General features: G+C 70.5%; 50 protein-coding genes and 1 pseudogene (1 of these 51 cut by a window edge). 28 read left to right on the top strand and 23 right to left on the bottom strand.

The features are described 5' to 3' along the window. Window positions 1–593 carry the 5' portion of an ROK family transcriptional regulator gene (locus IEY89_RS30555; RefSeq protein ID WP_229695486.1) on the bottom strand. The gene continues 538 nt to the left of window position 1, outside the view, so 593 of the gene's 1131 nt are visible here — the first part of the coding sequence; its start codon is at window positions 591–593; its stop codon lies off the left edge, out of view. A gap of 328 nt (window positions 594–921) precedes the next feature. Here IEY89_RS30555 and IEY89_RS30550 point away from each other — a divergent pair, with 328 nt between their 5' ends. The 5 genes from IEY89_RS30550 (at window position 922) to IEY89_RS30530 (ending at window position 7542) form a co-directional block, all read left to right on the top strand. Then, on the top strand, window positions 922–1830 hold the full coding sequence (locus tag IEY89_RS30550; RefSeq protein WP_189150758.1) for an N-acetylglucosamine kinase: 909 nt from the start codon (window positions 922–924) through the stop codon (window positions 1828–1830). A 225-nt stretch (window positions 1831–2055) separates the two neighbouring features. After that, the gene (locus IEY89_RS30545) at window positions 2056–3993 is read left to right on the top strand and encodes a phosphatase PAP2 family protein (RefSeq protein WP_189150757.1); all 1938 of its coding nucleotides are present in this window, start codon (window positions 2056–2058) and stop codon (window positions 3991–3993) included. A 98-nt stretch (window positions 3994–4091) separates the two neighbouring features. Then, a complete protein-coding gene (locus IEY89_RS30540; protein ID WP_189150756.1) occupies window positions 4092–5858 on the top strand; it encodes a phospholipid carrier-dependent glycosyltransferase in 1767 nt (588 codons plus the stop codon). A gap of 47 nt (window positions 5859–5905) precedes the next feature. Then, window positions 5906–6829 carry a MurR/RpiR family transcriptional regulator gene (locus IEY89_RS30535; RefSeq protein WP_189150815.1) on the top strand — a complete coding sequence of 308 codons (924 nt, stop codon included), beginning with the start codon at window positions 5906–5908 and terminating at the stop codon, window positions 6827–6829. A 323-nt stretch (window positions 6830–7152) separates the two neighbouring features. After that, window positions 7153–7542: a hypothetical protein gene (locus tag IEY89_RS30530; RefSeq protein WP_189150755.1), complete on the top strand. Its 390-nt coding sequence runs from the start codon at window positions 7153–7155 to the stop codon at window positions 7540–7542. A gap of 38 nt (window positions 7543–7580) precedes the next feature. Here IEY89_RS30530 and IEY89_RS30525 read toward each other — a convergent pair whose 3' ends face one another. Then, entirely contained in the window at window positions 7581–8276 is a 696-nt protein-coding gene (locus IEY89_RS30525) for a peptidoglycan-binding domain-containing protein (protein WP_189150754.1), read from the bottom strand. 553 nt (window positions 8277–8829) lie between these two features. Between IEY89_RS30525 and IEY89_RS30520 the strand changes: the two genes are divergently transcribed. From IEY89_RS30520 to IEY89_RS30510, 3 genes are all read left to right on the top strand, one after another. Next, a complete protein-coding gene (locus IEY89_RS30520; protein WP_189150814.1) occupies window positions 8830–9549 on the top strand; it encodes a TetR family transcriptional regulator in 720 nt (239 codons plus the stop codon). Between the two features lie 141 nt (window positions 9550–9690). Then, window positions 9691–10071, top strand: a complete 381-nt coding sequence (locus IEY89_RS30515) for a Zn-ribbon domain-containing OB-fold protein (protein ID WP_189150813.1) — start codon at window positions 9691–9693, stop codon at window positions 10069–10071. A 181-nt stretch (window positions 10072–10252) separates the two neighbouring features. Next, a complete protein-coding gene (locus IEY89_RS30510; RefSeq protein WP_189150753.1) occupies window positions 10253–13042 on the top strand; it encodes an alpha/beta hydrolase in 2790 nt (929 codons plus the stop codon). 52 nt (window positions 13043–13094) lie between these two features. On the opposite strand, the gene IEY89_RS30505 is transcribed toward IEY89_RS30510, so the two are convergent. The 6 genes from IEY89_RS30505 to IEY89_RS30480 all read right to left on the bottom strand — a co-directional run bounded on the left by IEY89_RS30505 (window position 13095) and on the right by IEY89_RS30480 (window position 18967). Beyond that, window positions 13095–13487 (bottom strand): PPOX class F420-dependent oxidoreductase, encoded by a 393-nt coding sequence (locus IEY89_RS30505; protein WP_189150752.1) that lies wholly within the window; start codon window positions 13485–13487, stop codon window positions 13095–13097. A 62-nt stretch (window positions 13488–13549) separates the two neighbouring features. Beyond that, window positions 13550–14836 carry a glucarate dehydratase family protein gene (locus IEY89_RS30500; RefSeq protein ID WP_189150812.1) on the bottom strand — a complete coding sequence of 429 codons (1287 nt, stop codon included), beginning with the start codon at window positions 14834–14836 and terminating at the stop codon, window positions 13550–13552. A gap of 20 nt (window positions 14837–14856) precedes the next feature. Next, window positions 14857–15765, bottom strand: coding sequence for a 5-dehydro-4-deoxyglucarate dehydratase (locus IEY89_RS30495; RefSeq protein WP_189150751.1), 909 nt, complete (start codon window positions 15763–15765; stop codon window positions 14857–14859). A gap of 27 nt (window positions 15766–15792) precedes the next feature. Next, window positions 15793–16737, bottom strand: coding sequence for a carbohydrate ABC transporter permease (locus IEY89_RS30490; protein WP_189150750.1), 945 nt, complete (start codon window positions 16735–16737; stop codon window positions 15793–15795). Next, window positions 16734–17645: a carbohydrate ABC transporter permease gene (locus IEY89_RS30485; protein WP_189150749.1), complete on the bottom strand. Its 912-nt coding sequence runs from the start codon at window positions 17643–17645 to the stop codon at window positions 16734–16736. The genes IEY89_RS30490 and IEY89_RS30485 overlap by 4 nt, the downstream gene beginning before the upstream one ends. Beyond that, window positions 17642–18967, bottom strand: a complete 1326-nt coding sequence (locus IEY89_RS30480; protein WP_189150748.1) for a sugar ABC transporter substrate-binding protein — start codon at window positions 18965–18967, stop codon at window positions 17642–17644. Before IEY89_RS30480 ends, IEY89_RS30485 begins: the two co-directional genes overlap by 4 nt. 200 nt (window positions 18968–19167) lie before the next feature. On the opposite strand from IEY89_RS30480, the gene IEY89_RS30475 reads away from it, so the two are divergent. From IEY89_RS30475 to IEY89_RS30465, 3 genes are all read left to right on the top strand, one after another. Beyond that, entirely contained in the window at window positions 19168–20136 is a 969-nt protein-coding gene (locus IEY89_RS30475; protein WP_189150747.1) for a hypothetical protein, read from the top strand. Window positions 20137–20218: 82 nt separating this feature from the next. Beyond that, window positions 20219–21040, top strand: coding sequence for an SAM-dependent methyltransferase (locus IEY89_RS30470; protein ID WP_189150746.1), 822 nt, complete (start codon window positions 20219–20221; stop codon window positions 21038–21040). 147 nt (window positions 21041–21187) lie between these two features. Beyond that, complete coding sequence (locus tag IEY89_RS30465) at window positions 21188–22552, top strand: S1 family peptidase (RefSeq protein WP_189150745.1); 1365 nt, start codon at window positions 21188–21190, stop codon at window positions 22550–22552. Between the two features lie 75 nt (window positions 22553–22627). On the opposite strand, the gene IEY89_RS30460 is transcribed toward IEY89_RS30465, so the two are convergent. Both IEY89_RS30460 and IEY89_RS30455 read right to left on the bottom strand, forming a co-directional pair. Then, window positions 22628–22813 (bottom strand): hypothetical protein, encoded by a 186-nt coding sequence (locus IEY89_RS30460; RefSeq protein WP_189150744.1) that lies wholly within the window; start codon window positions 22811–22813, stop codon window positions 22628–22630. A gap of 109 nt (window positions 22814–22922) precedes the next feature. Beyond that, window positions 22923–24083 carry an ROK family transcriptional regulator gene (locus IEY89_RS30455; protein WP_189150743.1) on the bottom strand — a complete coding sequence of 387 codons (1161 nt, stop codon included), beginning with the start codon at window positions 24081–24083 and terminating at the stop codon, window positions 22923–22925. Window positions 24084–24264: 181 nt separating this feature from the next. Between IEY89_RS30455 and IEY89_RS30450 the strand changes: the two genes are divergently transcribed. The 4 genes from IEY89_RS30450 to IEY89_RS30435 are packed head-to-tail and all read left to right on the top strand — an operon-like array spanning window position 24265 to window position 28790. Then, a complete protein-coding gene (locus IEY89_RS30450) occupies window positions 24265–25167 on the top strand; it encodes a carbohydrate ABC transporter permease (protein WP_189150742.1) in 903 nt (300 codons plus the stop codon). A gap of 19 nt (window positions 25168–25186) precedes the next feature. Next, a complete protein-coding gene (locus IEY89_RS30445; RefSeq protein WP_189150741.1) occupies window positions 25187–26128 on the top strand; it encodes a carbohydrate ABC transporter permease in 942 nt (313 codons plus the stop codon). 47 nt (window positions 26129–26175) lie between these two features. Then, window positions 26176–27531: an ABC transporter substrate-binding protein gene (locus tag IEY89_RS30440; RefSeq protein ID WP_189150740.1), complete on the top strand. Its 1356-nt coding sequence runs from the start codon at window positions 26176–26178 to the stop codon at window positions 27529–27531. Window positions 27532–27587: 56 nt separating this feature from the next. Next, complete coding sequence (locus IEY89_RS30435) at window positions 27588–28790, top strand: Gfo/Idh/MocA family protein (protein ID WP_189150739.1); 1203 nt, start codon at window positions 27588–27590, stop codon at window positions 28788–28790. A gap of 35 nt (window positions 28791–28825) precedes the next feature. On the opposite strand, the gene IEY89_RS30430 is transcribed toward IEY89_RS30435, so the two are convergent. Further along, window positions 28826–29521, bottom strand: coding sequence for a L,D-transpeptidase (locus IEY89_RS30430; protein ID WP_189150738.1), 696 nt, complete (start codon window positions 29519–29521; stop codon window positions 28826–28828). 208 nt (window positions 29522–29729) lie between these two features. Next, window positions 29730–30218: pseudogene (locus IEY89_RS30425) on the bottom strand (SDR family NAD(P)-dependent oxidoreductase); the annotation flags it as partial. Between the two features lie 49 nt (window positions 30219–30267). On the opposite strand from IEY89_RS30425, the gene IEY89_RS30420 reads away from it, so the two are divergent. Continuing rightward, window positions 30268–30828, top strand: a complete 561-nt coding sequence (locus IEY89_RS30420) for a hypothetical protein (protein WP_189150737.1) — start codon at window positions 30268–30270, stop codon at window positions 30826–30828. A gap of 32 nt (window positions 30829–30860) precedes the next feature. On the opposite strand, the gene IEY89_RS30415 is transcribed toward IEY89_RS30420, so the two are convergent. The 3 genes from IEY89_RS30415 to IEY89_RS30405 form a co-directional block, all read right to left on the bottom strand. Then, window positions 30861–31826 (bottom strand): SDR family oxidoreductase, encoded by a 966-nt coding sequence (locus IEY89_RS30415; protein WP_189150736.1) that lies wholly within the window; start codon window positions 31824–31826, stop codon window positions 30861–30863. A 58-nt stretch (window positions 31827–31884) separates the two neighbouring features. Beyond that, window positions 31885–32457: a DUF6624 domain-containing protein gene (locus tag IEY89_RS30410; protein ID WP_189150735.1), complete on the bottom strand. Its 573-nt coding sequence runs from the start codon at window positions 32455–32457 to the stop codon at window positions 31885–31887. A gap of 157 nt (window positions 32458–32614) precedes the next feature. Then, window positions 32615–33994, bottom strand: a complete 1380-nt coding sequence (locus IEY89_RS30405; protein ID WP_189150734.1) for an NsdA family TPR-like regulatory protein — start codon at window positions 33992–33994, stop codon at window positions 32615–32617. A 255-nt stretch (window positions 33995–34249) separates the two neighbouring features. Between IEY89_RS30405 and IEY89_RS30400 the strand changes: the two genes are divergently transcribed. The 5 genes from IEY89_RS30400 (at window position 34250) to IEY89_RS30380 (ending at window position 38106) form a co-directional block, all read left to right on the top strand. Next, entirely contained in the window at window positions 34250–35116 is an 867-nt protein-coding gene (locus tag IEY89_RS30400; RefSeq protein ID WP_506004854.1) for a helix-turn-helix domain-containing protein, read from the top strand. A 3-nt stretch (window positions 35117–35119) separates the two neighbouring features. Further along, window positions 35120–35365, top strand: a complete 246-nt coding sequence (locus IEY89_RS30395) for a DUF397 domain-containing protein (protein ID WP_189150732.1) — start codon at window positions 35120–35122, stop codon at window positions 35363–35365. 290 nt (window positions 35366–35655) lie between these two features. Then, a complete protein-coding gene (locus IEY89_RS30390) occupies window positions 35656–36264 on the top strand; it encodes a hypothetical protein (RefSeq protein WP_229695485.1) in 609 nt (202 codons plus the stop codon). Beyond that, on the top strand, window positions 36261–37070 hold the full coding sequence (locus tag IEY89_RS30385; protein WP_189150731.1) for an SAM-dependent methyltransferase: 810 nt from the start codon (window positions 36261–36263) through the stop codon (window positions 37068–37070). Before IEY89_RS30390 ends, IEY89_RS30385 begins: the two co-directional genes overlap by 4 nt. Before the next feature lie 100 nt (window positions 37071–37170). After that, complete coding sequence (locus IEY89_RS30380) at window positions 37171–38106, top strand: alpha/beta hydrolase (protein ID WP_189150730.1); 936 nt, start codon at window positions 37171–37173, stop codon at window positions 38104–38106. A gap of 22 nt (window positions 38107–38128) precedes the next feature. Here the strand turns inward: IEY89_RS30380 and IEY89_RS30375 are convergent, their stop codons facing one another. Next, window positions 38129–39049 carry an RNA polymerase sigma-70 factor gene (locus IEY89_RS30375; RefSeq protein ID WP_189150729.1) on the bottom strand — a complete coding sequence of 307 codons (921 nt, stop codon included), beginning with the start codon at window positions 39047–39049 and terminating at the stop codon, window positions 38129–38131. 152 nt (window positions 39050–39201) lie between these two features. After that, window positions 39202–40401 carry an NAD(P)/FAD-dependent oxidoreductase gene (locus IEY89_RS30370; RefSeq protein WP_189150728.1) on the bottom strand — a complete coding sequence of 400 codons (1200 nt, stop codon included), beginning with the start codon at window positions 40399–40401 and terminating at the stop codon, window positions 39202–39204. A gap of 342 nt (window positions 40402–40743) precedes the next feature. On the opposite strand from IEY89_RS30370, the gene IEY89_RS30365 reads away from it, so the two are divergent. Continuing rightward, window positions 40744–43128, top strand: coding sequence for an ATP-binding protein (locus IEY89_RS30365; RefSeq protein ID WP_189150727.1), 2385 nt, complete (start codon window positions 40744–40746; stop codon window positions 43126–43128). A 345-nt stretch (window positions 43129–43473) separates the two neighbouring features. Then, window positions 43474–45771, top strand: coding sequence for a LuxR C-terminal-related transcriptional regulator (locus IEY89_RS30360; RefSeq protein ID WP_229695484.1), 2298 nt, complete (start codon window positions 43474–43476; stop codon window positions 45769–45771). A gap of 228 nt (window positions 45772–45999) precedes the next feature. Here IEY89_RS30360 and IEY89_RS30355 read toward each other — a convergent pair whose 3' ends face one another. Continuing rightward, a complete protein-coding gene (locus tag IEY89_RS30355; protein WP_189150726.1) occupies window positions 46000–46755 on the bottom strand; it encodes a 4-carboxy-4-hydroxy-2-oxoadipate aldolase/oxaloacetate decarboxylase in 756 nt (251 codons plus the stop codon). 133 nt (window positions 46756–46888) lie between these two features. Beyond that, a complete protein-coding gene (locus IEY89_RS30350) occupies window positions 46889–47539 on the bottom strand; it encodes a GntR family transcriptional regulator (RefSeq protein WP_189150725.1) in 651 nt (216 codons plus the stop codon). A 257-nt stretch (window positions 47540–47796) separates the two neighbouring features. Between IEY89_RS30350 and IEY89_RS30345 the strand changes: the two genes are divergently transcribed. Beyond that, window positions 47797–49869, top strand: a complete 2073-nt coding sequence (locus IEY89_RS30345; RefSeq protein ID WP_189150724.1) for a galactose-binding domain-containing protein — start codon at window positions 47797–47799, stop codon at window positions 49867–49869. 22 nt (window positions 49870–49891) lie between these two features. Next, window positions 49892–50485, top strand: coding sequence for a TetR/AcrR family transcriptional regulator (locus IEY89_RS30340; RefSeq protein ID WP_189150723.1), 594 nt, complete (start codon window positions 49892–49894; stop codon window positions 50483–50485). Between the two features lie 356 nt (window positions 50486–50841). Here IEY89_RS30340 and IEY89_RS30335 read toward each other — a convergent pair whose 3' ends face one another. The 3 genes from IEY89_RS30335 to IEY89_RS30325 form a co-directional block, all read right to left on the bottom strand. After that, window positions 50842–51498 carry an NAD(P)H-dependent oxidoreductase gene (locus tag IEY89_RS30335; protein WP_189150722.1) on the bottom strand — a complete coding sequence of 219 codons (657 nt, stop codon included), beginning with the start codon at window positions 51496–51498 and terminating at the stop codon, window positions 50842–50844. A 112-nt stretch (window positions 51499–51610) separates the two neighbouring features. Further along, window positions 51611–53077 (bottom strand): sensor histidine kinase, encoded by a 1467-nt coding sequence (locus IEY89_RS30330; RefSeq protein WP_189150721.1) that lies wholly within the window; start codon window positions 53075–53077, stop codon window positions 51611–51613. After that, complete coding sequence (locus IEY89_RS30325) at window positions 53074–53772, bottom strand: response regulator transcription factor (protein WP_189150720.1); 699 nt, start codon at window positions 53770–53772, stop codon at window positions 53074–53076. Before IEY89_RS30325 ends, IEY89_RS30330 begins: the two co-directional genes overlap by 4 nt. A gap of 150 nt (window positions 53773–53922) precedes the next feature. Here IEY89_RS30325 and IEY89_RS30320 point away from each other — a divergent pair, with 150 nt between their 5' ends. The 3 genes from IEY89_RS30320 to IEY89_RS30310 are packed head-to-tail and all read left to right on the top strand — an operon-like array spanning window position 53923 to window position 56726. Continuing rightward, on the top strand, window positions 53923–55260 hold the full coding sequence (locus tag IEY89_RS30320) for a ferredoxin reductase family protein (RefSeq protein ID WP_189150719.1): 1338 nt from the start codon (window positions 53923–53925) through the stop codon (window positions 55258–55260). A gap of 10 nt (window positions 55261–55270) precedes the next feature. Further along, window positions 55271–55999, top strand: coding sequence for an FMN-binding protein (locus IEY89_RS30315; protein ID WP_189150718.1), 729 nt, complete (start codon window positions 55271–55273; stop codon window positions 55997–55999). A 4-nt stretch (window positions 56000–56003) separates the two neighbouring features. Continuing rightward, window positions 56004–56726: an FAD:protein FMN transferase gene (locus tag IEY89_RS30310; RefSeq protein ID WP_189150717.1), complete on the top strand. Its 723-nt coding sequence runs from the start codon at window positions 56004–56006 to the stop codon at window positions 56724–56726. A gap of 85 nt (window positions 56727–56811) precedes the next feature. Here the strand turns inward: IEY89_RS30310 and IEY89_RS30305 are convergent. After that, a partial coding sequence (locus IEY89_RS30305) for an MBL fold metallo-hydrolase (protein ID WP_189150716.1) occupies window positions 56812–57166 on the bottom strand: 355 nt, incomplete at its 5' end.

Genomic DNA, 57166 nt, shown 5'->3' with positions numbered 1-57166 from the left:
TAGCCGAAGGTGTGCCGGCCGCGCGCCGCGCCCTCGTGCAGCTCGGCGAGCGCTGCGCAGTTGACGTTGTTCTCGAGGTGGACGGGCACCCCGGGCGGCAGCGCCACGGCCACCGCGTCGAAGACGGGTCCCGCCTTGGCGGTCGCCGGACGCACGGTGCCCTCCTCGGCGCGCGCGGTGACATCGCCCACGGCCACCACGATGGTGCGCAGCGGTGCGTCGGCGGGGAGCGCGGACAGCGCCTCGCGCACCACGTCGGCGGCCTCCTCGCGGGAGCCGGTTGCCTCGGCGAGCAGGGTGCCGTCCAGGGCGCAGCCGCGCACCCGGGTCAGGGCGGGGCCGAGGTCGACGGCGAGTACGGAGCCTGCCGCGGGACCGAGTCCGTACACGGCGGCGGAACGGCCCGTGCCCCCGGAGGCGATGCCCGAGTGGGCGGCGAGCCCGGCGCTCTCCAGCTCCGCCACGGCGGAGGACACGGTCGGCTTCGACAGGCCCGCCAGACTCGCGAGCTGCGGCCGGGTGGCCGTGCCCGCCCCGGCCAGCACGGCGAACACCGCGCTCGCGCTCTCGGTCAGGCGGGGGACCCTCGCCACGTCGTGTTCCACAGTCTCCCCAAGGTCGAGGGCCGCGCTCCCCCGGTAGGTCGATGTCGTGGGATGCGGCGATGGGATGCCCTGGTATCGCGGTCTCCCGTCGCGTTCCGGCCCGGTCGGCCACCGCCGCGGTCGAGTGCGCGATACCTCTTGACACGCACTGTACTTCGTTAGTTAACTTCCTAACGAATGTCACGGTACTCGCCTGCCGTGTCCGCTCAGAGGCCCGTCCCGGGGCTTCCCTAGCTCTTCTGTTCATCAGGTTTCCCCTGCTCCAGACACGGTTCGCCCACCGTCGCAGCCACAGCGCAACGACGAAAGAGGATCCGTGCAGGACTCTCCCTTCCCGCGCCCGCTCGTCGTGGGCATCGACGTGGGCGGCACCAAGACGCACCTGCGCGCCTCCGCCGGGGACGATCCGATCGCCGATCACGTCCGCCCGAGCAGTGGCTGGCGGCCACACGATGCGGTGGCCGCCGCCGACTGGCTGTGCGCCCTGCTCGGCGAGGCGCTGCCCGCGGGCGTCCGTCCCTCCTCGGTGGCCGTCGGCGCCCACGCCTGTGAGACGCCCCGGCAGTGCGAGGAGATCCGCTCCGTACTTCAGGAACGTCTGGACGTACCGTGCCTGGTCGTCGGCGACGCCGAACTGCTGGTCCCGGCCGCGGGGCTGGACAAGGGTGTCGGGCTGGTCGCCGGCACCGGCTCGGTGGCCGTCGGACGGCGCCCCGACGGCACTCTCGTACAGGTCGGCGGCTGGGGCGCGGTCCTCGGCGACGAAGGAGGGGCCGCCGGTCTCGTGCGCGAGGCGGCGCGGGCCGTCTGGGCCGCCCATGACCGGGGCGAGGCACCCGATCCGCTCGCCGAAGGGCTCATGTCCGCGTTCGGGGTGAGTGAAGTACCCGCGCTGGGCGCGGCGCTGGAGAGCGCCACGGATGTCTCCGCCGAGTGGGGACGGCACGCTCCCGTGGTGTTCGAGGCCGCCGCGAGTGGTTCCCGGATCGCCGGCGAGGTGATCGCCGAGGGGGGCCGTTCGCTGGCGTCGCTCGTGGTGCGGCTCGCCGGTCGTGGGGTCCCCGTCGACGACGTGGTGGTCTCGGGCGGTACGGTGCTCTCCCAACCAGCCCTGCACGACGCCCTGTTGGCGTCACTTGCCATACTCGTCCCCGGCGCCCGGCTGCGGCCGTCGCGGGTGCCGCCGGTCGAAGGGGCCGTGGCGCTGGCTCGTTCACTCGCATGACAGTTCGTGGCCGTCTCGGGGTCGCCGGACCGTGGGCATCGGTACACGCCCCGGCCGTAGATCTTCGCTCGTACGTCCCGCCCTGTGCGCTTCCTCCTCCGGAAACACACAACACGCAGGCCGCATCAACCTCATGTGCCCCATGCACCCCATGCGCACCTGGGGCACCGTCTTCCCCACGTCGTCACCCGGCCGCAGGGCCGAAGAACTCAAGAGAGGCATCGCATGCCGTCAGCAGCCGGGCCCCGCGCCACCCAGTCGGCCCGTGGCCGTGAATTCGCCGTCGACAGACGCGGGTTCCTCCGCACCTCCCTCGGTGCGTCGGCGGGTCTCCTCGCCGCGCCGACCGCCGTCAGCTGGCTGGCCGCGGCCGACGCGAAGGCCGCCACCGCGCCTCTCGCGTTCGTCGACGACTACAGCACGAACATCGTCACCAACACGACGCCCGAGACCAACGCGGTGATCCGCGCCCTCGGCGGCTTCGCCAAGGTGTGGAAGACCGGCGACGCCTGGAACACGGGCACGCCGCTGCGGCCCGAGGTCCTGCGCGCCAACATGCGATACAGCATCCGTCTCACGGGGCTGCGCACGGAGGCTCAGGCGAGGGAGGCGTTCGTCTACGACCGGCAGCACCAGAGCTACGCCATGATCAACGGGCTCGGCCCGCTGGCCGAGTTGTACCGCTCGGGCGCCAAGGCGGTCACCTCCATCACCTCCGCCCCCCACAGCATCCCGGCGAACAAGATCAACGACGCCGTCCCGGCCGACGCGCCCGCCGGCTCCGCGCTGGGCGCCGGCTCGTACGACTCGGATCTCGGCCAGGTGGCCAGGCTCGTCGACACCGTGCGCGGGGACTTCACCTCCAGCAACCCCGCCAAGTACAGCTTCCAGTACCCGCGGCCGTGGCGGATGAACGAGAACAGCCAGGTCGTCGACACCGGCGAGAAGGACGCACTCGGCTTCCCGGTCTACGACTCCGATGTCGTCGTCGTGACGCAGCTGCTGCGGCAGCGCAGCGACGTCCCGGCCGAGGACGGCGGTTTCCCCAGCGGTCACACCAACGCCTTCCATCTGGCGGCCCTGGCGTACGCGTACGCGGTCCCGGAGCGCTTCCAGGAGATCGTGACCCGCGCCTTCGAGCTGAGCCACACCCGGATCATGTCCGGCATGCACTCCACGGTCGACGTCATCGGCGGCCGGATCATGGCCACCGCGCTGGCCGCCGCCGTGCTGTACAAGCCGGAGAACACCGCGCTCAAGGCCGCCGCGCGCAAGCAGGCCGCCGAGTACTTCCAGGCCAGGACGGGCACGACGGCCGACACGCTGTTCGCCTACGCGCACTCCGACGCCCACGACAAGTACGCCGACCGGAAGAAGAACCTCGCTCTGGTCACGCCCAAGCTGACGTACGTCCTGACCCGGCAGGGCCGCTCGACGCCGCTGACCGTGCCGAAGGGCGCCGAGGTACTGCTGGAGACGCGGCTTCCCTACCTGACCGCGGCCCAGCGGCGGGCGGTGCTGCGCACGACCGCGCTGCCCTCCGGGTACGTGCTGCTCGACGGTTTCGAGCAGTGGGGGCGGCTCAACCTGTTCGCGGCGGCGGACGGCTACGGCTCCTTCGAGTCCGACGTGACCGTCAAGCTCGACAAGTCGGCCCGTGGCTTCGGTGCCGCCGACTCCTGGCGCAACGACATCGACGGCCGGGGCGGGCTGACCAAGACCGGCACCGGCACGCTCACGCTGACCGGCCAGAACAGCTACTCGGGCGGGACGATACTCAAGGCCGGCACGCTCGTCTCGGCCTCGTCCCACGCGCTGGGCCACGGCGACGTCCGTGTGCAGGGCGGGACGCTGCGGGTGACCGAGCCGGCGCAGCTGGCCGGCACGTACGTCCAGAACGCGGGAGTGCTGGCGGTCACGCTGCGCAAGGACCGTCGCAAGGAGGTCGTGACGGTGGCACGGCGCGTGCTCCTGGAGAAGGGCAGTGTCCTGTCGCTGACCCTCGACGCCAAGAACCCGCCGGCGCTGGGCAGCGTCGTCCCCGTCATCGCCGCTCCCGCGCTCCGCGGCCACTTCGACCGTGTCGTGCTGAACTCGGACAAGCTCCGCGCCGTACCGGTCTACACGTCGAAGGGTCTGTCGGTACGAATCGTGAAGCGGTAATGCACGCTGCGGGGCGGGAGCTGATGCGAGAGTAGGGCCATGGCCCGGCTGCGCATCACTCCCGCCGCCGCGCGGTCGGCGTCGCCACGGGGCGGACGATGACGCGCGACCGGAACACGGTTCTCGGCCCCGGGACTCCCCCGGACGCGGGGAGCCCGCCATACTCCGAGGCTTCGGAGGAGGTTCTCCCCGGCACCGCTCCCGCCGCGCCGGCGACCCCGACCGGACGCGCGCGACTGCTCGCCCGTCTCGGACACCACCGCCGCCTGCTGGTCCCGCTCGCCGTGACCGTCCTGCTCCTCCAGATGGCCGTGGCCATGGTCACCACGGCGGTCGAGCAGACGCCCACCATCGACGAGCCCGTGTACGTCGGCACGGCGGCCGTCTATCTCCATGAGCACAGCCTGCGCCTCAACCCCGAGCATCCGCCGCTGGGCAAGCTGATCATCGCCGCCGGGGTGGCCGCGGCCGACCCGCGCTTCGACCGGGGCTACGACGGCGGCCAGAGCCACGTGGGCCGTCATCTGCTCTACGAGTCCGGCAACGACCCCTGGCGGCTGATGCTGTGGGCACGTCTGCCGGTGATCACGCTGACACTGCTCTTCGGGCTGGTGGTGTTCGCCTTCGGCCGTGAACTCGCCGGTGCGGTGGGCGGGTTGGGGGCGCTCACCCTGTACGCGTTCTCGCCGGACATCGTCGCGCACGGTTCGCTGGCCACCCTCGACGTACCGGCGGCCGGGTTCGTGCTGACGTCGGTGTGGCTGCTGTGGCGGGCGCGGTGGCGGCCCCGGCTGTACCTGCCGCTCGCCGGAGCGGCGCTCGGGGCCGCCGTGGCCACCAAGATGAACACCCTCGCCGCCGTCCCCGTGCTGCTCCTGCTGGCCGGCCTGTCCGTGTGGCGTGGTCGGCGTACGACGGCTCCGGGAGCACGGCTGAAGCCGCTCGCGCGCGCTGCCGTGGGCGCGGCCCTGGTGGCGCTGGTCGCGGTGGCCGTCGTATGGGCCTCGTATCTCGCCGTCGATCCGCGGCTGCGCTGGACGCCGGCCTCCGGCGAGGTACCGGTCGTGCACGGGCTGCGGGGCCAACTGGCCGGCCTGCTGCCCCTTCCGGAGGTCTACCGCGACGGGACGCGTATGCAGTTCGGCCTGGAGAACGCGCACTGGGAGGGCTTTCTCTTCGGGCGGCACTACGCGGGTTCCCTCTGGTACTACCTGCCGGCCGCGCTCCTGGTGAAGACTCCGCTCGGCATACTGGCACTGTGGGCGGCGGGCACACTCGCACTCCTGACGATCCGTCAACTCCGTTTCTTCGCGCCCTACTTGCTCCTTCCGGCGGCGGTGCTGCTGGCCGCCGCCATGGACGGACAGCGGGACTTCGGGGTGCGGTACGCCATCTTCGTGCCGATGTTCGGGGCGGTGGCGGCGGTCGGTGTGCTCGCGTCGCGGCGGCGGTGGGTGCCGATCGCCGCGGCGGGGCTGCTGGCGTTCGTGGCGGTCAGTTCGCTGCGGACGTTCCCGTTCTATCTGCCGTACGCCAACGAGGCGTTCGGCTCAGCGGCGAAGACCCACGAGCGGCTGCACGACTCCAACGTCGACTGGGGCCAGGACCTGGGGCGGCTCGCCGACCGGCTGCGGGACCGGTACTCGGGGCAGCCGGTCTGGCTGGTCTACAAGGGCAGCGGCGTGCCGTCGTACTACGGGATCCACGCATCCGATCCGCGCCGCCAACCCGAACGGAAGGTGCGCGGGCTGCTGGTGGTGTCGGACTCGTCGGTCGCCAAGGCGCGGGGGCGACTGGCGCGGCTGATCCGCAGCAGCCGCGAGGTCGACGAGGTCGGCCACTCGATCACGATCTTCCGCAGGTGAACGGTGAGCTATGTTGACTCGCTGTGGGAGACGAACAAGGCACATCGGTGCCATCGCCGCAGCAGGCTCGCGCCCAGGCGTCCGCGATCACCTCGGGGAAGACGGCCCCCGAGGCGGAAGCCGCCCCGGCCTCCCGGCTGCGGGAGTTGTTCGACGGGCCCCGGCTCTCCCCCGGGCAGCGGCGCATCGCGCAGTATCTGATCGAGCACCTCACCGAGGCCGCGTTCCTGTCGATCACGGACCTCGCGGACCGGGTGGGCGTGAGCCAGCCGTCGGTGACCCGGTTCGCGGCGGCTGTCGGCTTCAGCGGCTACCCCGCGCTGCGCGAGAGGCTCCAGGCCATCGCGCTCAGCACCCTCGCGAGCGCGCCGGGCACGGCTGAGGAGAACCGGAGCAACGAACTCCAGGCGGCCGTGGACGCCGAGATCGCGAACCTGGAGAACCTGCGACGGGACTTCGCCGACCCCGACCGGGTGATCGCGGTCGGCCGGAGCCTGTCGCGCTCGACCCCGCTGACCGTGCTCGGCCTGCGCATCTCCGGCTCACTGGCCGAGTACTTCGCCTACGCCGCCCGCCGTATCCACCCCGACGTACGACTGGTGACCCGGGGCGGCAGTGTCGCCTACGACGCGCTCCTCCAGTCACGGGAGGCCGGGGGCACCTGGGTGCTGGCCTACTCGATGCCCCGGCACGCGCAGGAGACACTCACCGCGGTGCGGGTCGCCCGGCGGGCCGGGCTGCGGGTGGCCCTGATCACCGACCTGGCCCTCGGCCCGCTGGCCGACGAGGCCGACATCGCCTTCGCCACCGGCACGGGCTCCCGACTGGTGTTCGACTCGTACGCCGGGCCAGTGGTGTTGTCGGCGGCGCTGCTCCAGGCCATGACGGACGCCGATCCGGAGCGGACCCAGGGGCGCCTGGAGGAGTACGAGCAGAGCGCCGACCTGCATCAGTTCTTCCTCCGGGACTGACCCCACCACCCGCACCGTCCACACCACCCGCACCACCGGTATGCCCGTATGGGTGTTCATCCCGTTTTGTGCATGAATTTTTTCATACTTCTTGCAAACCGGACGGCATATATAAATACTGCTCACGGATCGCTTCCCGGTGGGACTCCGGGACACGTTCCACGCCTGCGCACCCGCTGCCGCCGTCTCCTACCCGCGTCGGCGCCGCGGGTGTCCGGACGGGTGCCGCCTGCGCGAACACCCGTTGCGGCCCCGGCCACCCCCTGGGCCGGGGCCGCTCGAACCCGTCGCACCACCCTGCCGACGCCGCACTCCCGGAAGCGATGACCATGCCCATGACGTCCACGATGACCACGCGGATCAGCCCGGACTGGCCCTGTCAGGTCAAGGTCCCCGGCAGCTACGACTGGGAGCGCTCGGCGGTCAAGTGGCTGCGCGAGCTGGTGCCGACGCGCTATGCGGGCTACCCGACGCTGATCCGGCACCCCGTCCTGCTGGCCCGCCACGCGCACATCCAGGTCCAGCACGAGATCCGCGTCGCCCGCACCGCCCTCCAAACGGCCCGCGCCGACCTGCCCGGCCTCGGTTTGAGCGAGTCGGTCATCGAGCACACCATCAAGATGTACGCCGCCGAGGTGCTCCAGCTCCAGCACATCGCCCGCAGCATCCGCGTGGTCACCCAGGCCCTGGTCGACGCCCACCCCGCCCGCTGAACCCGCGACACGGGCCCGCTCGGCTGCCGCACGGGCATTCAGGACGCCGTACGGGACTCCAGGTCCTTGCGCGTGTCGTCGCCGTAGACACCCGTCTCGTCGCCTCGGATGCCGTACCAGAGCTGGAAGCGGGCCACGGCCTCGGTGAGGGCGGTGTCGTAACTGCCGCTCGTGGCGCCTTCGGTGTAGACGTCCGGGATGCGCAGCAGACGTTCCTGCAGCTCGGTCACCTCGGGGCCGCTGCTCCCCTCACGAAGGGTGCCCGGGCCGTCCGGGTCGGCCGCAGCGGGCGCCGACTGGGCGGGGGCGGTGGTCGAGGTGACCGAGGGGGCCGGCCGGGCCTCCTCACCCTCGGCCCTGTCCGGGAGCAGCAGGGCCGACCCGAAGCCGACCAGGGCCGCCGCGCCGACGGCGACCACGACGGCGGCCCTGCGCAGGTTCGGGCCGAACCCGAAGCCCCGGCCGGCGGGTTCCGCCCGTTCGACACGCCGACGGCGGGACACGGGGGGCAACTCCTCCGTCGCGTCCTCGGCCCCGCGCGCGGGTCGGGGCGCTGGCCGGGGGGCGGGCCGGGGCAGGGGCACGGACTCGTAGCCCTCCGGGATCCCGGCCATCGCCTCCTCGTGCTCCCGCATGAGCTGCGCCAGTGCCTCGGTGCGGCGACGGCGCACCACGCGCGTCGGTTCCAGGGGTCGGCGGCCTTCCGGCCGGCCCGGTGCGGGCGGTGTCGACACTCTGCTCCCCTTCCCTGCCTACGGACTCCACACGAGCCGCGTACGACGATGCCGTTCGGCTCCGTGGAGTGATACGTGGTCAGGGGCCGCCAAGTTCAGTGCGGCGGGGGGAGGTTGTGGGTAGCCCGGCGTCCGTCGCCGCTCCCGCCCGGCTTGCCCCGCTCGACGAAGTGGTCGAGGTGGTCCGGGGTCGGGCGCAGCAGCCGTCGCGGACCGCGAGAGCGGTGGCCTCGGCGCGGGAGGCGGCGCCGGTCTTGCGAGCGGATGCTCGATGTGGCTGTGCACGGTCCGCGGGGACAGGAACAGTGCCCGGGCCCGACGGCGGCCCTCCTCCAGGACCCGAGCAGCTCGCCCGCGTCAAGGCACCACCCGCGCCTTGCTGTTCCCCGGGCACGCGCGAACCTCGTCAACGGGATCAAGGAGCTGCCGGTGGAGGTCACTCTCGTGTGAGCCGTCCACAGGACCCGGAGTGCACTCAGTTCCCCAGCGGTAGCGCACTGAGTGCCATCGAACCCGGTCTGATGCTAGTTTCCCGACCATGACCAAACCGCCCATGCGGGACGCCCTGGTCGCGGCGGCCTTCCAGCTTTTCCTGGAACGGGGCTACGAGCAGACCACCGTGGACGACATCGTGGCTTTGGCCGGGGTGGGGCGCCGGTCGTTCTTCCGCTACTTCCCCGCCAAGGAGGACGTGGTCTTCCCCGACCACGAGCGGTGCCTCGCCGACATGACGGCACATCTCGCCGCAAGCGCCGAGGACGCGGATCCGGTCGGAAGGGTGTGCGACGCCGCCCGTATGGTCCTGCTCATGTACGCCGAGAACCCGGCCTTCTCCGTCCAGCGCTACCGCCTCACCAAGAAGGTCCCCGGGCTGCGGGCGTCCGAACTGTCGGTGGTCTGGCGGTACCAGCGCGCCCTGGCCGCGTATCTGCGCGGGCGGTTCGCCGACCGGCCCGACGGGACACTCCAGGCCGACGTGATCGCGGCGGCGGTCGTCGCGGCCCACAACAACGCCCTGCGCTCCTGGCTGCGTTCGGACGGACAGGGCGACGCGACCACTGCGGTGGACCACGCCCTGGACCTGGTGAAGGCCACGTTCGGCACCCCGCCCACGCCCCTGGACCGGGACGAACCCGGCCCCGGCCCCGGACCCGGGTCAGAGTCCGAGTCCGCGTCCGAGGACGTGGTGATCGTGGTCTCGCGGCGCGGGGTGCCGATGTGGCGGGTCGTCCAGGAGATCGAGTCCGCGCTCACCACCCGCCCTCAGAATTGAGGGTACGCAGTACCTTTACGCATGACACTGAGTGCCATAGCCTGAGGCCGTGCACGGTGGCACGGCGAACCGCGCACTTCGGATTCAGGCCGAGCGCAGGGAGATGACACCGTGTACCACTCACTAGGCGCCACGCGTCCTATGACCGTCGGTTCCGCCACGGGCCTGCTCGACGCCCCCGCCGACACGAACACCCTTGTCTTCCAGCGCTGCGGCTGGTGCGCCAGCGCCATGTACCACCGGTTGCTCTGCCCCGTCTGCGCGGGCAGCGACCTGCGCACGGAGCGCAGCGCGGGCACGGGCACGGTCCGGCACGCCACGGTGGTCAACCGGAACACGCCGGGTGCGCGCAATGTGTCGCTGGTCGAGATGGCCGAGGGCTTCGTCGTCCGCGGCCGGGTGATGGGCCCGGCCGCCGGCATTCACAGCGGGGACCGGGTCCGGCTGTCGACGGCGAAGGACCCGGTGCGCGGCGAGCCGGTGTTCCAGCTGCTCGACGAGCCGTACCGCGCCTGGATCTGACACACCGTCAACTCCCCGCGTATGGACGCGACACGCGGTCCCCGCTTCCCCGACCGCCCCGTTGCGCACCCCCGTTGATTCTCCTCCACAGGCAACCCACAGGTCCTTGATCCCGTCCTTCGGGGCGAGAGGGGCCGTCGGGGATCCGGGGCTCCTGAGCAAGGCCAGGAGGAGGAGACCGTTGCTACGTGCGCGGCGAATATGGGTCACCGCTGCGGCGGTGATCGCGGTGGTGGGGGGATCGCCGGGATGGGCGCAGGCACAGCAGCCGGCCCGGTCGCAGGTCGCGGCCGAACAACTGCCCCCGGGCTGGACGTTCACCGGTGACGGAGCGCAGCGGCAGCTCGTCTGGCGCTCCGGCAGACCGGTACCGATGGGTGACGCGCGTGTCGAGTTCTACGCGGGTGACCGGCTGCTCGGCCGGCCCCTGGCGGCGAAGGACGGCCGGACGTTCCGCCTTCCGCTGGAAGAGGCCCTGAAGGCGGGCGGCCTCAAGGGTGCCAAGGCGTTCGAGGATCTCCAAGTACACGCCGGTGGACGCCGGTTGGACGCTGCGGGGCTCGCGGCGGTCCCGGACGGGCACCGCGCGCCGGTCGCTCCGCCCGCCCCGGCGCCGGCCAATCCCGTCGACCCCGGCAAGCCGGGCTCGTTCCGTACGGTCTCGGGCGAGTACACACTCGACTCGGTGAAACTTCCCGGGATGCCCGTGCCGGTGGAGATGAAGGCCGTGGTGGTCGCCCCGACCGGGGCCACCGGCCGCAGGCCGCTGGCGCTGTTCCTGCACGGACGCCACTCCACCTGCTACAAGCCCGGCAGCGACAACGTCAGCGGCGAGTGGCCCTGCCCGGCCGGCGAGAAGCAGATCCCGAGCTACCGGGGCTATCTGCGCGACCAGAAACTCCTGGCGTCCCAGGGCTATGTGACGGTGTCGATCTCCGCCAACGGCATCAACGCCCAGGACGGCGTGATCGAGGACGCCGGGGCCCAGGCCCGCTCCTCCCTCGTCCGGCAGCATCTCGCCCGCTGGGCCGGCTGGGCGGCGAACCGCCCCTCCGCGCCGGCGATCGTCCGTACCGCGCCGACGGCAGACCTCTCACGGGTGCTGCTGGTCGGCCACTCACGGGGCGGCGAGGGCGTCAACCGCGCCGCGATGGACAGCCTGTACCGGCCGCCGGCCGACCAGGACGGGTATGGCGGCCCGGTGCGCTGGAACATCCGGGGCACCGTCCTCATCGGCCCGACGATCTTCGGACAGAACCCGGTCGCCGATGTGCCGTCGCTGACGATTCTGCCCGGCTGCGACGGCGATGTGTCCGATCTCCAGGGCGAGTTGGCGGTCGACGGCACCCGCGGGATCAGCCGCGGCGCCGCGCTGCACAGCGCGGTCTACATGGTCGGCGCCAACCACAACTACTTCAACACCGAGTGGACGCCGGGCCAGGCGCAGGCACCGGCGGACGACGACTTCTGGTCGGACCCGGAGGACCGGGACCCGGTGTGCGACGTGGGCACCAGGACCCGGCTGACCGCCGACCAGCAGCACAAGGCGGGCGCCTCCTACGTCGCGGCGGCGGCCCGGCTGTTCGTCGCGGGCGACGACCGGGTACGTCCGCTGCTCGACGGCTCCGGCAAGCGGGCGCCGTCCGCCGACCCGGCGCGGGTCCTCGCGCACGCGGTGGGCGGGAACCGTTCGGCCGGCATCCTGCCGGACGGTGCGGTGACCGTGCAGGGCGCCGGTGGACGTCTGTGCTCGGCCGTGGACGACCGTCCTTCGGTCAGGTGTCTGGCCGCTGACGCCGGCCAGTCCCCGCACTTCGCGGGCTGGGTCACGGAGCGGGAGGTGGGTCGCCGGGCGGTCGCCGTCAAGTGGTCGCAGCCCGGTACCGCGGTGCGGGTGAACCCCGGGCGACCGGTGTCCCTCGGCGGCGCCAAGGCCCTCGCCCTGCGCGTCATCGTGCCGCCCAACACATCCGGAACCCAGCTGGACGTGTCCGTCACGGACAGCGCCGGCAAGCGCGCCACGCTCGGCCGGGTCCGCGTGGACGGGTTGCCCGGAAGCGCGCGGACGGCCTCGTACTGGGCGCGGGAGGTCCGCGTACCGCTGTCCGCCGCCGCCCGGGCCGGGCTCGACCTGCGCAAGGTGCGCAGCGTGGAGCTGACTCCGCGCAGCCGTGCGGGGCAGGCCTGGCTGATCGACACCTGGGGCTGGCGCCCCGGCACCCCCGTGGTGCGCCCGGCCACGCTGCCGCGCGTCGACCTCGGACGGCTGACCGTCAAGGAGGGCGACTTTGGAACCCGTACCTACCGCGTGCCGGTCCGGATCGCCGGGCAGGGTGGCGGCACGGTCCGGCTCTACGTCCAGAATCCCGGGACGGACACGATGACCAGCCGACTGGTCACGGTGCGCCCGGGCGAGCAGAGCATCGACGTGGCGGTGGCGGTGAAGGGGGACACGCTGTACGACTACGACGTCTGGCGCAGCGTGTTCGTGAAGGCGGTGCGCGGTGCGGTCGTCGGCTCGTACAGCGGTGGGGTGACCGTCGAGAACGACGACCCCCGGCCCACGGTCACCGTCACCCCCGTCGCGGACCGGGTCACCGAGGGGCAGCGGCTGACCTGGCGCGCGACACTGTCGGCGCCCTCCGGCACCGAGCTGTACTCGGTTCTGGAGGTGCTGCCGGTGACCGGCGGAGCCGAACTGTCCACCACGGACGTCGACCCGGCGTGGCTGGAGGACGTATCCGGTGAGTCGCCGCTGCCGGAACGGCCGTTGTCACAGGTGGAGGGGATCTATCTGTATGTCTCCATTCCACCGGGCCAGTTGACCGGGGACCTGAGCGTGCGGACAGTCACGGACACGGTGGCGGAGCCGGAGGAGTCGGTGCGGCTGCGGGTGGCCGACTTCGACGAGGAGACGGGCGAGCCGGTGCCTGGGCCCGAGTTCCTGGGGACGCTGCTGGACGCGTCGTAGGAGTGCGTGTCCGAAGGTGGGACCGCTGCCTCTGCCGGGCGCGGTCCCACCTTCAGCTTTTTCCGAGAGTGATCCGGATCCCGACCGTGCCCGTCTTCCCACGCCGCAGGCGGCTGCCGAACAGGGTGAGACGGCCCAGCACTCCGTACTTGCGGGCGAGGAGCTGCCGGTAGACGTCGGTGGCGGGCTGGTCGAGGATCTCGGCGGTGCCGGGTACCGATTCACCGGTCGGGTTGCCGCGGACGTCGCAGGGGCCGACGAGGACGTCGGCCCGGTTGCGGATCCGCTTCACCTTCCAGGCGTCCGCCGCCGACCAGGCACCGAGCGCGTCACCGTCCCGCACCACCCAGACCGGAGTGGCGACGGGCGTGCCGTTTCTGCGGTAGCTGGTGATCAGCAGGTACTTGCCCGCGCCGAGCCGGTCGAGGGTGCTGGTGTCGTCCATGGGCCGGAGTCTAGGCGCCGGGACTTTGCCCGACGCCCGGCCCCCTCCCTCCTTGCCCGTCCTCACCAGCGCGGAAGCCGCCGCTCGAACTCCGGGCGGATCCGCCGCATGTAGCCGGTGTCGTCACGGTCCCGGATCCCGGAGTCGAGGTAGCGGCGGTGGGCCCGGTCGAGGGCGTCGGGGTCGAGGGCGACGCCCAGGCCGGGGCCGGTCGGCACCTTCACCGCGCCGTCGCGGACCTCGATGACGCCGGGGACGATGACGTCGTCGGCCGAGTTCCACGGGTAGTGCGTGTCGCAGGAGTGCGCGAGGTGGGGAATGGCGGCGCCGACGTGGGCCATCGCGGCGAGACTGATACCCAGGTGCGAGTTGGAGTGCATGGACAGCTCGATGCCGAACGCCTCGCAGACGGCGGCGAGTTCCCGGGTCCGGCGCAGTCCGCCCCAGTAGTGGTGGTCGGTGAGGAGGACCTGGATCGCGTTCTGTTCGACGGCGGGGCGCAGATGTTCCCAGGCGATCACGCACATGTTGGTGGCGAGAGGCATCGGCGCGTCCTTCGCGACCTCGGCCATACCGGGGATGGTGGCGGTCGGGTCCTCCAAGTACTCGATGACGCCGTCGAGTTCACGGGCGACCTGCTTCGAGGTCTCCACCGTCCAGGCGGTGTTGGGGTCCAGGCGCAGGGCCTGCCCGGGGAACGCCTCAGCGAGGGCGTTCATCGCGGCGATCTCCTCGTCGGGCGGGAAGACACCGCCCTTGAGCTTGAACGAGGTGAACCCGTACCGCTGTTGCATCAGGCGGGCCTGTTCGACGACCCCGGCCGGGTCGAGGGCCTCGCCCCATGCGTCGCCGATGGCCTCACGGCCGTCGAGGGCGGGGTGTTCGGCCCACTTGTAGAAGAGGTACGCGGCGAACGGCACAGCGTCCCGGACCCTGCCGCCGAGCAGGTCGCTGACCGGGCGGCCGAGCAGCTTTCCCTGGGCGTCGAGACAGGCCACCTCGATGGCCGAGGTGGCCCAGCCGCGGTCGTGGGACCGGGGCACCGTCGGCGACAGGACGGCATCGATCGCGGCGGCGACGGCTGTCGTGTCGAAGACGTCCATGCCGACGACGACCTTCGCGGCCTCCTGGAGCCGGGTGAGGCGGACGCTGCCTCCGGGTGACTCGCCGAGGCCCACCGTGCCGTCCTCCAGGACGAGTTGGAGGATGCAGCGCAGGGCGAGCGGCTGGTGCACCCCGTCGGCGTTGAGCAGCGGCGGGTCGCCGAACGCGATGGGGGTGACGACGAGTTCGCGGATCCGGGTGCCGACTCCGGTGCCAGTCACGTTCGTACTCCTGTCGTCGTTCATGCCGCGGCTCTTGCTGCCGGTCATGCGCGGACCGCCTCCAGACCGTTGTCGATGAGTTTCGCCAGCCGGGCCACGTGCTCCGGCGTCGGGTCGAGCAGGGGTGCCCGGACGCCGCCGACGTCCAGGCCCCGGAGGGTGACGCCGGCCTTGACCAGCGACACCGCGTATCCCGGTACCTCGTCGCGGAGTTCGACGAGCGGGCAGTAGAACTCGTCTAGGAGCTTCGTGACCAGGGCCTCGTCGCCCTCCCCCAGCGCCCGGTGGAACGCGGTGGCGATCTCCGGGGCGAAGGCGAACACGGCGGACGAGTACAGGCCGACGCCGATGCCCCGGTAGGCGGCGGCCGTCATCTCGGCGGTCGGCAGCCCGTTGAAGAAGGCGAAGTCCTCGCCGCCGGGCCGCGCCCGTACGGTGCGCACGATGCGGTGCATGCGTTCGAGGTCGCCGATGCCGTCCTTGAGGCCGACGACCCCGGGCAGGGCGGCGATCTCGGCGGCCGTTGCCTCGGTGAGGCGTGCGGTGCCGCGCTGGTAGAAGATCACCGGCAGTCCGGCGGCCGACGTCACCTCACGCGCGTACCGCACGAGCCCCTGCTGCGGTGCGGTCACCAGGTACGGCGGCAGCAGCAGGATGCCGTCGGCGCCGGCCTCCCGGACACGGGCGGCCTGGTCGACGGCGACGGGCACCGGACCGCCCGCGGCGGCCAGGACGGGGACGCGACCGGCCGTCGTGGTGACCGCGATCCTGGTCGCGTCCCCGATCTCGGCGGGTGTCAGCGCGTGGAACTCGCCGGTGCCGCACGCGACGAACACCCCGCCGGCTCCGGCGGTGACCCCGGCCTCGATGTGCTGTGCGAGGCGTTCCCCGTCCAGCGAGCCGTCCGCCCCGAAGGGCGTGACCGGAAAGAAGAGCACTCCTTGGAACTTCATGTCTCCCTCAAACGTGGGGGGTTGGTGTCAGCCCTTGGTGGCACCGGCGGCGATGCCGGTGACCAGCGAGCGCTGAAGGAGCAGATAGACGATCAGGCTGGGCAGCAGGGCGATGACAGCGCCCGCCAGTACCACCCCGGAGCCGACCTCGGGGTCGGTGCGCAGGACGGACAGGGCGACGGTCACCGTGTAGTCGGTGGGGTCCTTGGCGGCGATGAGCGGCAGCAGGTACTGGTCCCAGATCATGATGAAGCCGAGGACACCGGCCACTCCGAGCGCCGGCTTGCACAGTGGCAGCACGATCTGCCACAGCATGCGCAGTTCGCCGACGCCGTCGAGGCGGGCGGCCTCCTCGATCTCGTCGGGGATGTCCTTCATGAACTCGGTCAGCATCATCACCGAGAAGCCCCAGGCACCCAGCGGCAGGATGACGCCCCAGACGGTGCCCTTGAGGTCGAGGTGGACCACCGGGACGTCGCCGAGGACCAGCGACAGCGGGATCGCGATGACCTCCTCGGGAAGCATCATCGTCAGCATGAACAGGGTCAGGACGAAGGCCTGGCCGCGGAAGCGGTGCCGGGCCAGCGCGTACGCGGCGAGCGTGCAGACCACGAGCTGGAGCAGCAGTCCACCGCCCGCTATGACGAGCGAGTTGGAGAAGTAGTCCCAGATGCCGCGCTCGCCGGCCACCGAGAAGTTCAGCAGGGTGCTGTCGTGCGGCAGGAAGGAAAGGGAGGAGCCGCTCGCGTTCCTGGTGAAGGCGCCCGAGAGGATCGCGAGGAAGGGGGCGGCGAAGACGGCCAGGGCGATCGCGCAGAGCAGGAGTCGCAGGGCCCAGGCGGCGCCCGGCCTGTCGTTCCAGCCGAGGGCGGTGTCGAAGCGGGCCGGCGTGGTCCGCCGGGCCTTGCCGGACCGCCTCGTCGCCGGCTTCGGGGCCGTTGTCCGGACGGGGTCGATGGCGGGGGCGCTCATCGCACGTCTCCCCTCTTGCGGAAGTTGTTGACCGTGACGGTGAGCAGCAGCGTCACGCAGAGCAGCACGACGGAGGCCGCGGACGCGCCGCCGATGTCGTTGCGGGTGAACCCGAGGGTGTAGGCGCGGGTCATCCAGACCTCGGTGGACCCGGCCGGGCCGCCGCCGGTGAGGACGTAGACCTCGGTGAACACGCGCAGTCCGCGGATCGCGGCGAGAGTGAGGACGATGCTGAGGGCGGGACGGATCGCCGGCAGGGTGACGTACCGCAGCCGCTGCCGGAGGGAGACGCCGTCCATCGCGGCGGCCTCGTACAGCGAGCGGTCCACGCCCGCGAGGCCGGCCATGATGATGACCATGTTGTAGGGGGCCCAGATCCAGATGCCCATGGCCATCGTCGACCACAGCGCGAGGTCCGGGTTGTCGAGGAACTGGACGGGGCCGAGCCCGAAGAGGTTCAGGCCGCTGTTGATCAGGCCGTCGGAGGTCGGGTAGTACATCAGCCGCCACAGCTCGCCGACGACCGCGGTGGCGGTGACGGCGGGCAGGAAGACCGCGGTCCGCACGAACTTCAGCGATCGGGCCTGGCCCTCCAGGAGCAGGGCGAGGACGAAGCCGAGGAGGATCGCGCCGAGCGACTGGCCGATGCCGAGGACGAGGGTGTGTCCGATGGCCTCCTGGAATCGGTGGTCGGTCAGGACCCGGGTGTAGTTGTCGAGGCCGATCCACTGGTCGCCGAGGAAGGGCCGGACGTCGAAGAAGCTGAGCCAGACACCCTTGGCCATCGGCCAGAACTTGAAGACGAGGGCGAGCAGCAGGCCGGGGGCGAGGAACAGCCACGGCACCACGGACTTCTTGGTGAGGCGCCGGCCGCCGCGCGCCGCGGGGGTGGTCACGGTAGCGGTCATTTCAACAGGTCCTGGTCCTTGAGGTCGCCGGCGAGGGTCTCGTTGAGCTCCTTCAGCTGGGAACGGACGTCACCCTCGCAGTACGTGAAGATCGCGTTGAGGCTGTCGGCGGTGTCCTGCTTGATCGGGGCGAAGTCCGGCGCGTTCGGGAACTGCCGCGAGGCGTCCTCGTACGCCTTCTGCACCACGCTCCAGCGGGCGTCGTCGTGGACGGTGGCCGCGTCCAGCGTGGAGTTCACGGGGATGCGGACGACGGGCTGGTTCCCGCCGGTCATGGCGAGCTTCTGGCCCTCGGCAGAGACGAGGAACGCGGCGAGCGCCTGTTCCTGCTTCGCCTTCCCGGTCTTCGCGCCGAAGTAGATGTTCTCGCCCTCGGCCAGTGCGTCGCCGCCGGCCGGACCCGCGGGGGCCGGGACGACCTCGTACGCGTCCTTGCCGAGGGCTTGGTCGAAGGTGACGATGTTGTACGGGCCGGTCATGTACATCCCGGCGTTGCCGTCCTGGAAGTTGGTGGCGGTGGAGGTGACGGCGGTCAGGGCCCCGGGCTGCGTGACAGCGTTGTCACCGCAGAAGAGGTTGTCCTTCATCCAGGTCACGGTGTTCACCGCCGCGGGCGAGTCCATGTCCGGCTTGTAGGTGCCCTTGCCGTCCGGCTCCACGATGTTCGTGCCGCCCTGCCAGAGGAAGCCGGCGCCCCACCAGGCGACGTAACCGTTCTGGGCGCTGCCGGGCACGACCATGCCGTAGGTGTCGGCCTTGCCGTCACCGTCCGGGTCGCGGGTGGCGAAGGCCTTGGCGACACTCAGCATCTCCTGCCAGGTGGTGGGCGCCTGGAGGCCGAGCTTCCGCAGCCAGTCCTTGCGGATCATCAGGGTCATGGCCTGACGGGAGTAGGGGATGCCGTAGTGCTTGCCGTCGATGCCCACGGTCGACGACCACGACTTGGCGGCGATCTGGTCGTGGCCCTCGATCGCGTCGGGGTCGATGGCCTTCAGCAGTCCCTGGCTCTGGTAACTGCCCATCAGCGCCGTGTCGTTGATCATGACGTCCGGCAGGTCCTTGGTGGACGCACGGCTCTGCAGCTGTTGGTCGAAGTTGACGACCGGCTGGTAGTCGATCTTGATCCCGGTCTTCTTGGTGAAGGCGTCGAACACCCGCTCGTAGGTGGCGGCGGAGTCCGGGTTGCTCCGGGTCCACACCTCCAGCGTGTTCGGGTCGCCCCCGGCGCTGTCGGAACCGGCTCCGCAGGCGGCCGTTGCGCATGCGAGCCCCGTGACGACCAGCACGGCGGCCAGGCGGCGACTTCGTCGGCGATCGCCCATGGAAGTTCTCCGTTCATAACCGTGAACGTCTTTCACGAATCTAAATTGTCGCTGGAGGCTACGAACGGTTTCAGCTGCATGTCAAGACATGGTTCGGAGTTTTCACGGACGTCACACGACCCACGTCACCCCGATAACCGGATGACCTCGCGGACCCGGTGGGGGATGCTGGCCGAAGGCCACGGGACGAGGGGCGCCGTGTGAGCCGGCAGTACACGGAAGTCGAGATCGCCTGTGACGAGTCGGGGTCGGACGGCGAGAACCTCACCGGCGGGAACACCGACGTCTTCGCGCACGCCGGCGTGGATGTCCCCATGGAGTCGGCAACGGCGGCCGTCCAGGAGATCCGTGACCGGATCCGGTCCCCCGCCGAGGAGTACAAGGCGAACCATCTGCTGCGGGAGAAGCACCGGGCGGTCCTGGAGTGGCTGCTCGCCCCCTCGGGGCCGCTGCACGGGCACGCGCACGTCCATCTCACGGAGAAGACCTTCTTCATGGTGGAGCGGGTCCTCGACCTGCTCCTCGGCGACCCGGCAGGTGCCGTTCCCCTCTGCCGTGCGGGCGCCGACGCCTTCGGGGCCGAGCGGTGGAAGGAGTTCCTGGCGGCCACCAACGCCCTGCTCCGGGTACGCGGCGACACCGCCGGCGCTCCTGGGGCACCCGTCGACGCGTTCTTCCGCGCGGTGGACGCCCTGGCCCGGCAGGCACCGGAACTCCACGACCCCGCCGCGGCGGACGTACTGCAGCGGCTCGGCGGCGCCCGCTCCCGCGCCGCCGACCACCGGGCCCGGCTGCTCAGCACCCCCGCCCTGATCCCCGTACTGAATCCGCTGCTGCCCGCGATCGTGCGGACGGCCGCCTCCTGGCATGCGGACGGGCGGACCGTCGTGCTGGTGCACGACCGGCAGAACATGCTGACGGAGGAGCGCATCGAGTGGCTCAAGGGCACCACCCGGATCGCCGGGCTGCGCCTCGTCGTCGCACGGGACGACACCCGGGTGCAGCTGGCCGACTTCCTCGCCGGAATCGCCCGCAGCATCGCCTCCCACGAGCTGAACGGACGCGGGGACGCGACGCTCACGGCACTGCTGCGGCCGTACGTGAACACACGATCCGTATGGGGCGACGAGCGCAGCCGGGGACAGCTCTTCGAAGCCGTTCACAACTGATCCGTCAGGACCCTCGCCAACATCAACAACCTTGTCTAGATTGCCGGTTGACACTTTCTCGCAGTGCCTTGGAGCTGCCCCCGTGCCCGAGAACTCGCCGATCGCCTCGCTGCGTGCGCGGATCAACTCGCGCCAGCCGCACACCGCCCGGATCTGGAACTACTGGCTCGGCGGCCGGGACCACTACGAGGTCGACCGCGCGGCAGGTGACCGGATCCGCGAACTGCACCCGGGCATCGGCGAGTACGCCCGCGCGGACCGCCTCTTCCTGGGGCGGGCCGTGCGCCATCTGGTCACCGAGTGCGGCATCCGGCAGTTCGTCGACATCGGAACCGGACTGCCGACCGCCGACAACACGCACGAGGTGGCCCAGCGGATCGCCCCGGACACCCGGGTCGTGTACGTGGACAACGACCCGCTCGTCATGGTGCACGCGCGCGCCCTTCTCACCAGCACCCCCGAGGGACGTACCGACCATGTCGACGAGGACCTGCGCAACGTCGACGCGATCCTCGAACAGGCCGCGCGCACCCTGGACCTCACCCGGCCCGTCGCTCTGATGCTGCTCGGGGTGGTCATCTTCCTCGGCGACGGGGAGGACCCGCACGGTGTCGTACGGCGACTGATGGACGCCCTTCCCCCGGGCAGCCACCTCGCGCTCTCGCACACGATCACCGGCCCGGCGCTGGCCGAGGTGGACGCGGCGGTCCGGTACTGGAACGCGCACGGCACCCCTCGGCTGACCCAGCGCAGCCCCGAGGAGGTGGCGCGCTTCTTCGACGGTCTGGAACTCCTGGAGCCGGGGGTCGTGTCCTGTTCGCACTGGCGCCCGGAGGGATTCTGTCCCGGGGAGGACGATCCGGCGGAGGTCGCCATGTACTGCGGAGTGGCCCGCAAGGCCTGACCGATCCGCCCTCGGCCGACGGACCCGAACGGGATCTTGGAGTCGCTGAACAGGAACACCGCTCGCCACGTATGGAAGTGAGGGTCACTCAACGACCGGAGGGCCCCGCGGTGTCGACACCGCGCGTTCAGGGTTCGGGAGCCATTGATGAGGCACGCACGACGACGGATCGTCCGGCGAGCGACACGGCTGGCGGCCGTCGGCGGAGTCATCCTCGGCGGATTAATGGTCACCCAGGCTGTGGCGACCGAGCCCCCACAAGCCACTATGCCCTTCAGCTCCGCCCAGGCGGCCGGCACCACCGGCAGCGAACTCGTCACCGAACTCGGCACCGACCGGACGGCGGGCAGCTGGATCGCGTCCGACGGGAAGCCGGTCGTCGCGGTCACCGACGCCGAGGCGGCGGCTGCGGTCGAGAAGGCGGGCGCCCGCGCCAAGGTCGTGGACCACAGCATGAACGACCTCAAGTCGGCGACCCGGACGCTGCGTTCGGCGCCGCGCGTGGCGGGCACCGCCTGGGCGGTCGACTACACGAAGAACGAGGTGGTCGTCCAGGCCGACAGCACCGTGTCGGTCGCCGACTGGGCCAGACTGTCCGCGGTCGCCGAGGGCATCGGCGGCTCCGTACGCATGGAGCGGACCCAGGGCGCCTTCACCACCCGCATCAACGCGGCGCAGCCGATCCTGTCGACCGGCGGACGCTGCTCGGCGGGCTTCAACGTGACCAACGGGTCGGCCGACTTCATCCTCACGGCCGGTCACTGCGGGCCCAACGGTTCGGTCTGGTTCGCGGACACCGGGGGTGCGACGGAGATCGGCAAGACGATCAGCGGCAGCTTCCCGATCAACGACTACTCGCTGGTGCAGTACAACGGCGGTTCCGCCGGTGACGGCGCCGATGTCGTCGCCATCGGCGACGGCCGGGGTGTGCGCATCACGGGTGCGGCCGATCCGACCGTCGGCCAGAAGGTGTTCCGCAGCGGCAGCACCACCGGGCTGCGCGACGGCAAGGTGACCGGTCTCAACGCCACGGTCAACTACCCGGAGGGCACGGTGTCGGGCCTGATCGAGACCACCGTGTGCGCCGAATCGGGCGACAGCGGCGGCCCCTTGTTCTCCGAGGGCATCGCGCTCGGGATCACCTCGGGCGGCAACGGCGACTGCAGGAGCGGCGGTACGACGTTCTTCCAGCCGGTGACCAAGGCACTGTCCGCGCTCAACGTCCGGCTGATCGGCCAGGCGGGCCAGGCTGCCGCTCCGGCGCCGTCACCGGCGGCGTCGGCCACGCAGAGCGCCGTCGCTCCCGACGAGGCCGAGCCGGGCTCCGTGGCACCGGTGACAGGTGGCTCCGCCGGGCAGGCCCTGCTGGACAGGCTCGCGGACCCGAAGAACGTGGGCCCCGGGCTGCTCATCGTGGGCGGCAGTCTGATCGCCCTGGTCGCCACGCGGTGGTTCCGGGTGGAACAGGATCGAAGGGACTACCGACGGTCCTACTCGGCCACGTGGAGCTGAGAAACACAAGAGGCCGGGGCTGACGCGCTCTGTGCGCGGCCCCGGCCCTGCTGTTGGAATGTCTGACGAAAGTGGTTACGCCTCGTCCCCGGGGTGCGGGGAGACCGCTGCCCACTCGGCGACGAGCTGCTGATAGGTCAGCCGCTGCTCGCTGTTGAGAATCCCGCCCGACCGGAGCCACAGAGCCCGGATCTCTTCGTTGACGTCGGCTGCCGAGCGATCAGAGGCGGATTGAAGAGTGGTGGACATGCTGTGAAGCATATGCCGCTCCAAGTGAAGACCAAATAGATCAATACGGACCATTCCGGCATTGGTGACCGTGTTGCTGATCACGTCCACCGCCCGGCGTCCGCCACTCCACCGCCGGAATTCATCTGCCGGCCGCCCCCAGTACAAGCACCTGAAGGGCGAGTACGGCGGCCCCGCGCGCCCAGTCGTGGAAGTCGGAGACCTTGGTCTCCAGGTCGACCGGGTCCGCGAGCGGATGCCGGTTGGCGAGGATGCTCTCCTCGACCGCGGCGCCCGCCACCTCGACGAGCCCGACGCCCTCCCCGGCGAGAAGAATCTTCTCGGGCATCGCGAAGTTGGCGATCTGGGCGACCAGCGTGCCCAGCGCTCGGGCCGCCTCGTCGACGACGCGGGAGGCCATGGGGTCACCGGCGGCGGCACTGGCGAGGATCTCGTCGTACGTCAGGTCATGGCCGGTGGCGGCGCGGATCTGGTAACGGATGCTGGGGATGGTGAGCAGGGAGATGGCACTGCCGCGCTCCCCGTCGGGGGTGAGCGGACCGTTCGGGTTGACGATCCAGCGGCGCCCGATGCCGAGGCCGTCCTCTGCGGACCGCACCCGCCGGCCACCGCTGACCAGGCCGTAGCCGAGGCCCGCTCCTATGGTGAGGACCGCGAAGCGGTCGAGGCCGCGGCCCGCGCCGAACCAGCTCTCCGCCTCGACGAGGGCGGTGACGTCGTTCTCGACGACCACCCGCAGCCCCGTGCGCTCCTCGACGAGTTCCGCGAGCGGAACGTCGTACCAGTCGAGGAAGACGGAGTCGGCGACCACGGAGCGCTTCTCGACGCGTCCGCCGACCCCGATCCCGATGCCGGACACGGCGGGATGGGCGGCGGTCAGTTCGGCGGTCATCCCGCCGACCAGGTCGGCGACGTGGGCCGGGTCACGGCCGGTGAGGGGCCGGTCGAGGCGGGCGACGACCACACCGCGCAGCGTGGTGACGACGCTGTAGACCATGTCCTCGGTGATCTTGAAGCCGAGGAAGGCCCTGGACTCGGAGACGACGTCGAGCGGCTGTGAGGGGCGCCCCTGGCGCACCTCGGCCGGGGATCCGGCGTCGGGGACCTCGACGAGCAGTCCCGATTCGAGCAGGGGCTTGGTCAGCCGGGTGAGGCTGCCGGCGGAGAGGTCGAGCCGCCGGGCGAGTTCCGCCCGGGACAGGGGGCCGTTGACGAGCACCTCGATCGCCACCGAGCGCTCGCCGGGACTCAGCGGCGGCCAGCCGTCGGTCACTGCGGTCATGACGTCGAACCCTCACCTTTTCTTTCGACATGGAAGTAACGCGGACTAGCGATGTCACCCTACGGCCGTTTTCCCCATCCGGAAAAGATGTCTGCCCGCATCTTGACGGATGGATTATTCCACCTCGAAAGTAAGTGCCACTGAGGACGAGCCGCCGACGAGCAGACGAGGGAGTCTCTCCATGACCGTCGCCTCCACCAGCCCTCCCCTGCGTCGACCACGCGGTGACGGTGCGCTCGCGGCGCTCTTCGTCGCCCCGGCGATGCTGGGCTTCCTGGTGTTCCTGCTCTGGCCGACGCTGCGGGGCGTCTATCTGAGCTTCACCCGCTTCAACCTGCTGACCCCGGCCGAGTGGGTAGGGCTCGACAACTACGTCCGCATGGTCAACGACCCCATCTTCTGGGACTCGTTGACGGTCACCGTCGAGTACGTCGCCATCAACATCGGTGTGCAGACGGTGTCGGCGCTCGCCATCGCCGTACTCCTCCAGCGGCTGACCCAGTCTGCGGTGCTGCGCGGGATCGTGCTCACCCCGTATCTGATGTCGAACGTCGTCGCGGGCATCGTCTGGCTCTGGATCCTCGACACCCAGCTCGGCATCGGCAACGAGATCGTCGCGGGCCTCGGCTTCGACCGGATCCCGTTCCTCGCGGACGAGACCTGGGCGATCCCGACCATCGCGGTCATCAACGTCTGGCGACACGTCGGCTACACCGCACTGCTGATCTTCGCGGGTCTGCAGGCCATCCCGAACGACATGTACGAGGCGGCCAAGGTGGACGGGGCGAGCGAGTGGCGGATGTTCCGGCGCATCACGATGCCGTTGCTGCGGCCGGTCCTCGCGGTGGTCCTGATCATGACGGTGATCGGCTCGTTCCAGGTGTTCGACACGGTCGCGGTGACGACGGCGGGCGGTCCGGCGAACGCCACCAACGTGCTGCAGTTCTACATCTACGGCTCCGCCTTCGGCCGCTTCCAGTTCGGCTACGCCTCCGCGATGTCCGTGGCCCTCCTCATCGTGCTGAGCGCGATCACCTTCCTCCAGTACCGGCTCACCCGGGCCGGCCACACCGACCTCGGCTGACCGGCAGAAGGAGCACGTCATGGCAACCCTGACGACACCGGTACCGACCCCGACACCCACCAAGGCGGCCGTACGCCCGCTGCGGCGCACACCCTCCCCCGGGCGGATCGCCGCCTGGGCGGTGATGGCCGCGATCGTGCTGGTCACCCTGCTGCCGTTCTACTGGATCCTGCGCACCGCGCTGTCCACCAACGCGGGCCTCGCCGCCGACCCGACGAACCCCCTGCCGGTGCATCCGACGACCGGGGGTTTCGAGCGGGCGCTGGGTCTGCAGTCCACCGAGGAGGCGATAGCGCAGGGCGGAGCGGGCGGCGGCCTGGACTTCTGGCGCTACCTCCTCAACTCGGTCGTCGTGTCGACCCTGATCACCGGCTGCCAGATCTTCTTCTCGGCGATGGCCGCGTACGCCTTCGCCCGGCTGCGCTGGCGCGGCCGGGACACGGTGTTCGGGCTGTTCCTGGCGGGTCTGATGGTCCCGGCGATCTTCACCTTGCTGCCGAACTTCGTCCTGATCAAGCAACTCGGTCTGGTGGACAACCTGTTGGGGATCGCGCTGCCGACGATGTTCATGACTCCCTTCGCCGTCTTCTTCCTGCGCCAGTTCTTCATGAACATCCCGCGCGAGGTCGAGGAGGCCGCGCTGCTCGACGGCGCCGGCAAGGTCCGCGTGTTCTTCCGGGTGCTGCTGCCGATGGCGTCCACGCCGGTGCTCACGCTCGCGATCCTGACGTACATCACCGCCTGGAACGACTACTTCTGGCCGCTGATGGTGTCGTACAGCGACAGTTCGCGTGTTCTCACGGTGGCGCTGGCGATCTTCCGGGCGCAGACCCCGCAGACGGGCGTCGACTGGTCGGGGCTGATGGCGGCGACGCTGATCGCGGCGCTGCCGATGCTCGTGCTGTTCGGGTGCTTCGCGCGCCGCATCGTGAGCTCCGTCGGCTTCACGGGCATCAAGTGACCGCGTCGACCGATCCACTGACCCACGGACCAACTGCGAGGACGGACATGCGAATTCGTACGGTCGTGGCACTGACCGGGGCCCTGGCGCTGTCCCTCGTGACCGGTTGCGCGCAGGGCGGAGCGGCCGGTTCGTCGTCGGACACGGTGACGTACTGGCTGTGGGACGCCAACCAGCAACCCGCCTACGAGGCCTGCGCGGAGGACTTCGAGCGGGAGAACCCCGGCCTGACGGTGGAGATCACCCAGTTGGGCTGGGACGACTACTGGACCAAGCTCACCGCGAGCTTCATCGCGGGGACGCAGCCGGACGTCTTCACCGACCACATCCAGAAGTTCGGCCAGTTCGCCGACCTGAAGGTCCTCGAACCGCTCGACGACCTCGGTATCGACGACGCCGCCTACCAACCCGGCCTCGCCGCCAACTGGATGGGTCAGGACGGCCACCGCTACGGCGCTCCGAAGGACTGGGACACCGTCGCCCTCTTCTACAACCGGAAACTGACGAAGGCCGCCGGTCTCACGGCCGCGCAGCTGAACGACCTCTCCTGGAACCCCGAGGACGGCGGCACCTTCGAGAAGGCGATCGCGCATCTCACCGTCGACAGGAACGGGAAGCGCGGCGACGAGGCCGGCTTCGACAGGAACAACGTCAAGGTGTACGGCCTGGCCACCAACGGGGGCGGCGACGGCGACGGCCAGACCCAGTGGAGCACCTTCGCCGCGTCGGCGGGCTGGACCTACACGAACGAGAAGCGCTGGGGCACCGAGTACCAGTACGACAGCAGCACCTTCCAGTCGGTGATCAAGTGGTACTTCGGTCTGGCGGAGAAGGGCTACATGGTCCCCTTCACGGACTACAACTCCCAGTCCAACCAGGCCAACACCCAGGTCTCTTCGGGGAGGGCGGCAGCCGCGTTCGACGGCGCCTGGATGATCTCGTCCTACGCCGGCTTCAAGAACCTGGACATCGCCACCGCCGTCACTCCGGCCGGCCCGACGGGCAGGCGCGCGACGATGATGAACGGCCTCGCCGACTCCATCACCAAGGACGCCCACAACATGCCGGGCGCCAAGAAGTGGGTCACGTACCTGGCATCCGCCAAGTGCCAGCAGAAGGTGGGGAGTTACGGCATCGTCTTCCCGGCCACGCCCGACGGGACGAAGGCAGCGGTGGCCGCGTACGAGAAGAAGGGCATCGACGTCTCGGCGTTCACCCGGCCGGTCGCCGACGAGAAGGCGGGCGGCAAGGAGTTCGCCACCTTCTCCTACCCGATCACCAACTACGCGGCGGACGTGTACGCGTTGATGCATCCGGCCATGCAGGACATCTTCGGCAACGGCAGGTCCGTGACCAGCCTCGACCGGACCAACAGCCAGATCAACCTGATCCTCGACCAGTGACGACACCCAGGTCACCGGTCGAACACCGAAGAACACCAAAGAAGGGCACGCACTCCATGACGTTCTCCCTCGGCATCGTGGGCGCCGGGCAGTTCTCCGGCCAGTTCGCCAAGCTGTTCCTCGCCCATCCGGGCGTGGGCGAGGTGTACGTGACCGACCTCCTGCCGGAGCGCGCGGAGCAACTGGCTGCGGCTGAAGGCCTGTCGGGCACGTTCCCCTCGTACGAGGCGATGCTGGAATCGCCTGCGGTCGACGCGGTGGCGATCTTCACCCAGCGCTGGACGCACGGCCCGCTGGTCCTCCAGGGCCTCGGCGCCGGCAAGCACGTGTACTCGGCGGTGCCGATGGCGGTCACCGCGGCGGAGATCGGCGCGATCATCGACGCCGTGCGGGCCACCGGGCTCACCTACATGATGGGTGAAACGAGTCAGTACAACCCGGCGACCGTCCACGCCCGCAACCAGATCGCCGAGGGCGCCTTCGGCAGGCTCTTCTACGCAGAGGGCGACTACGTCCACGACATGGACCTCGGGTTCTACGAGGCCTACCGGTACAGCGGCGGCGAGAACTGGAAGGCGACCGCCAGCTATCCCCCGCTCCTGTACCCGACGCACTCGGTGGGCGGGGTGCTCGGTGCCTGGCAGACGCACGCGGTGAGCGTGTCGGCGATCGGGGTGCGCGACGAGCGCGGTGACGGTGTGTTCGACAAGGAGGTCAGCCAGTTCGGCAACGACTACTCCAACGCGAGCGCGCTGTTCGAGGTCGCGGGCGGCGGTTCGTTCCGTACGAACGAGTTCCGCCGGGTCGGCTACCCCTCGCAGATCCGGGAGTCGCGGTTCCGGTTCTTCGGTACGGACGCGAGCATGGAGCAGCTCGCCACGGTCGCCCTCTGGCAGGACAAGAAGGGGGTCACGGACATCAGTGAGCTGCTGGAACCCAAGCCCACCATGGCTGCTGACGATCCGTCACTCCAGCACATCGCTCCGGACCTGCGGGCCGCGTTCACCTCCGGCTCGGCTCCGGTGCACGACCGCTCGCGGCTTCCGAGGGAGTTCGACGAACTGCACAACGGCCACGAGGGCAGCCACCACTTCCTGGTGGACGACTTCGTGACCGCGGTGAACACCCGCACCCTGCCGTCGGTGAACGCCTGGGTGGCCGCCCGCTACACCCTGCCGGGCATCGTGGCGCACGACTCGGCGCGGCAGGGCGGGACAAGGCTGCCGATCCCGGACTTCGGGGACGCACCCGAGGCGTAGGACCGGAGGCAGGGGGCGAGAGACGGCCGGGTGCCTCAGGTGCCCGGCTTGCGGCCGTACACGAAAACGTCGTCGCCCTTCTTCAGCAGCGACCAGTACTTCTTGGCGGTCGCCTTCGTCATGTTGACGCAGCCGTGCGAGCCCGGCGGGTTCCACATGCTGAGGCCGACCGAGTGGAAGGCCTGGCCGCCGTCGAAGAACTGGCTGTAGGGCATGGGGACGTCGTAGATGGACGAGACGTGGTCGATGTTCCGCCAGTAGATCTTCTTCAGGCCGGTGCGGGTCTCGTAGCCGTTGCGGCCGGTGCGGACCGGCACCGGGCCGTAGACGAGACGGCTGCCGTCCTGGATCCAGCTCAGCTGGAGCGTGAGGTTGACGCAGGCTATACGGCCCTTGTTGGTGGGGCACTTTCCTTCCTTGTTGGGCTTGTTGCCGACGGCCTTCTGCTTCTGCATCAGGTCCATCACGCCCCAGGTGACGGAACCCGCGTAGCCCGCGCTGGGGGTGATGCCGTGCTTCTTCTGGAAGCCCTGGATGGCCTTGCAGTCACCGACGGACTGCACGCCGTCGACGGGCCGCCCGAGGAACTTCTCCACCTTCTTCTGGTACGGCCCGGTCTGCGTCGTGCAGCTCGCGGCCTGCGCCGGGGCAGTGCCGAGCACGAGCGTGAGCGGCGCCACGAGCCCCGTGATCCCGAGCGCGACGGCCCCTCGTCTGCGTACGTCCCCCATGTCGGTGCCTCTCTCCTACGTGCTGCGTGCGGGTTGTCATGAACGTTCTCTGCTTGGTAGACCGGCGTTCCGGGTGATCGGTTGTAGGACCGCCCGGGCCGGGACAAAACGGTGACATTCCTGTGGCTGTCCTACGTCGTCACCGCCCCCGTCTCCTGCCCGTTCTCCGGCCCGGTCACCCGGCGGAATCCGGTGTTGGCCGCCGTGAGGCCGCCGCGATGTCCTCCGGCTCGCCGACCCGCCCCAGGGAATACGGCTCGCGCATCGCCTCCAGTTCGGCGGAGGGAGGTCAGGCCCGCCTTCGCCGCACTGTAGGCGTGGTTGCCGAAGGACTGGACGCCGTTCACCGAACCGATGCCCACGATGGCACCCCGGCCGGAGGCCACCAGAGCGGGGCGTCCGGCCTCCAGCCGTAGGCGTTGTCGGCCAGGACGCCGAGCGAGCCGAAGGAGGCGACGGTGTGACCGACGGCGGCCTCCACCGAGGCCCGGTCCGCCACGTCGCATCCGAACGCCTCGTCCGCCAGGCCCAGTTCGCGCAGCGCCGTCGCCGCGCGCTCGGCCGCGTCGGAGTCGACGTCGGTCACCAGCACCCGCGCATCCTCCTCGGCCCGCCGCCGGACGGTGGCGGCACCGATGCCCCGGGCCGCGCCCGTGTCGAGAGCCCCGTACCCGTCGAAGCGTCCAGTCGGTGTCATGGTCCGACCGTACTGTCCCGGCGATCAACTGGGCGGATAACGTGCGTACATGTCCGCGTTCATTCAGCAACTCCCCGCTCTCGTAGGGGTCGTCATCGGCGCCCTCGGCTCCTACTGGGCCGTCGCACGAGGGGAGCGCGTCCGCTTCCGGCGCGAACGGGAGGCGCGGTGGGAGGAGCGGCGGCTGTCGGTGTACACGGACTACGCGCGAGCGCTCAAGAAGTCGGTCACTCTCACGTACCGGGTCGCGGCGAGCCTCGGCAACGACCCGCATCCTCATCCGCTGACGCCGGAGGAGGCGGCACCGCTCATCGCCGAGGCCACCGTCGCCCGGGACCCGTACGGGGAGACCCTGCTTCTGCTGGGCGACCCCGAGGTGGTGACGAAGGCCCGGGAGTGGGTCGCCACACTGCTGGAGATGGAGGCGTTCCTCCGCGAGCGGACCGAGAATCCGCGGGCCTGGCAGGCGCTGCTGGAACGTCAGCGGTCCGGACGCGAGGGCTACTACGCGGCCGTGCGCAAGGATCTGGCCCTGCCACCAGGCCACTCCGCCCGCTGGCCGGTCCTGCCGGTACCCGGGAGCACCGGCGAACCCGGCAACCGCGTCTGACGCGGACGCCCGTACCCCTGAATCCCAGATCTCTAGCGGTAACCGTCCGCGTCCGCCGGCTTCCCCGCGTCCTGGACCTCGACCAGGTAACGCCAGGCGTCCGGGCGGCTGCCGTCGAGGTCGGTGAAGCCGTAGACCTGGGCGAGTCCGCCGCTGGAGAGGGACTCGCCGTTCCAGCGGGCCACGTCGGGGTCGGCCGCCAGGGCAGCCACCGCGCGACCCACGAAACGCGGGGTCTCCGAGATGGCGAAGTGCGGGACGCGTTCCAGGGCGTCCCGCCAGTTCTCCTCCTGGACGCCGTAGTGTTCGAGCATCATCTCGGAGCGCAGCCAGCCGGGGGTGAGCGCCACGGCGGTGGCGCCGCGCGGGCCGAGTTCGTGGCCGAGGGCGAAGCCCATGCGCAGGACGGACGACTTGGCGAGGTCGTAGAAGAAGGAGACCCGGTAGTTCGCGCGGTTGTAGTCGGCGGTGCCGTCGGTCATCTCCACGACCAGACCACCGGGGTTGCGCAGCAGCAGGGGCAGGGCGTGGTGGCTGGTGATCGCGTGTGTTTCGACCGCCAGTCGCAGCAGCCGCAGGCCGTTGTCGAGGTCGTGCTCCCACACAGGGCTCTCCCACGCGAAGAGGTTCTCACCGCCCCAGATGTCGTTGACCAGGACGTCGAGCCGGCCCTGCTCCTCGGCGACACGATCCACCAGCGCCCGGACCTGCGCCGGGTCGAGATGGTCGGTGGGTACGGCGATGCCATGGCCGCCCGCCTCGGTGACCAGGTCGGCGGTGTCCTCGATGGTCTCCGGCCGGTCGTACTCGGAGCGCCGCTGCCGGGTGCTGCGGCCGGTCACGTAAACGGTGGCCCCGGCGGCCCCGAGTTCCACGGCGATTCCGCGCCCGGCCCCGCGGGTCGCCCCGGCGACCAGGGCGACCCTGCCCGCCAGTGGCCCGCCCGGAGCCTCTTTCCGCTGCTGCCCGTCCAGGGGGCTGTCCGTCGTCCTCGGCATGTCCGTGTCTCCTCCGTGCGTGAGTGCGATCCCGGCCGAACCGGCTCGGGAACCGGTGTCACGCCCAGGGTGTCGCTGATACCGGACATCCCCTGTCGGGAATTCCGCTCACGACATGCCGCAAGGCGGGCAGATGTTCCGCCAGTGGGGCCAGGCCCACATCCTGACGGCGTTCCTCGACCGTCTCGGGGTGGCGGATCGGGTACGGGCAGAGGGTGTCGGCGTTGATACGGGTGCCGTAGAACTGTGGCTGCCCCAGCTCGACCGCGCAGTGGTCTGCGATGTAGGCGTGGTGCACGGCCGGGCAGCCGCCGTCCGCCACGGCTTCCGCGATCAGATCGCGGCAGGTGAGCTGGAAGCCGAGGTCGGCGGTGTGCAGCAGGATCATCAGGGCCGCCGTCGAGGCGGGCTCCCCGACCTGACCGGCCTCCGGCCAGCCGCGCCGGGTCACGACCGATCTCAACGCGTCGGCGTTGGCGCCGCGGCACCGGGTGACGTAATGCCGGTTGAGCGCCGTGGGCGCTTCGCGGGCCAGCCGGGTCAGCCGCTGGTCCTCCTCGGCCCGGCGCACCAGTTCGGCGGCCAGGCCTGCCTGTTGCGGCTCGGTGGCCGAGCCTCGTCCGGTCTGCATGGGCGGTGCACTCCTCATACCGTTTTCCTGCCCCCCGATGACCTTCCCGCCCTCTCTCCGGTGACCAGCGAGAACTTCGAGGGTTCTCCTTTCCGTTGCGCCGGTGAGGGAGTGCGGGGGTTGTCCGGTTGCATCTGCGTAGTGGTACCTGCGCCGGCTACGCCACCGCTCCCAGCACCGGTCGTGATCTGCGTTCGAACTCCTGCGCCATCGGCTCGTCGCGGTGCGGGGCGAGCCGTCCGCGGAAGTCCCGCAGTGCCTGGATCGAGCGTTCGCTGTGGACGGCGCTCAGCGCGTCGAACGCCCGCGTCGCCGTTCCGAGCGCCTCGCCGAGGCGGTGCTGCCGCGGAAGGGCCGTCGCCTGCACGGAACGGCTGATGGCCTGGCGCCGACGGCGGTCGGCGCGGGCGCGTACGGACTGCGTCACGGTCTCCTCCGCCTGTGCCGCCCAGCCGAGGTCCCGGAAACACACCGCGGATCCCGCTTCCAGGCAGTGGTGGTCCAGGAAGCGCACCCGGGGAGACTCCTGGGCGCTGCCCCGGCTCGCGGCAGGCTGCCGTTCGACCGCGAGCAGGGCATCGGAGGTCTCCCGCGTGCGGCCCAGTGCCGCGTGTCCCCGGGCAGCCACGGCGTACCGGCGCATCAGGCCGGGCGGGGTGCCCGAACCCCTTGCCGTGGCAAGGCCCGCCCGGGCCGGACAGCCACCCTCGTCGGGACGCCCGAGGCTGGTCGCCAGAGGGGACAGGTCGGCCAGGATCTGCCCGCCGAGCACCCGGTCGCGCCCCTGGGCACCCAGTCGCGGCCCCTGGGTCCTGCTGCGCCGCGCCGGCCCGTACTCCCCCGCGTCGTACGAACCGCAGCCCGCCATCGCCGCGAGGCGGGCCGCGGCGGCGAACAGCTCGCGCGGCCGGACAGGGGCGACGCCGCGTCGCTGGCGCATGGGGATGATCTCGGTGGACAGGTGGTGCACGACGCTGGTGCGAACCCCGCCGCCCCCGTAATGGTTGTTTGTCTCGTCGAACATGCCGATCATCGTGTGGACCTGCTCCACGGAACCTGCGCAGCCGGGAGGCGGGACGGCGACCGGAACAGCACGGATGCCACCCGCACCATCGGAACCACCGGCCCCTTCGGTGCCGTCCCTCTCCAGCAGCCAGAGCGACCACTCGTGCTGAGGGCTCGTCAGGACCCCCGCGACATCCTCGCCGTACAGAAGTGCCCTGCCCACGGCAGGGCGTTGCCGGTCTGGTACGAAGCCGAGGTCCGCCGGGGTCAGCGGACGGGCCGGGCGCTCGCAGCGCACGGGGGCGATCAACTCGGGGGTGCCGCCCCGGGGCTGCCGGCCCTGGAGCCACCGGGTCACCGACGCCTTGTCGTGGGTGGTGTCCGCGTCCTGGCGGCGGCCCAGTTCGTTGACGCGGTGCGCGAGTGACGCGTACGAGCAGCCGACGTCCCCGAGTGCGCTCGACAGCGCCTTGTCGGCTCCGCCCGCGCCCCTGCCGGGGCTTCTCGGTTGTCCGTTCGTCACGGCGGCCATCCAGGTCTCGCATCACGTCGGCGTGGATCTTCGTGTTCGTCACGATCTGCCGGGATGTCAACCTCCCGGCAGGCGGACGGGCTTCGGTGACACCACCGCACGATGTGCGGCAGGTCACTCGGTCACTATGGTGACCGACGGACACAGCTCGCAACCTTCGTTCTGATAATTTCAGAATGAAGCGCAAAGGCCTGTCGGTGTGAACCGAAGACGTGGCACACTGCCCGCTGTGACGGCGGTCCCCGGAGGTCCCACGTGAGCGACAACCGCTCAGGCGGAAGTGCCCCCACCGTTCTTCGGATGGTCCTCGGAAAGCGCCTGAGGCATCTGCGGGAGCGGGCAGGGGTGTCGTTCGAGGACGCCGCACGGGCGATCGAGGTCACGCCGTTGACGGTCCGCCGGATGGAGAAGGCCGAGGTCGGCCTCCGCATCCCCTACGTGAAGGAGTTGCTGCGCACCTACGGGGTCCTGGCGAAGGAGATCGAGGACTTCCTCCACCTCGCCAGAGAGGCCAACCAGCCGGGCTGGTGGTACACGTACCGCGATGTGCTGCCGGAGTGGTTCAGCGCCTACGTGAGCCTGGAGAGCGAGGCCAGCGTCATCCGGCTCTACGAACCCCACTACGTCCCCGGCCTGTTGCAGACCGAGGACTACGCCGCCGCGCTGCTGCGCATCGGCTTCCCCAACGCGAGTCCCGAGGACATCCGGCGCCGGGTCGCCCTGCGGCTCAAGCGTCAGGACCTGCTCGACAAGCCCGAGGCGCCCGCCGTCTGGGCCGTACTGGACGAGACCGTGCTGCGCAGGCCCGTGGGCGGGGCCGAAGTGATGCGGGCTCAGATCGACCGCCTCAGTGAGGTGTTGGAGTACCCGAAGGTCCGGCTCCAGATCATGCGCTTCGCCGCGGGTCCGCATCCGGGAGCCTTCGGTCCCTTCCACTACTTCCGATTCGGCTTCTCCGAACTGCCCGACGTCGTCTACACGGAGAGCCTCGCCGGCGCGCAGTACTTCGACCTGCCCGCCGACGTCGTGACGTACCTGGAGGTACTGGACCGGATGTCCGTACAGGCGGAGCCGGTCGCTCGGACCAGGGAGATCCTGGCAGCACTGCGTAAGGAGTTGTGAACCATGGCAACCAACGGCCCCATCCACAGCGGCATGCCCGCGTCCGAACTCGGCTCCGAGGGCTGGCACAAGCCCTGGAGCGGCACCAACGGCGGAAGTTGCGTCGAGACCAAGCGGCTGCCCGACGGGAGTGTCGCGTTCCGGCAGTCCAAGGACCCGGACGGGCCCGCGCTGGTCTACTCCCGGGACGAGATGGTGGCGTTCCTGGAGGGCGCCAAGTCCGGCCAGGCGGATTTCCTGATCGCCTGATCGCCTGACGCCTCCGCCCGCCGTACGCCTCCCGCGCGAGCGGCCCTAGTACGGCGCACCGCGACACCCGCGCAACCGGACCACCCGCACGTGCACTCCCGCCGTGGGCAGATCCTGTACACACTGGGGGAGTTGACGTCCCACCGTGCGCAGCACTGTGCGCACACCACTGTGAAGTCCGAAGGGAGCGGCATGCGTACGCCGTCTCGCGCCCCCGGTCGAGCCATGCCGCCCGGACGCGCCGGCACTCCTCTGCCGGGCCGCTCCCCCAGGACGGGGACGGGCACGCGATGAACCTTCCGCAGGCCGTCACGGAGACCATCGCCCCTTACCGGACCCTGGTCGTCGAGGGCCACGAGGGCGTTCACCGCACCCAGCTGTTATCCGAACTGGCCCTGCTCGGCTTCCCGTTACGGCGACCGCCGGGCCGTCTGCAGCATCTCGATCCCGCTCGGCCGTACCGCGACCTGCTGGCCGAACCGGGCCGGCTGGTCATCGACGGCGGCATCATCGGTGAACTCGTGTACGGACCGTTGCGTCACGGACGGTCCCGGGTGACCTGGATCCAGGCGCTCGACTTCGCCGAGGCGGTCGCGGAACGGGAGGGCGCCATGCTCCACCTCACCGGGGGTGAGCACGGCGTCGGGCACGGCAGTGAACCCAGCGACGACGGGGCGGCGGCCTCGGCCGCCGCCCTCGCCTACGCCCGGGTGTTCCGGACGCTCGCCCAGCACGTTCCCGTGGTGTGCGTGAACGTCACCTCCGCCACGACCGAGGTGGCCACCGACCGGACGCATCCGTGCACCCGCGCCCCAGCAGTCCCAACTCCGGGTATCGAACCGGCAGTTGACGATAGGTTGGTCAAGTCCGTGCGAGGCAAGTCAGGAGAACACCGATGACAGACGGCCGGCTCACCCCCGACCAGGAAGCACTGTCCAAGATCGACACCACGGTGCCGCACTCCGCCCGTATCTGGAACTACTGGATGGGCGGCAAGGACAACTACGAGGTCGACCGAGCGGCGGGCGACGAGTACCGCGAGATCGCCCCCAACATCGAGGCGATGGCCCGGGCCTCGCGCACCTATCTCATCCGCGCGGTCACCTTCGTGGTCCGCGAGCGCGGTGTCCGCCAGTTCCTCGACATCGGCACCGGCCTGCCGACGTACGACAACACGCACCAGGTCGCCCAGAAGGTGGCCCCCGAGTCGCGCATCGTCTACGTCGACAACGACCCGCTCGTCCTGCGACATGCCCAGGCCCTGCTCACCAGCACGCCCGAGGGCACCACGGACTACGTGGACGCGGATCTGCGTCAACCCGAGAAGATCATCGAGACAGCACGCGGGTTCCTGGACTTCGACAAGCCGGTGGCGCTGATGCTGATGGGCATCCTCGGCCACATCCACGACTGGGAGGAGGCCAAGTCGATCACGCGGCGCCTCCAGGCGGCCCTGCCCCCGGGCAGCTATTTCGTGCACTACGACAGCACGGACACCGACGAGGAACTCAAGCGCGCCCAGGAGGGGTACGACGACACGGGCGCGGTCCCCTACGTGCTGCGCAGCCCCGACAAGCTCTCCGCGCTCTACGAAGGCCTGGAACTGGTGGAGCCGGGCATCGTCTCCTGCCCCCTGTGGCACCCCGAGCCGGGCACCTCGCCGGAGCCGACGGACGTGTACGGAGGGGTCGCGTACAAGCCGTAGCCGCAAGCCGTAACCGCTTCCACTGAACCCATCGGTCGTGTTTAATGCGATCCTGTCGATCGACAGGATTCCTGGCAATAGCCCGACCGAACGGAACCGCATGTCCCTCCTGGCCAGGCCTGCGGTGGCCTCCCTCATCGCCAAGACGATGCAGCGTCTCGTCATGCTGGCGGACCGACGGCCCAGCGGCCGGGGTTCCGCCGCCGCGTACCACGCCCGCCTCCCCGAATTCCCGCGCACCACAAGCGAGTTGACAATCCCGACGTCGATCGCTCCCGCCCGCGTCACGGTCTATCGGCCCGCGACCGAGGACCCGGCCCCGCCGGTCCACGTCAACTTCCACGGCGGCGGATTCATCCTGCCGCTGACGGAGTCGGACGACGCGTTCTGCCGGGCCGTGGCCGCGCTGGCGGCCGTGGTGGTCGTCAACGTCGACTACGTCGTCGCCCCGCAGCACCCGTTCCCGGCACCGCCCCGGCAGGCGTACGAGGTCGTGCGGTGGATCGCCGCGCACGGCGCCGAGCACGGCTGGGACGGCACCCGGCTCACCGTGGGCGGACAGAGCGCCGGCGGCGGTCTCACCGCGGCCGTGGCACGCCAGTCCCTGGAGGAGGGCGGCCCCTCGATCGCGCTCCAGGTCCTGCACTACGCGCCGCTCGACCTCGCGACCCCCGCGCAGGACAAGCCGGCGGCCATCGCCAAGCCGGTGCTGCGCCCCTGGATGGGCCAGGTGTTCGACAGCGCGTACGTGCCGGACCCGCGCGAGCGCGCCGACCGGCTCGTCTCCCCCGCCCACCCGAAGGAGACCGCGGACCTCAAGGGCATCGCCCCGGCTCTCGTCGTCACGGCCGCGCACGACCGCCTCCTGGCGGAGAACCTGCGTTACGCCGAGCGGCTGCGGCAGGTGGGAGCACTGGTCGAGCACCATGACATGGCGGGTGTCGACCACGGCTACGACCTCGACGACGAGGAGAAGGCCCGGGAGATCTACGCCTTCATCGCCCGGCACGTACGGCAGGCCACCGCGGACGACTGACGCCCGCAGGGACCACTTCCGCTCATCGCAGGGTGAGCGGGGTCTCCGTTCCGGCGCGGGTCAGTTTCTCGGGGTTGCGGACGTAGTAGAGACCGGTGACGAGGTCGTTCTCGACGCGCAGCGCCATGATGCCGTCGAGCTCGCCGCCCAGGTGTACGGCGACCGCCAGACCGCCGTTGACCATGGTGGGGGTGAAGGTGATCGGGCCCTTGTTCTTGCCGGCGGTGCCGAACAGGAAGCGGACCACCTTCTCGGCGCCGTTGATGGGCCGCAGCGCCGCCTGCTTGATGCCGCCGCCGTCGCTCACCAGGACGACGTCGGGGGCGAGTACGTCGAGAAGGATCTGCGGGTCCCCTGTTTCCAGTACGCGCTGGAACGATTCCAGCACGGCCCGGCCCACATCCGGGGAAACCGTCTGCCGGGGGCGCCGGGCGTCGACGTGCCGACGGGCGCGGTGGGCGATCTGGCGGACGGCCGCGGGGCTCTTGTCGACGGCGGCGGCGATCTCGTCGTAGCTCGTGTCGAAGACCTCGCGCAGGACGAACACGGCACGTTCCGTCGGTGAAAGGGTTTCGAGGACGAGCATCAGCGCCATCGACACGCTCTCGGCGAGTTCGACGTCCTCGGCCACGTCCGGTGCGGTGAGCAGGGGTTCGGGCAGCCAGGAGCCGACGTAGGCCTCCTTGCGGCGGCTCATCGTGCGCAGCCGGTTGAGGGACTGCCGGGTCGTGATCCGGACCAGGTAGGCGCGCTGGTCGCGGACCTGCTCCAGTTCGACCTCGGCCCAGCGCAGCCAGGTCTCCTGGAGGACGTCCTCGGCGTCGGCCGCCGAGCCGAGCATCTCGTAGGCGACCGTGAAGAGCAGGTTGCGGTGGGCGACGAACGTCTCGGTCGCCGGGTCGGTGGCCGGCGCGGGCTCCGGGGCGGTGGTGTGCTCGCTCATGTCCCGGCCCCTGTCCGGCGCGGGCGGCGGCACCGGTCGCCGACGGTTCTCACGAGTCGTGCTTCCACAGCATGGTCCCTTTCGTTTCCATACAGCCGTTCGATGGGCAGGGACACTGCCCGGCGCACCGCTCCGGCACGCCGGGCAGTGTCTCAGGCTGCCCGCTCGGCGGTGGTCCGCTTCTGGTCGAGTTCGGTTCCCAGCAGCCGCCCGCGCTTGGCGTCCTTGGTCCACCATGTGCGCGCACCGGGCTTGCGTGCCTCGTACGACAACTGCCGGGGGATGCTCCAGCAGATGAGTTCCTTGATCTTCGCGCCCGGCCGGCCGCCGAGGCTGAACCACTTCGCGGTGTCGTCCCTGCCCATGAGCTGGAAGATGCCGGCGCGACGGCCCAGGCTGATGCACGTGCCGACGAATCCCACGTCGATGGACGCGGGCCGCTCCCCCGCGATCCGGCTCAGCACGGTCTCGGCGGCCTGCGGACCCAGCTGGACCGCGGCCTGGCAGCTCATCCGGAACGGCAGGTCCGACGGGGCCGCCGAGTCCCCGGCCGCGACGATGCGCCCGTCGTCGACGCTCGTCAGCGTCTCGTCGGTGAGCAGGCGGCCCAGGGCATCGGTGCGCAGCCCGCTGCGCGCGGCCAGGTCCGGGACCCCGAATCCGGCGGTCCAGATCGTCACCGTGCTCGGCAGCTCACGGCCACCGGCGAGCCGTACGGCAGCACGGGTCACCTCCGTCACCTTCGTGTCGGGGCCGTCGAGCACGCTCACCCCGAGTGCGGCGAGCCGCCCGGCCACCGAGCGGCGCCCCCGCGGATGCAGGGACGGGCCCAGCAGCCCCCCGCAGACCAGGGTCACGGTGCGGCCCTGTTCCGCGAGCTCGGCGGCGGTCTCGATGCCGGTCGGCCCGGCGCCGACGACGGTCACCGGGGCCGAGGCGGGCGCGGCGTCAAGGGCCGACCGGAGCCGCTGCGCCTCGTCCAGGCCGGCGATCGGGTAGGCGAACTCGGCGGCGCCGGGTACGCGCGGGGCGGCGGTGGCGCTGCCCACCGCGTAGACCAGGTAGTCGTAGCCGACGGTGTCGCCGCTCGCCAGCGTCAGGGCGCGCCCTGACGCGTCGATCCGTGTCACGGTGTCCACCACCAGCCGGACGCCCTCGGCCAGGAGCTTGCGGTAGTCGGCGACCGCCTCGTGGGTGCCGCCCACGAACTGGTGCAGGCGGATCCGGTCGACGAAGGCGGGGCGCGGGTTGATCAGCGTGACGGTCACGTCGGCGCGCTGCGTCAGACGGTTGGCCGCCATGACGCCGGCGTAGCCGCCGCCGATCACGATCACATCGGTGTTCCCGCTCATGGTGTCTCCTGCGCTCGGACGGTCCCCCGTCTTCGGGGTTCACCCTCAAGACACCGCTCGGCCGGTATGTGTGACACGTGAACGCACCCGATCTCTTTCCCTCCCGCAGCTCCTGCCTGCCCCGCTTTGAGGGCTGCGCCCCGGGCCTGAACAGGACTGGTCCTCAAACATCGGATGGGTTGGAACAAATACACCCGCCCAGCCGGTACTGTCGGCTCGGCGACGGCGCACCTCTCGGGGCAGTGCGGCCGTCGGAGGTCGCGGTCGGCACCCCAACCGGAACGTATCGATCGGTGGCGACTGTGCGCCGCCCGGATCGGGCTGAGGGCAACGGAGACGACCATGGTGAGCACGTTTGGCCCGTACGCGGGAAACCTCCCCGCAGCCTCGACCAGTTTCGTGGGCAGGCGCCAGGACGTGGCGGAGATCCGCCGGAGCCTGAGCGGCGCGCGGTTGCTGACGCTCACCGGAGCGGGCGGGATCGGCAAGACGCGGTTGGCGCTGGAGGCGGCCACCGTCGCCGGAGAGGACTACCCGGAGGGCGTGTGGCTGGTGGATCTGGCGCCCGTGCGCCATCCGGCGGCGTTGGCGAGCGCGACGGCCACCGCCCTCGGACTGCCCGACCTCGGCGCCCGGCCTCCCCTGGAACAGCTCACCGCCCATCTGGCCGAGCGGCGGACGCTGCTCGTACTCGACAACTGTGAGCATCTGGTCGATGCCTGCGCGGAGTTGGCGAGGCTGCTGCTGTCCGCTGCCCCGGGGCTGCGCATCCTGACGACGAGCCGCCGGACGCTGGACGTCGTCGGCGAGTGCGTGTTCAGCGTCGCGCCCTTGTCGCCGGCGGATTCGCTCCTCCTGCTGGGGGACCGCGCCGCCGCCGTCGACGCGGACTTCCGGATCGAGGAGGCGGACGAAGCCCACGTCTCCCGCCTCTGCACCGACCTCGACGGGCTGCCACTGGCGATCGAGCTGGCCGCGTCCCGGCTGCGGACGCTCACCGTCGAGCAGGCGGTGGACCGGCTGGAGGACCGCTTCGCGCTGCTGGCCGACATCGACCGGAGCGCACCGCCCAGACAACGCACCCTGCGTGCCGCGATCGACGGGAGCTACGAACTGTGCGCCCCCGCCGAGCAGTTGCTGTGGCAGCGGCTGTCGGTCTTCGCCGGTGGTTTCGCACTGGACGCGGCCGAGGACGTCTGCGCCGGGCACGGTCTCTCCCCGTACGAGGTGCTGGATCTTCTGGACCGGCTGGTCTCCCAGTCCATCGTCCTGATCACCGAGCGGGAGGGGCAGCCCCGGTACCGGCTGCTGGAAACGATCCGTGAATACGGTCGGGAGAGGCTCGCCTGGAGCGGCGAGCAGGAGCGGCTGCTCAGGCGGCACCGCGACTTCTTCCTGTCGCTCGCGGAACGCACGGCCGCCGACTGGTTCGGGCCGGGCCAGGAACAGGCGCTGGCCCGGCTGCGCGCCGAGCACGACAACCTGCTTGCGGCCCTGGAACACGGGCGGCGAGCCCAGACGGTCGTACCGGTGCCGGCGAGAGCGAGGACAGCGGCAGCCGAGTCGGCCGGTCGGGCGCGCGAGGTGGCGGATCCCGGTGACACACAGGCGTGGCTCGCGCTGGCCGCCGCACTGTGCTTCCACTGGTGCTGCAACGGGTTCATCGGCGAGGGACGCCGTCAGTTCGACCGCGTTCTCGCCGCCGCTCCCGCGCCGACCCCCGCGCGCGCCGCGGCGCTGTGGTCCGCAGCTTGGGTGTGCCAGATGCAGGGCGATCTGGATGCCGCCGACCGGTGGCTGGACGAGGCCGAAGAGCTGGGCGAGCGGTTGGGCGACCCGCTGGTCCGCCCGAATGTCGAGGGCATGCGCGGCACGTTGGCCCTGTACCGGGGAAGGCCGCACGAGGCCGTGCCGCTGCTCGAAGGCGCGGTGGCCGCTCAGTCGACGCTGGGCGGGGAGCCGGGAACCCTGCGGTGGCTCTTCCAGTTGACTCTTGCCCAGGTCTACCTCGGGGACCCGGGTGCGGCGGAGACCGGCAGGCGGGCGGTGGCCGTGTCGGAGGCTCATGGCGAACGTCTGACCAGGGCCTACGCGTTGTGGGTACTCGGCTTCGGCGCATGGCTCCGGGGCAGTCCGGAGGAGAGCGGCGCGCTGATGGCCGCCGCGCTGGAGATCCATCGGGGGTTCAACGACCACGCCGGGGTGGTCATGGCGCTGGAGGTGCTGGCCTGGAGCATTGCCGCTTTCGGCGACCACGAGCGGGCCGCACTGCTCCTGGGCGCGCTGCGCCCCCTCTCGCGCGAGCTCAGCCCCAGCTCCGCCGGGGCGTTCGCCGAGCCCCACGCACGGTGCGAGGAGGCGATCGTCGAGGCCCTCGGCCGGGCGGCGTACGACAAGGCTTTTGCCGAGGGAGGCTCCTACGACAGTCTGCCCGCAGCGATCGCCTTGGCCCTGGGTACGGGAAAGGGCCCCCGGGCGGCTGTCAGCCACGCCCCCCTGAAGGCCCTGAGCCGGCGGGAGCGAGAGGTTGCCGCGCTGGTGGCCGAGGGCATGAGCAACCGTCAGATCGCCACCGCCCTCGGGCGGTCACCCCGTACGGTCACCGGTCACGTCGAGAACATCCTGGCGAAGCTCGGCCTCGGCTCCCGCACGCAGGTCGGTGCCTGGTGGACGGTGAACGGGGAAACGATCCGTGGGACCGACGCCCGTAGGGATTCACGGACGTGAGGCGAGCGCGTCGGAAGGACGCGCAGGCCATGGGGCTGGTGCGGCACGGGTGACGGCATCGGGCGGGGCCGGCGGCCTGCCCGATTCGCCGACGTGGCAGATTTTGGTCGTTTCGCCTGTAGTGCCAACAATGTGACATCAATACCCTCTTATTAACCTCTCTTTACCTTTGCCCAGGCAGGGTGATCACGGGGAAGCCGTGAACCACGCGGCACGTGTGATGTTCGGGGAACGCGAGGCCAGGCCGTGACCAGTGTGATCCCTGCGGCGGGAAACCTCCCTGCCGCATTGACCAGCTTCGTGGGCAGGCGTCGGGAGGTTGCCGAGATTCGGCGTCTGTTGGGCATGGGGAGGCTGGTCACGCTCACCGGGGTCGGCGGTGTGGGCAAGACCCGTCTGGCACTGGGGGTCGCCGATGCGTCCAGGAAGGCGTTCCCGGACGGCACATGGCTGGTCGACCTGGGCGCGGTGCGGGATCCGTCGGCGGTCACGATCGCGGTCATGGGCGCGCTCCGGGTGCCGGACCAGGGCGCCGGGCCCCTCCTGGATCAGCTCACAGGCCGTCTGGCCCGGCATCGGGCGCTGATCGTGCTGGACAACTGCGAACACCTGATCGACTCATCTGCCCAGCTGGCGAAGGCGTTACTGTCGGCCTGTCCGGAACTGTGCATTCTGGCGACGAGCCGCCGGACACTGGGCATCACGGGCGAGCACGTCTTCACCGTCCCCCCGTTGTCGGTGCCGGACGAGGCGCTCGATCTGCTGCGGGACCGGGCCACCGCCATCCGGCCGGACTTCCGCATCGCCTGCGCGGACCGGGCCCGGGCCGTCCGGCTCTGCGCGGACCTGGACGGGCTTCCCCTGGCCATCGAACTGGCCGCGTCCCGGCTGCGCACACTGACCGTCGAGCAGCTCGTGGACCGGTTGGAGGACCGGTTCGCGCTGCTCACCGGCGGTTGCCGGACCACCCAGCCGCGCCAGCGCACACTGCGCGGCATGATCGAGTGGAGCTACGAACTGTGCACGCCCGCCGAGCAGTTGCTGTGGCGTCGGCTGTCGGTCTTCGCGGGCGGGTTCACCCTGGACGCCGCCGAGCATGTGTGCGCGGCAGAAGGTATCGGGCGGCACCAGGTCGTGGACCTGCTCGACCGGCTGGTGGGCCAGTCCGTCGTCATGACCTGTGAGCACGAGGGCCCGCTCCGCTACCGGCTGCTCCAGACCATTCGCGAGTACGGACGGGCCCGGCTCACCGAGTCGGGTGAGGAACAGGCGCAGTTGCGGCGGCACCGCGACTTCTTCCTCACTCTCGCCGAGCGGTACGCCAGCGACTGGTTCGGCCCGACACAGGCACAGGCCCTGGACCGTCTGCGCATCGAACACGCCAACCTGAAGCTGGCGTTGGAGTACGGGAACCTGGCGCACCCGGCCGCTCCCGAGACCGGCCGTGCGGAATCCTCCACCCCGGAGCGGCACCGGCCCGAACACCTCGCACCCGATCCCGCGGACACCCAGGCCGCGCTGCGCCTGGCCGTGGCCCTGCGCTTCCACTGGTGCGCCAACGGGTTCCTCGGCGAGGGGCGCCGCCAGTTCGACCGGCTGCTCGTGGCGGCGCCCGAGCCCACACCGGTCCGGACCAGGGCACTGTGGGCCGCCGCATGGGTGGCGATACTCCAGGGCGATCTGACGACGGCCGACCGCTGGCTGGACGAGGCCGAAGAGCTGAACGAGCACCTGGGCGAACCGTCTGATCGGCCGTATCTCCTGGGCTTCCGTGGCGCGTCCGAGGCTTTCCACGGGCGGATGACGGAGGCCCTGTCCCTGTACGAGAGGGCGCTGGCCGCTCACGAGGCCGCGGGCGACGAAGCGGCAGGGCTGTTCTGGCTGTTCCTGATGATCATCGCCCAGGCCCACCTCGGGGATCCGCGCGCGGACGAGACCGGCAGACGCGCGCGGCAGACCGCGACAGCCCTTGAGGAACGGATGTTCGGCGCCTACGCGATGTGGGCGCTCGGCGGCGTGCTCTGGACACGCGGCGCCGACGACGAAGCCAGGGCGCTGACCCGGGCCGCACTGGAGAACCTCCGGGGCTTCAATGACTACGTCGGGACCACGAAGGCGCTGGAAGTGTTCTCGTGGATCGCCGCGTCCGACGGTGAGCACGAGCAGGCGGCAAAGCTGCAGGGCGCCCTGCAGGCCCTGTCCCGCGACAACGGCGCCAACCCCCGCTGCCCCCTCAGCACCCTCGGCTCGCGCCGCGCACACTACTGGGAAGCGGTCATCGCGGCCCTGGGCCCGGACGGATACGAGAAGGCCCTCGCGGAAGGCGGCCGGCACGACAGCCCGGCCCGTGCCATCTCCCTCGCCCTGGACACCGCCACCGCCACCGCCGATGACACCGCCGATGACACCGGCCAGGAGGCCCCGGCTCTCATCGCGCCCAGCCCGTTGAGCCGCCGTGAGCTGGAGGTCGCCGAGCTGGTGGCCACGGGCATGACCAACCGTCAGGTCGCCTCTGCCCTCAGCCTGTCTCCGCGGACCGCGGACCGGCATGTCCAGAACATCCTGGGCAAGCTCGACTTCGGCAGTCGCGCCCAGATCGCCGCCTGGTGGGTGGAGAGCCGCCCACCCAGGGTTTCGGCGTAGACCCTGACGCCGGTTCCATGGTGATCTGACGACTCGGCGAGGCGCCCCGGCGATGCCCCACACACCCCGCAGCCTCACGTGATGGCAGAACGGGCACAACCGGCTGCACGGAGCCCGATCGGCCGGCGATCCAGGCGGTCGAACAGGTCATTCCTACTCTCAGTAGGCGCCCTCGGAGGTGCCACCCCGCATCAGCACGCAGCGCAGCCCCTCCCCCGCCGCCCGTACTCACGAGCGGCCCCCCGGGCCGACGTTCGGGCCAACTCCCGTACAGCTCTCCGAGTTGGCGGCCTCCACGTACTCCTCGTACGACTGGTACCGCACCCCCAGCCGGGCGAGGGTCTCGCGCAGCCCGTACCGGTCCAGGCCCAACTGGCCGTCGGCGAAGGCCAGTCGGGACGCCTCCTCCTTCGCGGTGCGGGCTTCGGACGCCTTGACGGCCTCGGCGGAGCGCTGCCGGGGTACGACCATCACACCGTCGTCGTCGGCGATGATCACGTCGCCGGGACGGATCTGCTGGCCGCCCACCACGACGGGGACGTTGACCGAACCACCGGTCGCCTTGACCGTGCCCTGGGCCGACACCGCCGCCGACCACACGGGAAAGCCCATGGCACGCAGTTCGGCGGTGTCGCGTACACCGGTGTTGATGACCAGGCCGCGTACGCCTCGCCGTTGCAGTGCGGTGGCGAACAGTTCGCCGAACAGGCCGTCCGTGCAGGGCGACGTGGTGGTGACGACCAGGATGTCCCCCTCGGCGCACTGTTCGACGGCCGCGTGGATCATGAGGTTGTCGCCGGGCCAGCACAGCGCGGTGACCGCGGTGCCCGCGATGCGTACGTCCTGCTGGATGGGGCGCAGGGCCGGGCCGAGGAGTCCGGTGCGGCTCAGGGCCTCGTGGACGGTGGCCACGCCGTAGCCGGCCAGCGCCTCGACGTCCTCGGCGTGTGCGCGCGGGGGGTTGGTGACGATGACGCCGCTCATGTCGGCTCCTCTGTGACCTGCGGGTAGGGACGCATGGAGGCCTCGCCGCAAGTGGTGTGCGGCAGACCGAGGTTGGGCCCGGCCCTGGAGCGAACTCCTTGGTGGACAGGCCGGTCGGCCCACCTCTGCGGTGTCACTCGCGCAAGGCGGCGATCACGCTCGTGAGATGGGCGCGCGCGGCCTCTTCGGCCGCCTGCGGGTCCCTGGCCGTGATCGTCTCGACCATGGCCAGGTGTTCACCCAGGGACTGCTGCGGGCGCCCCGGTCGCAGCGCGAGCCGGAAACGGTGGCGCACCAACTGGGCGTTGAGCTTCTCCAGCAGTTCCACGGCCGTCCGCTGTCCGGAGAACTGTCTGATCCGGGTGTGCAGTTGGTGGTTGAGTTCGGAGTACGTGACCGGCTCACCGTCGGCGACGGCCTTCGCCATCGCTTCACCCAGGCCGGTAAGTTCGGCCAGTTGGTCGTCGGTGGCCGACTCGGCCGCTTTGGCCGCGCACAGGCCTTCGAGGACCATCCGGCATTCGGTGATGGCGACCGCTTCCTCCACCGTCACCACCCGTACTCGTGAGCCACGGTTGCGGATCCGCTCGACCAGCCCCTCCGCCTCCAGCTCGAACAGCGCCCCCCTGACGCTGGCCCGTGTCACACCGAGCTGCTCGGCGAGTTCGTTCTCCACCAGCCGCTGGGCCGGCGCCATGTCGCCGCGCAGGATCGCCTGCCGCAGCCGCTCCAGCGCGTGCTGCTTGGCCTGCTCTCCGGTGCCTGGACGGGCCTGGTCCGGCATGCGCCCCTCCCGAGTGAGTGCCTGTCGACGCTAAAACTGGACGGACTACATTGTCAACAATATTGTTCTCCATCCTTGAACGCAGTTCACACCCCGTCGGCATCGAGTTCTGGTGTGGTTCACCCACAGAAACCCCCATTAAGACCGGCCGACTATCAGGTCAAGCGTCCCGGACTATTGACTCCATCACTCCGGTGTCGCGATCCTCATCACAGAGTTGCGCGAGCCATGACAATCCTTGTGCGAGGACGTGAGTGATGACCGAGCCTGTTTTCCCGCCTCGCCCGCGTCGCGGACGCAGACCCCTGACCGTGCTGCCCCTGCTCCTCGCCGTCATGGCGCTGATGCTCGGCACCGGGCCCAGCTCGGCCGCCGGTACGGACTGGTGGACGCCGACCGCGCGACCGACGCCCGACTCCCGGATCAACGTCACGGGCGAGCCCTTCAAGGGCACCAACTCCCAGGGCGAGGTACAGGGGTTCGTCGACGCGCACAACCACCTGTTCTCCAACGAGGCATTCGGCGGACGGCTCATCTGCGGGAAGGTGTTCTCCACCAGCGGGATCGCCGACGCACTCAAGGACTGTCCCGAGCACTACCCCGACGGCACCTTCGCGGTGTTCGACTACATCACCCACGGCGGCGACGGCAAGCACGACCCGGTCGGCTACCCGACGTTCAAGGACTGGCCCGCGTACGACTCGATGACCCACCAGGCGAACTACTATGCCTGGATCGAGCGCGCCTGGCGCGGCGGTCAGCGCGTGCTGGTCAACGACCTGGTCACCAACGGCGTGATCTGCTCGGTCTACTTCTTCAAGGACCGCAGCTGCGACGAGATGACCTCGATCCGCCTTCAGGCGAAACTGACGTACCAGCTCCAGGACTTCATCGACGCGCAGTACGGCGGCACCGGCAAGGGCTGGTTCCGGATCGTCACCGACAGCGCGCAGGCCCGTGAGGTGATCAAGGCGGGCAAGCTGGCCGTCGTCCTCGGCGTCGAGACGTCGGAGCCCTTCGGCTGCAAGCAGATCCTGGACATCGCGCAGTGCAGCAAGGCCGACATCGACAAGGGCCTCGACGAGCTGTACGACCTCGGTGTGCGCAGCATGTTCCTGTGCCACAAGTTCGACAACGCGCTGTGCGGGGTGCGGTTCGACGAGCACGGTCTCGGTACGGCGATCAACGTCGGCCAGTTCCTGTCGACGGGCACCTTCTGGCAGACGGAGAAGTGCACGACCGCGATGCACGACAACCCCATCGGCGGCGCGACGGCGACCAACGCGACGGAGGAACTGCCGGAGGGCACCGAGCTGCCGACGTACGCCTCGGACGCGCAGTGCAACAAGCGCGGGCTCACCGCCCTCGGCGACTACGCGGTGCGCGGCATGATGAAACGCAAGATGATGCTCGAGATCGACCACATGGGCGTCAAGGCCGCCGGCCAGGCGATGGACATCTTCGAGTCGGAGTCCTACCCGGGCGTGCTCTCCTCGCACAGCTGGATGGACCTCAACTGGACCGAGCGGGTCTACGGTCTCGGCGGCTTCATCGCCCAGTACATGCACTCCTCCGAGGAGTTCGTCGCGGAGGCCGCGCGCACCGACGCCCTGCGCACCAAGTACAACAAGGGCTACGGCTACGGCACCGACTACAACGGCATCGGCGACCATCCCGCCCCGCGCGGTACGGACACGGGTACGACGGTGACGTACCCCTTCACCAGTGTCGACGGCGGCTCGGTGATCGACCGGCAGACCACCGGTTCGCGTACCTGGGACATCAACACGGACGGGGCCGCGCACGTCGGCCTGGTCCCGGACTGGATCCAGGACATCCGGCGGGTCGGCGGTGCGGACGCGGTGGGCGACCTGTTCCGGGGCGCCGAGTCCTACCTCGACACCTGGGGCGCCTCGGAGACCCACAAGGCCGGGGTGAATCTCGCCAAGGGCGTGTCCGCGACGGCCAGTTCGTCCGAGTCGAACCCGTTCACCAGCTACCAGCCCGGCCGCGCCGTGGACGGTGACCCGGGCAGCCGCTGGGCGAGCGACTGGAGCGACGACCAGTGGCTCCAGCTCGACCTCGGGTCGACGAACCTGGTCAAGCGGGTCACCCTCGACTGGGAGAAGGCGTTCGGCAGGTCGTACCGCATCGAGCTCTCGACCGACGGTACGACCTGGCAGACCGCGTGGTCCACGACCGTCGGCGACGGCGGCCTGGACACCGCACAGTTCGCGGGAGTACCCGCCCGCTATGTGCGCGTCCACGGACTGGATCGGGGCACGGACTGGGGATACTCACTCCACGAAGTGGGTGTCTTCAGCAGCTGAGTTCCGTACCCAGGGGGAGTTCATGGCACGCAAGCCGTCGGCCGAGCGGCGCCGGCAGCTGACCGAGGCGGCCATCCGCGCGATGACCCGGGACGGCGTCCCCAGGACGACGACCCGGTCCATCGCGGCGGAGGCCGGCGTGTCGCTGAGCGTCTTCCACTACTGCTTCGACTCCAAGCAGGCCCTGATCGAGTCGGTCATCACCACGATCATGGACCACTACGTCGGTGTGGTGCGCGAGGCGATCCAGCCGCAGGACACCCTTCAGGAGACCATCCGGGCGGGCTTCAGGGCGTACTGGGACCACGTTGCCGCCCACCCGGGTGAGCACATGCTGACGTACGAACTCACCCAGTACGCCCTGCGTGAGCCGGGGTTCGCACATCTGGCCCGTCGGCAGTACGAGCTGTACGCCGACACGTACGCCCAACTGCTGGAGCAGCTGCGCGAGACCATGGGCTTCGAACTGAGCGTGCCCGTCCCGGTGTTGGCCCGCTATCTGGCCACGGTGACGGACGGGTTGACGCTCAACTTCCTGGCCCTCGGCGACGAGAAGGCCTGCGCGGAGATCCTCGACATGGTCACCGGCCACGTGGCCGCCCTCGTACGGGTTTAGCCCGTACGGGAGTTGAGGTACGCGCTGGCCTCCGCGCGGTGCGGATGCTCATCGCGTCGGCGACGACGATCGCCCAGGTGCTCGCCTGCTGCGAGAGCGCCTCACCCCTCCCCTGGGCCGACCCGTCCGATCGGCGCGGGACCGTACCCACGTGGCGCGCCTCCCGCCGGCCCGCGTGCGGACTCCGGTACGGCTGCTCACGTATCGGTGCGGCCGACGCCCGAGCTCTTCTGAGGCCGCGTCCGGTCCTGGGCGACTGCGGATCGGGGACGCCCGGTCAGGGCCTGCTCCCCCGCCTCGTCTTTCGGCGCCGTCGGCCGAGCGGCTCCTGGAGTCGTCCCAGGTGGCCTCACCCCTCAACGCGGTTCGGTGTCGGCCTCGGCCAGCAGGCGTTCGGCGTACTCCGTGAGGTACTCCTCACGCTGCTTCGCCGACGCCTCGCCCGGGGCACGGGCCACGAACGGCGGGAGGACCTCGAAGCCGAGGCAGCCGAGTATGCCGTGCTGGATGGGCCAGAGGGCGCGGTCCAGGTCGTCGTCGGTGCCGTGGGAGCCGTACAGACCGGAGGGGGTGCCGGTGGTCGTGCACACCAGGGCGCGTCTGCCTCTGAGTGGGCCGGAGTCGTAGGCACGTCCCTCCGCGTAGGCGAAGCCGCGGGCCATGGTGCGGTCGACCCAGCCCTTGAGGATGGCCGGCATGCCGGACCACCACAGCGGGAACTGGAGGATCATCAGATCGCACCGGGCGACCTTTTCCTGCTCTGCGAGGACGTCGGGCGGGGTCTCGTGCGCCGCCGACACGCGTTCCTGCTCGGCGGAGACGTCCAGGAAATCGGGGTCGGTCCAGGCTCCGGGGAAGTCGTCGGCGTCGAGGGCGGCCTTCCAGCCGAGCCGGTAAAGGTCGCTGACCACGACCTCGTGCCCGGCCTGCTTCAGGACGTCCACGGCTCTGACCTTCAACGCTCCGTTGAAGGAGCAGAGTTCGGGATGGGCGAAAACGATCAGTACGTTCACAGTGGGGGGTCTCCTCAGATCGTCCGTGCTGAGCCGTTCGGACTGAGTCGTTCTGTTCGGTCGGGTCGTTCTGTTCAGTTGGGTCGTTCGGTTCGCGTTCCTGTCCAGCTGTTCAGCTGTTCGGCGGCCCGTCCGTCCTGTCGAGCGGGAAGCGCAGGGTGAAGGCGGTGCAGCCGGGGCCGCTGGTCAGGTCGAGGGTGCCGCCGTGCGCCCGGGCCAGCGACAGCGCGACCGCGAGGCCGAGGCCGCTGCCGCCCCGGTCGCGGCTGCGGGCCTTGTCGACGCGGTAGAAGCGGTCGAAGACCCGGTCCTGGTCGGCGGCCGGGATGCCGGGGCCGGCGTCGGCGACCCGGACCACCGCGTAGCTGTCGGTGCCCTTGTCGCCCTTGTCGACGGTCACGTCCAAGGACACCGCGGTGCCGGCGGGCGTGTGCACCGCCGCGTTGGTCAGCAGGTTGTCCAGGACCTGCCGGATACGCAGCGGGTCGAGACGCAGCAACAGTTCCTTCGGGGCCGCCGTCAGCGTCAGCGGATGCTCCGGGTGGCCCGCGCGGAAGGCGTCCGCCGCCTGGCCGGCCAGGTCCACCAGGTCGGCGCGCTCCGGGCGCAGCGGTGTCTCGACCTGGGCCGCGTCCAGCCGGGCGAGCAGCAGCAGGTCGTCGAGCAGGACACCCATCCGGGCCGCCTCGGCACGCAGCCGGGCCAGGTGCCGGTCCCGTTCGCCGGGCTCGTTGGCGGCGGCGTACTGGAACAGGTCCGCATAGCCCCGTACCGACATCAAGGGGGTTCGCAGCTCGTGCGAGGCGTCGGCGACGAAGCGGCGCAGGCGCTGTTCGGCCTCCGTGCGCACGGCGAGCGAGTCGTCGATGTGTTCGAGCATGGTGTTGAACGCGGTGCGCAGCTCCTCGACCTCCGGGCCGGCGTTGCCCCGGTCGGCGCGTACGGGCAGCCGGGCGGAGTCGGTGAAGTCGTGCGAGGTGATGCCACGGGCGGTGTGGGCCATGTCGCTGAGGGGCCTGAGACCGCGTCGCAGCACCGCACGGCCGAGGACCACGAGGCCCAGCAGGGCGAGCGCGAAGGCGACGACCTGGACCGTGACCAGCTGGTCCATGGTGTCCTCGATGTCGTCCATGGGCGCGGCGGTGACCAGGACGACCCCGTCCACGACCTCGCAGGCGCGCAGCCGGTAGGCCTCCCCGTCGATGCGCGCGGTGCGCAGGACGGGGTCGGTGTCGGTGGCGCGCACGGTCTCGGCGGTGGCGAGGAGTTCGGCGGAGTCCTTCGGCACGTCGGCGGGCTCGCGGAGTACGGGCCTACTGCCGGACACCGCGTACGAGGCGGTGTACCAGCCGTAGTACGGCTTCCCCTGCACGCTGCCGTAGTCCATGACGTCCTTGGACTGGGTGACCTGGACGAGCTTCATCTGGTCGCTGAGCTGGCGTTCCAGGTACTCCCGCATGTACGTGGACAGCGCCATGCCGACGACGGCGAACACGACCAGCGACAGAACGCCCATGCCCAGCGCCAGCCGCGTGCCCAGCCGCAGCCTGCGGTAGTTGTCCCGGCAGCGGCGGATCACGCGCCGACCTGCCGGACCACGTAGCCGACGCCCCGCACGGTGTGGATCAGGGGTTCGTCGTGCTCGTCGGGATCGTCGAGCTTGCGGCGCAGCCGGCTGACGACCAGTTCCACGACGTTGGAACGGCCGCCGAAGCCGTACTCCCAGACGTGGTCGAGGATCTGTGCCTTGGTGAGCACGGTCGGGGACTTGCGCATCAGGTAGCGCAGCACCTCGTACTCGGTCGGGGTGAGGGTGAGCCGTTTGTCGCCGCGGCGGACCTCGCGGGTGTCCTCGTCCATCGTCAGGTCGGCCACCCGGAGCACGGACCGCTGGAAGGCGGGGCCCGCGCTGCGGCGCAGCACGGTCCGCAGCCGGGCCATCAGTTCCTCCACGGCGAAGGGTTTGACCAGGTAGTCGTCGCCGCCCCGGGTGAGCCCCGCGACCCGGTCGGCGACTCCGTCGCGGGCGGTGAGGAAGACCACGGGCACCATCGTGCCCGACAGCCGCAGCCGGTCGAGCACGGCGAAGCCGTCGAGGCCAGGGAGCATCAGGTCGAGCACCACGATGTCCGGATGGAACTCGGCGGCCCTGCTCAGCGCCTCCTCCCCGGAGTACGCGGTGACCGCCTCCCAGCCCTCGTAGCGGGCGACCGTCGCGACCAGGTCGGCGATGGGCGGATCGTCGTCCACAACGAGAAGTCGTACTTTTTCCACGTGCTCATAGTGCTGCACGCCGCTTCCGGCGTCACAGCTCTCCCCCTCCCTGCGCGAGATCGATAACAACTTGAAAGTCCAACGACAGCTCAACGACAGCTACCGTCGGTCATGCTCGGTCTCCCCGGACCCGATCAAGGAGCACTGTCCGTGACGACCGTCCAATCGCCTTACGCGCCCCCCACGGCGATACGGCCCAGAGTGGTGGCCCGCACCGGCCTGTACGCCGTACTGGCCGCCAATGTGGCGGTCGTGACCGTCTTCTTCTTCCAGGCCGGGTTCGCGTCGAACGCGCTGATCGTGCTGGGCCGGCTCGCCGGGCTCTACGGCGCCCTGGTCATGGCATTCCAGCTGGTGCTGGTGGCCCGCCTGCCGTGGCTGGACCATCGCATCGGCATGGACCGGCTGACCTCCTGGCACCGCTGGGTCGGCTTCGGACTGCTGTGGACGCTGATGGCCCACGCGGTGTTCATCACCTTCGGCTACGCCGAAGGCACGTCCTTGGGCCCGGTCGCCGAGCTGGTGGAGCTGGCCGAGACCACCGAGGGCGTGCTGCGCGCGATCGTCGCCCTGGTCCTGATCATGGTCATCGGTGCGGTCTCCGCGCGCTACGCCCGCCGCCGCCTCGCCTACGAGACCTGGCACTTCATCCACCTCTACACCTACGTGGCGGTGGTCCTGGCGTTCACGCACCAGGTCGGTGTCGGGACGACGTTCACCTCGTCGTCCGCCGCCACCACGTACTGGTGGGCCCTGTGGGGCGTGGCGCTCGGTTCGGTGTTCCTGGGCCGGGTGGTGCTGCCGCTGCGCAAGAACCTCCGTCACCAGCTGCGTGTCTCGGCCGTCGTCCCCGAGGCCGACAACGTCGTCTCGATCTACATGACGGGCCGCGACCTCGACAAGCTGCCCGCCCGCGCCGGCCAGTTCTTCCTGTGGCGGTTCCTGACCAAGGACCGCTGGTGGCAGGCGAACCCGTTCTCGCTGTCGGCGGCGCCCGACGGCAGGTCGCTGCGGCTCACCGCGAAGGTGGCCGGCGACGGCACCGCCGCCCTCCGCCACATCCCGGTGGGCACCCGTGTCTTCGCCGAGGGCCCGTACGGCGCGTTCACCGCGTTGCACCGCACCCGGCCGGAGGCCGTCCTCATCGCCGGCGGTGTGGGCGTCACGCCCATCCGCGCGCTGCTGGAGGAGATCCAGGGCCACGCCGTGGTCATCTACCGCGTCGCCAGGGACCAGGACGCCGTCCTGTACGAGGAGCTGCGGGACCTCGCGCACGCCAAGGGCGCCGAGCTGCACCTGGTGAGCGGCCCGGCCTCCCCCGACAAGCTGGCCCCGGCCGAGCTGGCCGAGCTGGTGCCGGACATCGCGGACCGGGACGTCTTCCTGTGCGGCCCGCCGCCCATGATGAACGCGGTGCTGCGCAGCCTGCGGGAGCTGGGCGTGCCCAAGTCGCAGACCCACTTCGAGCGCTTCAGCCTCGCCGGATAAGAGGAACGTCGTGAAACGAGCACTGCCTGTACTGGTCCTGAGTATCGCCGGCCTGGTCCCCGTCTGGCTCTACGAGCCGTCGCTGGGCATCACGTCCTCGGAGGCCTCCACCCCCGCCTCGACGCCGTCCTCGACCTCCTCGTCCGGGTCCTCCGGTTCGTCGTCCACGGTCGTCGCGGGTACCACCGTGACCACCGAGAAGGGCGACGTCCAGGTCGAGGTGACGTTCGCGGGCTCGAAGATCTCCTCGGTGCGGATGCTGAAGCAGCCGAACCACCCGCAGACCACCGCCGCCGTGCCGGTCCTGATCAAGGAGACGCTGGCCGCGCAGAGCGCCGACATCGACACCGTCTCCGGCGCCACCATCACCAGCGACGGCTACAAGGAGTCCCTCCAGGCCGCCATCGACTCCCAGGCGGACTCCGCCGCGTCGTCCCCGGCGCCCTCCGCGTCCACGTCGGCCCCCGCCGCGGAGTCCGCGTCCAAGGTCGTTTCGGGGACCGCCGTGGACACCGAGAAGGGCACCGTCCAGGTCGAGGTGACCTTCGAGGGCGACACGATCGCGTCCGTGAAGATGCTCCAGCAGCCGAACCACCCGCAGACCACGGCCGCGGTACCGGTCCTGATCGAGGAGACGCTCGCCGCGCAGAGCGCCGACATCGACACCGTCTCCGGCGCCACCATCACCAGCGACGGCTACAAGGAGTCCCTCCAGGCCGCCATCGACGCGAAGGGCTGAGAGGATGCGGCGCGTCGAGCACATCATGGGGTTCCCGATCTCGCTGCTCATCGACGACGAGGACGCCCCGGTGGAGGCGGCGGACGCCGTGTTCGCCTGGCTCCACGAGGTCGACGCGCGGTTCAGCCCCTTCAAGGCCGACAGCGAGGTGTCCCGCCTCGACCGGGGCGAGCTGGAGACCGGCGAGCTGAGTGCGGACCTCACCGAGGTGCTCGGCCTGTGCGAGGAGTACCGGGTCGCGACCAGAGGCGCGTTCGACGTACGACTGCCCGGCCGGGGCCTGGATCCGTGCGCAATGGTGAAGGGCTGGGCGGTGCAGCGGGCGGCTGAACTGCTGGCGACGGCGGGCGTACGGACGTACTGCCTGAACGCCGGCGGTGACGTGGTCGCCGCCGGTCGCCCCTGGCGGGTCGGGGTACGGCATCCCGAGCACGCCGACCAGCTGTGCACGGTGCTGGAACTCACCGAGGGGGGTGTGGCGACCTCCGCCCGGTACGAACGGGGCGACCACATCCTCGACGGCCGCACCGGACGCCCGGCGACCGGACTGCTCAGCCTGACCGTCGTCGCCGCCACCCTCACCGAGGCGGACGCCACGGCGACGGCGGCGTTCGCGATGGGCGCGGAGGGCATCGAGTGGGCCGCCGCGCGCAAGGGCTGCGAGGTGTTCGCGGTGGACGCCGGCCGACAGGTCTTCCGGACCCCGGGACTGCCGGTCGCCGCCTGAACGCACCTACCTGTTCTGCAGGTCCCTGTGGGCGCCCCTCCGTTGCGACGGTGGGCGCCCACAGGTGTGTCCGGGTCCGTGGCCGTCAGTGGCCCCGGGCGATCCACTCCTCCAGGTGCGGTGCCTCGGCGCCGATGGTGGTGGGGTCGCCGTGCCCGGTGAGGACCTTCGTCTCGGGCGGGAGGGCGAGCAGCCGGTCCCGGATCGAGTCGATGATCGTCGGGAAGTGGGAGTAGGAGCGGCCGGTGGCACCCGGTCCACCGTTGAAGAGGGTGTCGCCGGTGAAGACGGTGCCCAGGCCAGGATCGTAGAGGCAGACCGCACCCGGTGCGTGTCCGGGCGTGTGCAGGACCGTCAGTTCGGCTCCCGCCGCCTCGATCACCTGGCCGTCGGTCAGCCAGGCGTCGGGTTCCCGGTCCGGGTGGGTCTGCTTCCACAGG

The sequence above is a fragment of the Streptomyces lacrimifluminis genome (genome assembly GCF_014646095.1).
GTDB classification, from domain to species: domain Bacteria; phylum Actinomycetota; class Actinomycetes; order Streptomycetales; family Streptomycetaceae; genus Streptomyces; species Streptomyces lacrimifluminis.
The sequence above is the reverse complement of the archived record's forward strand: the minus strand, read 5'-3'. Positions and strand labels throughout refer to the sequence as shown.

Coding starts and splice junctions, on each gene's coding strand:
- IEY89_RS30355 (WP_189150726.1), bottom strand. CDS start 46,755: ATGAGCGGCGTCATCGTCACCAACCCCCCGCGCGCACACGCCGAGGAC.
- IEY89_RS30540 (WP_189150756.1), top strand. CDS start 4,092: ATGACGCGCGACCGGAACACGGTTCTCGGCCCCGGGACTCCCCCGGAC.
- IEY89_RS30310 (WP_189150717.1), top strand. CDS start 56,004: ATGCGGCGCGTCGAGCACATCATGGGGTTCCCGATCTCGCTGCTCATC.
- IEY89_RS30360 (WP_229695484.1), top strand. CDS start 43,474: ATGGGGAGGCTGGTCACGCTCACCGGGGTCGGCGGTGTGGGCAAGACC.
- IEY89_RS30530 (WP_189150755.1), top strand. CDS start 7,153: ATGACCATGCCCATGACGTCCACGATGACCACGCGGATCAGCCCGGAC.
- IEY89_RS30420 (WP_189150737.1), top strand. CDS start 30,268: ATGTCCGCGTTCATTCAGCAACTCCCCGCTCTCGTAGGGGTCGTCATC.
- IEY89_RS30450 (WP_189150742.1), top strand. CDS start 24,265: ATGACCGTCGCCTCCACCAGCCCTCCCCTGCGTCGACCACGCGGTGAC.
- IEY89_RS30395 (WP_189150732.1), top strand. CDS start 35,120: ATGGCAACCAACGGCCCCATCCACAGCGGCATGCCCGCGTCCGAACTC.
- IEY89_RS30490 (WP_189150750.1), bottom strand. CDS start 16,737: ATGAGCGCCCCCGCCATCGACCCCGTCCGGACAACGGCCCCGAAGCCG.
- IEY89_RS30340 (WP_189150723.1), top strand. CDS start 49,892: ATGGCACGCAAGCCGTCGGCCGAGCGGCGCCGGCAGCTGACCGAGGCG.
- IEY89_RS30515 (WP_189150813.1), top strand. CDS start 9,691: ATGACCGTCGGTTCCGCCACGGGCCTGCTCGACGCCCCCGCCGACACG.
- IEY89_RS30430 (WP_189150738.1), bottom strand. CDS start 29,521: ATGGGGGACGTACGCAGACGAGGGGCCGTCGCGCTCGGGATCACGGGG.
- IEY89_RS30390 (WP_229695485.1), top strand. CDS start 35,656: ATGAACCTTCCGCAGGCCGTCACGGAGACCATCGCCCCTTACCGGACC.
- IEY89_RS30455 (WP_189150743.1), bottom strand. CDS start 24,083: ATGACCGCAGTGACCGACGGCTGGCCGCCGCTGAGTCCCGGCGAGCGC.
- IEY89_RS30380 (WP_189150730.1), top strand. CDS start 37,171: ATGTCCCTCCTGGCCAGGCCTGCGGTGGCCTCCCTCATCGCCAAGACG.
- IEY89_RS30415 (WP_189150736.1), bottom strand. CDS start 31,826: ATGCCGAGGACGACGGACAGCCCCCTGGACGGGCAGCAGCGGAAAGAG.
- IEY89_RS30350 (WP_189150725.1), bottom strand. CDS start 47,539: ATGCCGGACCAGGCCCGTCCAGGCACCGGAGAGCAGGCCAAGCAGCAC.
- IEY89_RS30405 (WP_189150734.1), bottom strand. CDS start 33,994: ATGGCCGCCGTGACGAACGGACAACCGAGAAGCCCCGGCAGGGGCGCG.
- IEY89_RS30465 (WP_189150745.1), top strand. CDS start 21,188: ATGAGGCACGCACGACGACGGATCGTCCGGCGAGCGACACGGCTGGCG.
- IEY89_RS30445 (WP_189150741.1), top strand. CDS start 25,187: ATGGCAACCCTGACGACACCGGTACCGACCCCGACACCCACCAAGGCG.
- IEY89_RS30480 (WP_189150748.1), bottom strand. CDS start 18,967: ATGGGCGATCGCCGACGAAGTCGCCGCCTGGCCGCCGTGCTGGTCGTC.
- IEY89_RS30460 (WP_189150744.1), bottom strand. CDS start 22,813: ATGCTTCACAGCATGTCCACCACTCTTCAATCCGCCTCTGATCGCTCG.
- IEY89_RS30410 (WP_189150735.1), bottom strand. CDS start 32,457: ATGCAGACCGGACGAGGCTCGGCCACCGAGCCGCAACAGGCAGGCCTG.
- IEY89_RS30520 (WP_189150814.1), top strand. CDS start 8,830: ATGCGGGACGCCCTGGTCGCGGCGGCCTTCCAGCTTTTCCTGGAACGG.
- IEY89_RS30500 (WP_189150812.1), bottom strand. CDS start 14,836: ATGAACGACGACAGGAGTACGAACGTGACTGGCACCGGAGTCGGCACC.
- IEY89_RS30370 (WP_189150728.1), bottom strand. CDS start 40,401: ATGAGCGGGAACACCGATGTGATCGTGATCGGCGGCGGCTACGCCGGC.
- IEY89_RS30505 (WP_189150752.1), bottom strand. CDS start 13,487: ATGGACGACACCAGCACCCTCGACCGGCTCGGCGCGGGCAAGTACCTG.
- IEY89_RS30485 (WP_189150749.1), bottom strand. CDS start 17,645: ATGACCGCTACCGTGACCACCCCCGCGGCGCGCGGCGGCCGGCGCCTC.
- IEY89_RS30345 (WP_189150724.1), top strand. CDS start 47,797: ATGACCGAGCCTGTTTTCCCGCCTCGCCCGCGTCGCGGACGCAGACCC.
- IEY89_RS30545 (WP_189150757.1), top strand. CDS start 2,056: ATGCCGTCAGCAGCCGGGCCCCGCGCCACCCAGTCGGCCCGTGGCCGT.
- IEY89_RS30435 (WP_189150739.1), top strand. CDS start 27,588: ATGACGTTCTCCCTCGGCATCGTGGGCGCCGGGCAGTTCTCCGGCCAG.
- IEY89_RS30440 (WP_189150740.1), top strand. CDS start 26,176: ATGCGAATTCGTACGGTCGTGGCACTGACCGGGGCCCTGGCGCTGTCC.
- IEY89_RS30365 (WP_189150727.1), top strand. CDS start 40,744: ATGGTGAGCACGTTTGGCCCGTACGCGGGAAACCTCCCCGCAGCCTCG.
- IEY89_RS30375 (WP_189150729.1), bottom strand. CDS start 39,049: ATGAGCGAGCACACCACCGCCCCGGAGCCCGCGCCGGCCACCGACCCG.
- IEY89_RS30385 (WP_189150731.1), top strand. CDS start 36,261: ATGACAGACGGCCGGCTCACCCCCGACCAGGAAGCACTGTCCAAGATC.
- IEY89_RS30495 (WP_189150751.1), bottom strand. CDS start 15,765: ATGAAGTTCCAAGGAGTGCTCTTCTTTCCGGTCACGCCCTTCGGGGCG.